General features: G+C 41.6%; 58 protein-coding genes and 1 riboswitch (2 of these 59 cut by a window edge). Of the genes, 22 read left to right on the forward strand and 36 right to left on the reverse strand.

Features of this window, described 5'->3' with window-relative positions; all coding sequences use genetic code 11:
• On the reverse strand, positions 1-1,407 hold the 5' portion of the coding sequence (tkt, locus tag ACGHEH_RS04090) for a transketolase (protein ID WP_390442002.1). 588 nt of this gene lie to the left of the window's left edge; 1,407 of the gene's 1,995 nt are visible here — the first part of the coding sequence; its start codon is at positions 1,405-1,407; its stop codon lies off the left edge, out of view.
• 263 nt (positions 1,408-1,670) lie between these two features.
• On the opposite strand from tkt, the gene metK reads away from it, so the two are divergent.
• Positions 1,671-2,858, forward strand: a complete 1,188-nt coding sequence (gene metK, locus ACGHEH_RS04095) for a methionine adenosyltransferase (protein ID WP_138629494.1) — start codon at positions 1,671-1,673, stop codon at positions 2,856-2,858.
• Between the two features lie 81 nt (positions 2,859-2,939).
• On the opposite strand, the gene ACGHEH_RS04100 is transcribed toward metK, so the two are convergent.
• Genes ACGHEH_RS04100 through ACGHEH_RS04110 form a run of 3 tightly spaced genes read right to left on the reverse strand, consistent with a single transcriptional unit; the run spans position 2,940 to position 6,030 of the window.
• The gene (locus ACGHEH_RS04100; protein WP_390442004.1) at positions 2,940-3,785 is read right to left on the reverse strand and encodes an HDOD domain-containing protein; all 846 of its coding nucleotides are present in this window, start codon (positions 3,783-3,785) and stop codon (positions 2,940-2,942) included.
• A 52-nt stretch (positions 3,786-3,837) separates the two neighbouring features.
• Positions 3,838-4,506 (reverse strand): hypothetical protein, encoded by a 669-nt coding sequence (locus ACGHEH_RS04105; protein WP_390442006.1) that lies wholly within the window; start codon positions 4,504-4,506, stop codon positions 3,838-3,840.
• 3 nt (positions 4,507-4,509) lie between these two features.
• A complete protein-coding gene (locus tag ACGHEH_RS04110) occupies positions 4,510-6,030 on the reverse strand; it encodes a CYTH domain-containing protein (RefSeq protein ID WP_390442008.1) in 1,521 nt (506 codons plus the stop codon).
• A 164-nt stretch (positions 6,031-6,194) separates the two neighbouring features.
• Here ACGHEH_RS04110 and ACGHEH_RS04115 point away from each other — a divergent pair, with 164 nt between their 5' ends.
• Positions 6,195-6,806 (forward strand): TIGR04211 family SH3 domain-containing protein, encoded by a 612-nt coding sequence (locus ACGHEH_RS04115; RefSeq protein WP_130254716.1) that lies wholly within the window; start codon positions 6,195-6,197, stop codon positions 6,804-6,806.
• Between the two features lie 76 nt (positions 6,807-6,882).
• Here the strand turns inward: ACGHEH_RS04115 and ACGHEH_RS04120 are convergent, their stop codons facing one another.
• Positions 6,883-7,446: a phosphoribosyltransferase gene (locus tag ACGHEH_RS04120; protein WP_058030867.1), complete on the reverse strand. Its 564-nt coding sequence runs from the start codon at positions 7,444-7,446 to the stop codon at positions 6,883-6,885.
• Positions 7,447-7,569: 123 nt separating this feature from the next.
• Positions 7,570-8,280: a tRNA1(Val) (adenine(37)-N6)-methyltransferase gene (locus tag ACGHEH_RS04125; RefSeq protein WP_390442011.1), complete on the reverse strand. Its 711-nt coding sequence runs from the start codon at positions 8,278-8,280 to the stop codon at positions 7,570-7,572.
• 68 nt (positions 8,281-8,348) lie between these two features.
• On the opposite strand from ACGHEH_RS04125, the gene srmB reads away from it, so the two are divergent.
• Positions 8,349-9,581, forward strand: coding sequence for an ATP-dependent RNA helicase SrmB (gene srmB / locus ACGHEH_RS04130; protein ID WP_058030869.1), 1,233 nt, complete (start codon positions 8,349-8,351; stop codon positions 9,579-9,581).
• A gap of 49 nt (positions 9,582-9,630) precedes the next feature.
• Here srmB and ACGHEH_RS04135 read toward each other — a convergent pair whose 3' ends face one another.
• Positions 9,631-10,797 carry an MFS transporter gene (locus ACGHEH_RS04135; RefSeq protein ID WP_390442013.1) on the reverse strand — a complete coding sequence of 389 codons (1,167 nt, stop codon included), beginning with the start codon at positions 10,795-10,797 and terminating at the stop codon, positions 9,631-9,633.
• A gap of 96 nt (positions 10,798-10,893) precedes the next feature.
• The gene (yaaA, locus tag ACGHEH_RS04140; RefSeq protein ID WP_138566940.1) at positions 10,894-11,673 is read right to left on the reverse strand and encodes a peroxide stress protein YaaA; all 780 of its coding nucleotides are present in this window, start codon (positions 11,671-11,673) and stop codon (positions 10,894-10,896) included.
• Positions 11,674-11,919: 246 nt separating this feature from the next.
• Here yaaA and tal point away from each other — a divergent pair, with 246 nt between their 5' ends.
• Entirely contained in the window at positions 11,920-12,870 is a 951-nt protein-coding gene (gene tal, locus ACGHEH_RS04145) for a transaldolase (RefSeq protein WP_390442016.1), read from the forward strand.
• Between the two features lie 236 nt (positions 12,871-13,106).
• A complete protein-coding gene (locus tag ACGHEH_RS04150) occupies positions 13,107-13,298 on the forward strand; it encodes a DUF3545 family protein (protein WP_130254710.1) in 192 nt (63 codons plus the stop codon).
• Positions 13,299-13,343: 45 nt separating this feature from the next.
• Here the strand turns inward: ACGHEH_RS04150 and ung are convergent, their stop codons facing one another.
• The 21 genes from ung to ACGHEH_RS04255 all read right to left on the reverse strand — a co-directional run bounded on the left by ung (position 13,344) and on the right by ACGHEH_RS04255 (position 31,943).
• Entirely contained in the window at positions 13,344-14,003 is a 660-nt protein-coding gene (ung, locus tag ACGHEH_RS04155) for a uracil-DNA glycosylase (RefSeq protein WP_390442018.1), read from the reverse strand.
• Entirely contained in the window at positions 14,003-14,887 is an 885-nt protein-coding gene (locus ACGHEH_RS04160; RefSeq protein WP_390442020.1) for a cobalamin-binding protein, read from the reverse strand. The genes ung and ACGHEH_RS04160 overlap by 1 nt, the downstream gene beginning before the upstream one ends.
• A complete protein-coding gene (gene cobO / locus ACGHEH_RS04165; protein WP_349285512.1) occupies positions 14,887-15,480 on the reverse strand; it encodes a cob(I)yrinic acid a,c-diamide adenosyltransferase in 594 nt (197 codons plus the stop codon). Before cobO ends, ACGHEH_RS04160 begins: the two co-directional genes overlap by 1 nt.
• A gap of 10 nt (positions 15,481-15,490) precedes the next feature.
• Complete coding sequence (locus ACGHEH_RS04170) at positions 15,491-16,963, reverse strand: cobyric acid synthase (RefSeq protein ID WP_390442022.1); 1,473 nt, start codon at positions 16,961-16,963, stop codon at positions 15,491-15,493.
• Between the two features lie 9 nt (positions 16,964-16,972).
• Entirely contained in the window at positions 16,973-17,506 is a 534-nt protein-coding gene (gene cobU / locus ACGHEH_RS04175; protein ID WP_390442024.1) for a bifunctional adenosylcobinamide kinase/adenosylcobinamide-phosphate guanylyltransferase, read from the reverse strand.
• 19 nt (positions 17,507-17,525) lie between these two features.
• Positions 17,526-18,299, reverse strand: coding sequence for an adenosylcobinamide-GDP ribazoletransferase (locus ACGHEH_RS04180; protein WP_390442026.1), 774 nt, complete (start codon positions 18,297-18,299; stop codon positions 17,526-17,528).
• 1 nt (position 18,300) lies between these two features.
• Positions 18,301-19,362: a nicotinate-nucleotide--dimethylbenzimidazole phosphoribosyltransferase gene (gene cobT, locus ACGHEH_RS04185; protein ID WP_390442028.1), complete on the reverse strand. Its 1,062-nt coding sequence runs from the start codon at positions 19,360-19,362 to the stop codon at positions 18,301-18,303.
• Between the two features lie 3 nt (positions 19,363-19,365).
• Entirely contained in the window at positions 19,366-20,355 is a 990-nt protein-coding gene (locus ACGHEH_RS04190) for a FecCD family ABC transporter permease (protein ID WP_390442030.1), read from the reverse strand.
• Positions 20,352-21,167, reverse strand: coding sequence for an ABC transporter ATP-binding protein (locus tag ACGHEH_RS04195; protein WP_390442032.1), 816 nt, complete (start codon positions 21,165-21,167; stop codon positions 20,352-20,354). Before ACGHEH_RS04195 ends, ACGHEH_RS04190 begins: the two co-directional genes overlap by 4 nt.
• Positions 21,168-21,252: 85 nt before the next feature.
• Positions 21,253-21,397: riboswitch (cobalamin riboswitch) on the reverse strand.
• A complete protein-coding gene (locus ACGHEH_RS04200; RefSeq protein ID WP_390442034.1) occupies positions 21,387-21,989 on the reverse strand; it encodes a histidine phosphatase family protein in 603 nt (200 codons plus the stop codon). Its footprint overlaps the riboswitch before it by 11 nt.
• A gap of 67 nt (positions 21,990-22,056) precedes the next feature.
• Positions 22,057-22,269: a (Na+)-NQR maturation NqrM gene (nqrM, locus tag ACGHEH_RS04205; RefSeq protein WP_058030883.1), complete on the reverse strand. Its 213-nt coding sequence runs from the start codon at positions 22,267-22,269 to the stop codon at positions 22,057-22,059.
• Between the two features lie 123 nt (positions 22,270-22,392).
• The gene (locus ACGHEH_RS04210) at positions 22,393-23,409 is read right to left on the reverse strand and encodes an FAD:protein FMN transferase (RefSeq protein ID WP_390442036.1); all 1,017 of its coding nucleotides are present in this window, start codon (positions 23,407-23,409) and stop codon (positions 22,393-22,395) included.
• Between the two features lie 92 nt (positions 23,410-23,501).
• Positions 23,502-24,728 carry an NADH:ubiquinone reductase (Na(+)-transporting) subunit F gene (gene nqrF, locus ACGHEH_RS04215; RefSeq protein ID WP_130254698.1) on the reverse strand — a complete coding sequence of 409 codons (1,227 nt, stop codon included), beginning with the start codon at positions 24,726-24,728 and terminating at the stop codon, positions 23,502-23,504.
• Between the two features lie 17 nt (positions 24,729-24,745).
• Entirely contained in the window at positions 24,746-25,354 is a 609-nt protein-coding gene (nqrE, locus tag ACGHEH_RS04220; protein ID WP_058030886.1) for an NADH:ubiquinone reductase (Na(+)-transporting) subunit E, read from the reverse strand.
• A gap of 10 nt (positions 25,355-25,364) precedes the next feature.
• Positions 25,365-25,997, reverse strand: coding sequence for an NADH:ubiquinone reductase (Na(+)-transporting) subunit D (locus ACGHEH_RS04225; protein WP_058030887.1), 633 nt, complete (start codon positions 25,995-25,997; stop codon positions 25,365-25,367).
• Positions 25,997-26,743, reverse strand: a complete 747-nt coding sequence (locus ACGHEH_RS04230) for a Na(+)-translocating NADH-quinone reductase subunit C (protein ID WP_390442039.1) — start codon at positions 26,741-26,743, stop codon at positions 25,997-25,999. Before ACGHEH_RS04230 ends, ACGHEH_RS04225 begins: the two co-directional genes overlap by 1 nt.
• Positions 26,736-27,935 (reverse strand): NADH:ubiquinone reductase (Na(+)-transporting) subunit B, encoded by a 1,200-nt coding sequence (locus tag ACGHEH_RS04235; RefSeq protein ID WP_138629530.1) that lies wholly within the window; start codon positions 27,933-27,935, stop codon positions 26,736-26,738. Before ACGHEH_RS04235 ends, ACGHEH_RS04230 begins: the two co-directional genes overlap by 8 nt.
• A gap of 4 nt (positions 27,936-27,939) precedes the next feature.
• Positions 27,940-29,283, reverse strand: coding sequence for a Na(+)-translocating NADH-quinone reductase subunit A (locus tag ACGHEH_RS04240; RefSeq protein ID WP_390442041.1), 1,344 nt, complete (start codon positions 29,281-29,283; stop codon positions 27,940-27,942).
• Between the two features lie 390 nt (positions 29,284-29,673).
• The gene (gene fabV / locus ACGHEH_RS04245) at positions 29,674-30,864 is read right to left on the reverse strand and encodes an enoyl-ACP reductase FabV (RefSeq protein ID WP_390442043.1); all 1,191 of its coding nucleotides are present in this window, start codon (positions 30,862-30,864) and stop codon (positions 29,674-29,676) included.
• Positions 30,865-30,991: 127 nt separating this feature from the next.
• Positions 30,992-31,306 (reverse strand): BolA family protein, encoded by a 315-nt coding sequence (locus ACGHEH_RS04250; RefSeq protein WP_390442045.1) that lies wholly within the window; start codon positions 31,304-31,306, stop codon positions 30,992-30,994.
• 49 nt (positions 31,307-31,355) lie between these two features.
• Complete coding sequence (locus ACGHEH_RS04255) at positions 31,356-31,943, reverse strand: alpha-ketoglutarate-dependent dioxygenase AlkB family protein (RefSeq protein ID WP_390442046.1); 588 nt, start codon at positions 31,941-31,943, stop codon at positions 31,356-31,358.
• Positions 31,944-31,983: 40 nt separating this feature from the next.
• On the opposite strand from ACGHEH_RS04255, the gene ACGHEH_RS04260 reads away from it, so the two are divergent.
• From ACGHEH_RS04260 to ACGHEH_RS04275, 4 genes are read left to right on the forward strand one after another with little or no spacing between them, the layout of a single operon-like run.
• A complete protein-coding gene (locus tag ACGHEH_RS04260) occupies positions 31,984-33,132 on the forward strand; it encodes a methyltransferase (RefSeq protein ID WP_390442048.1) in 1,149 nt (382 codons plus the stop codon).
• A 2-nt stretch (positions 33,133-33,134) separates the two neighbouring features.
• Positions 33,135-33,686 carry a YajG family lipoprotein gene (locus ACGHEH_RS04265; RefSeq protein WP_390442050.1) on the forward strand — a complete coding sequence of 184 codons (552 nt, stop codon included), beginning with the start codon at positions 33,135-33,137 and terminating at the stop codon, positions 33,684-33,686.
• Between the two features lie 2 nt (positions 33,687-33,688).
• Positions 33,689-34,318, forward strand: a complete 630-nt coding sequence (locus tag ACGHEH_RS04270) for a peptidylprolyl isomerase (protein WP_390442052.1) — start codon at positions 33,689-33,691, stop codon at positions 34,316-34,318.
• Positions 34,319-34,332: 14 nt separating this feature from the next.
• Positions 34,333-35,730: an AmpG family muropeptide MFS transporter gene (locus ACGHEH_RS04275; protein ID WP_390442054.1), complete on the forward strand. Its 1,398-nt coding sequence runs from the start codon at positions 34,333-34,335 to the stop codon at positions 35,728-35,730.
• A 26-nt stretch (positions 35,731-35,756) separates the two neighbouring features.
• Here the strand turns inward: ACGHEH_RS04275 and ACGHEH_RS04280 are convergent, their stop codons facing one another.
• Complete coding sequence (locus ACGHEH_RS04280; protein WP_058030897.1) at positions 35,757-36,002, reverse strand: helix-turn-helix transcriptional regulator; 246 nt, start codon at positions 36,000-36,002, stop codon at positions 35,757-35,759.
• A gap of 531 nt (positions 36,003-36,533) precedes the next feature.
• Positions 36,534-36,872 carry an iron-sulfur cluster insertion protein ErpA gene (erpA, locus tag ACGHEH_RS04285; RefSeq protein ID WP_058030898.1) on the reverse strand — a complete coding sequence of 113 codons (339 nt, stop codon included), beginning with the start codon at positions 36,870-36,872 and terminating at the stop codon, positions 36,534-36,536.
• Positions 36,873-37,055: 183 nt separating this feature from the next.
• Between erpA and ACGHEH_RS04290 the strand changes: the two genes are divergently transcribed.
• The 5 genes from ACGHEH_RS04290 (at position 37,056) to ACGHEH_RS04310 (ending at position 43,589) form a co-directional block, all read left to right on the forward strand.
• The gene (locus ACGHEH_RS04290; protein ID WP_390442057.1) at positions 37,056-38,732 is read left to right on the forward strand and encodes a chloride channel protein; all 1,677 of its coding nucleotides are present in this window, start codon (positions 37,056-37,058) and stop codon (positions 38,730-38,732) included.
• A 12-nt stretch (positions 38,733-38,744) separates the two neighbouring features.
• Positions 38,745-39,179 carry a CopD family protein gene (locus ACGHEH_RS04295; RefSeq protein WP_349285492.1) on the forward strand — a complete coding sequence of 145 codons (435 nt, stop codon included), beginning with the start codon at positions 38,745-38,747 and terminating at the stop codon, positions 39,177-39,179.
• Positions 39,180-39,304: 125 nt separating this feature from the next.
• Positions 39,305-40,321, forward strand: a complete 1,017-nt coding sequence (locus ACGHEH_RS04300) for an aspartate carbamoyltransferase (protein ID WP_349285491.1) — start codon at positions 39,305-39,307, stop codon at positions 40,319-40,321.
• A 15-nt stretch (positions 40,322-40,336) separates the two neighbouring features.
• Positions 40,337-41,617 carry a glutamate-1-semialdehyde 2,1-aminomutase gene (gene hemL, locus ACGHEH_RS04305; protein WP_390442058.1) on the forward strand — a complete coding sequence of 427 codons (1,281 nt, stop codon included), beginning with the start codon at positions 40,337-40,339 and terminating at the stop codon, positions 41,615-41,617.
• Between the two features lie 130 nt (positions 41,618-41,747).
• Positions 41,748-43,589: a methyl-accepting chemotaxis protein gene (locus tag ACGHEH_RS04310; RefSeq protein WP_390442060.1), complete on the forward strand. Its 1,842-nt coding sequence runs from the start codon at positions 41,748-41,750 to the stop codon at positions 43,587-43,589.
• Positions 43,590-43,633: 44 nt separating this feature from the next.
• On the opposite strand, the gene mrcB is transcribed toward ACGHEH_RS04310, so the two are convergent.
• From mrcB to ACGHEH_RS04325, 3 genes are all read right to left on the reverse strand, one after another.
• Complete coding sequence (gene mrcB / locus ACGHEH_RS04315) at positions 43,634-45,994, reverse strand: penicillin-binding protein 1B (protein ID WP_390442062.1); 2,361 nt, start codon at positions 45,992-45,994, stop codon at positions 43,634-43,636.
• A gap of 224 nt (positions 45,995-46,218) precedes the next feature.
• A complete protein-coding gene (locus ACGHEH_RS04320) occupies positions 46,219-47,448 on the reverse strand; it encodes an ammonium transporter (protein WP_390442064.1) in 1,230 nt (409 codons plus the stop codon).
• An 11-nt stretch (positions 47,449-47,459) separates the two neighbouring features.
• On the reverse strand, positions 47,460-47,798 hold the full coding sequence (locus ACGHEH_RS04325) for a P-II family nitrogen regulator (RefSeq protein WP_130254678.1): 339 nt from the start codon (positions 47,796-47,798) through the stop codon (positions 47,460-47,462).
• 278 nt (positions 47,799-48,076) lie between these two features.
• Between ACGHEH_RS04325 and ACGHEH_RS04330 the strand changes: the two genes are divergently transcribed.
• The 5 genes from ACGHEH_RS04330 to serA all read left to right on the forward strand — a co-directional run bounded on the left by ACGHEH_RS04330 (position 48,077) and on the right by serA (position 52,834).
• On the forward strand, positions 48,077-49,582 hold the full coding sequence (locus tag ACGHEH_RS04330) for a S10 family peptidase (RefSeq protein WP_390442066.1): 1,506 nt from the start codon (positions 48,077-48,079) through the stop codon (positions 49,580-49,582).
• 117 nt (positions 49,583-49,699) lie between these two features.
• Positions 49,700-50,239 (forward strand): hypothetical protein, encoded by a 540-nt coding sequence (locus ACGHEH_RS04335; RefSeq protein WP_390442068.1) that lies wholly within the window; start codon positions 49,700-49,702, stop codon positions 50,237-50,239.
• 1 nt (position 50,240) lies between these two features.
• Positions 50,241-50,846, forward strand: a complete 606-nt coding sequence (locus ACGHEH_RS04340; protein WP_390442070.1) for a 5-formyltetrahydrofolate cyclo-ligase — start codon at positions 50,241-50,243, stop codon at positions 50,844-50,846.
• A 92-nt stretch (positions 50,847-50,938) separates the two neighbouring features.
• Positions 50,939-51,595 carry a ribose-5-phosphate isomerase RpiA gene (gene rpiA, locus ACGHEH_RS04345; RefSeq protein ID WP_138480172.1) on the forward strand — a complete coding sequence of 219 codons (657 nt, stop codon included), beginning with the start codon at positions 50,939-50,941 and terminating at the stop codon, positions 51,593-51,595.
• Between the two features lie 9 nt (positions 51,596-51,604).
• A complete protein-coding gene (gene serA / locus ACGHEH_RS04350; RefSeq protein WP_058030910.1) occupies positions 51,605-52,834 on the forward strand; it encodes a phosphoglycerate dehydrogenase in 1,230 nt (409 codons plus the stop codon).
• A 92-nt stretch (positions 52,835-52,926) separates the two neighbouring features.
• Here the strand turns inward: serA and ACGHEH_RS04355 are convergent, their stop codons facing one another.
• Both ACGHEH_RS04355 and mutY read right to left on the reverse strand, forming a co-directional pair.
• On the reverse strand, positions 52,927-53,199 hold the full coding sequence (locus ACGHEH_RS04355; protein WP_058030911.1) for an oxidative damage protection protein: 273 nt from the start codon (positions 53,197-53,199) through the stop codon (positions 52,927-52,929).
• A gap of 40 nt (positions 53,200-53,239) precedes the next feature.
• Complete coding sequence (mutY, locus tag ACGHEH_RS04360; RefSeq protein ID WP_390442073.1) at positions 53,240-54,298, reverse strand: A/G-specific adenine glycosylase; 1,059 nt, start codon at positions 54,296-54,298, stop codon at positions 53,240-53,242.
• A 125-nt stretch (positions 54,299-54,423) separates the two neighbouring features.
• Here mutY and trmB point away from each other — a divergent pair, with 125 nt between their 5' ends.
• The 3 genes from trmB to ACGHEH_RS04375 all read left to right on the forward strand — a co-directional run.
• A complete protein-coding gene (gene trmB, locus ACGHEH_RS04365) occupies positions 54,424-55,149 on the forward strand; it encodes a tRNA (guanosine(46)-N7)-methyltransferase TrmB (protein WP_390442075.1) in 726 nt (241 codons plus the stop codon).
• Between the two features lie 169 nt (positions 55,150-55,318).
• Positions 55,319-56,356, forward strand: coding sequence for a methyltransferase (locus tag ACGHEH_RS04370; RefSeq protein WP_390442077.1), 1,038 nt, complete (start codon positions 55,319-55,321; stop codon positions 56,354-56,356).
• Between the two features lie 319 nt (positions 56,357-56,675).
• Positions 56,676-57,671, forward strand: the 5' portion of a protein-coding gene (locus ACGHEH_RS04375; RefSeq protein WP_390442080.1) for an ATP-binding protein. 627 nt of this gene lie beyond the right edge of the window; 996 of the gene's 1,623 nt are visible here — the first part of the coding sequence; its start codon is at positions 56,676-56,678; its stop codon lies beyond the right edge, outside the window.

Below are 57,671 nucleotides of genomic sequence, written 5' to 3' on the forward strand. Positions count from 1 at the left end.
TTCACCCAGACCAATTGAATCGTGAGTATAAACAAAGATGCTTGGCTGCTTCATTAATGCCGCCATACGCACCGCGTTACGCGCGTACTCCATGAACATTAAGAAAGTTGCACCGTAAGGCACGAAGCCTTTGTGTAGTGCAATACCATTCATAATTGCAGACATACCAAATTCACGTACACCATAGAAAATGTAGTTACCTGAAGCATCATCTGCGGTTAAGCCTTTTGAGCCTTCCCATAGCGTCAAGTTAGAGCCTGCAAGGTCAGCAGAGCCACCCATAAATTCAGGTAGAATTGGACCAAATGCATTCAGTGCATTTTGTGACGCTTTACGTGTCGCAGGGTTAGCAGGGTTTGCTTGTAGTTCTGCAATGTACTTTTCAGTTTCAGCTTGCCAGTTTGCAGGTAACTCGCCTTTCATACGACGCTCAAACTCAGCCGCAAGCTCAGGATACGCCATTTGGTACTCTGTGAATTTCACTAACCAGTGGCTTTGTGCTTGCTGACCACGAGAAGAGGCATCCCACTTCGCGTAAATGTCTTCAGGGATTTCAAACGCATCGTGCTCCCAACCAAGGAATTCACGTGCTGCTTTAATTTCTTCATCACCTAATGGTGCGCCGTGACAATCATGGCTACCTGATTTGTTTGGTGAACCGTAACCAATGACTGTCTTACAGCAAATAAGTGTTGGCTTGTCAGTTTCTGCACGTGCCGCTTCGATTGCCGCTTTAATTGCATCGCTATCGTGACCATCTACGTCAGCAATTACATGCCAGCCGTAAGATTCAAAACGTTTCGGTGTATCATCGCTGAACCAGCCTTCTACTTCACCATCGATTGATATGCCGTTGTCATCCCAGAATGCGATAAGCTTACCAAGACCTAGCGTACCCGCTAGTGAACAAGCTTCATGTGAAATACCTTCCATTAAACAGCCATCGCCTAAGAAGGTATAAGTGTAGTGGTTTACAATATCAAATTCGTCACGGTTGAATTGTGCTGCAAGTGCTTTTTCAGCAATCGCCATACCTACCGCATTAGTAATACCCTGACCAAGTGGGCCAGTTGTTGTTTCTACACCTGGTGCATAGCCGTACTCTGGGTGACCCGGTGTTTTAGAATGCATTTGACGGAAGTTTTTCAGATCATCAATAGAAAGATCATAACCGCTCAGGTGCAACAAAGAATAAATAAGCATAGAGCCGTGGCCGTTTGACAGAATAAAGCGGTCTCTGTCAGCCCACTCTGGGTTGCTTGGGTTGTGCTTTAAATAATCGCGCCATAGTACTTCTGCGATATCAGCCATACCCATAGGTGCTCCCGGGTGACCAGACTTAGCTTTTTGTACTGCGTCCATAGACAGAACGCGAATGGCATTTGCAAGTTCTTTGCGTGACGGCATGAATTCTCCTACCTTTAATTGTGTTGCGCTGAAATGTCAGTGCCTTCATTCTGACTCATTTATGGTACTTACTGCAACGTAAATACCTGAGAAAACGAGGGCTAAACCTGCATATTTCAGGATCTACAATTGAAAAAATCTAATTCAGACGTCTAGGCGTAAAAAAACTAGGCAAGTTAATTTGTTTTAGATAGAATACGCCCCTTATTTTTTCGCGCTATCCCCGATGTTCGTGAAGCGCAATATTTGTGAGCATAGATATAATGGCAAAACACTTATTTACTTCTGAGTCTGTTTCTGAAGGTCATCCGGATAAAATCGCTGATCAGATCTCTGATGCGGTACTAGATGCAATCATTACGCAAGACAAACACGCACGTGTTGCTTGTGAAACTATGGTTAAAACAGGCGTTGCGATCATCTCTGGTGAAATTTCAACAGATGCTTGGGTAGACCTAGAGTCAATCACGCGTAAAGTAATCACAGATATCGGTTACACGTCTTCTGATGTAGGTTTTGACGGCGACACATGTGGCATCATGAACCTTATCGGTCAACAATCACCTGAAATTGCACAAGGTGTAGACCGCTCTAAGCCTGAAGAGCAAGGTGCGGGTGACCAAGGTCTAATGTTTGGTTATGCAACGAACGAAACACCAACGCTTATGCCTGCGCCTCTTTACTACTCACACTTGTTAGTAGAGCGTCAAGCACAAGCGCGTAAATCAGGTATCCTACCTTGGTTACGTCCTGATGCTAAGTCTCAGGTAACTTTCGTATATGAAGACGGTAAGCCTGTTGCTATCGATGCTGTTGTCCTTTCAACTCAGCACAACCCAGACATCGAGCAAGATGCACTAGTTGATGCTGTTATGGAAAACATCATCAAGCACACGCTACCAGCTGAGTTATTAACTGAAGATACTAAATACTTCATTAACCCAACAGGTCGTTTCGTGATCGGTGGTCCAGTAGGTGACTGTGGTCTGACAGGCCGTAAAATCATTGTTGACACATACGGTGGTATGGCTCGTCACGGTGGTGGTGCTTTCTCTGGTAAAGATCCATCAAAGGTTGACCGCAGTGCAGCATACGCTGGTCGTTATGTTGCTAAGAACATTGTTGCGGCAGGCCTTGCTGATAAGTGTGAAATCCAAGTTTCTTATGCTATCGGTGTTGCAGAGCCTACATCAATCACAATTGATACATTCGGCACTGGTAAAGTATCAGAAGAAAAACTAGTTGAGCTAGTTCGTGAACACTTCGACCTACGCCCTTATGGTATTACTAAAATGCTAGACCTGCTTCACCCAATGTACCAAATGACTGCAGCGTACGGTCACTTCGGTCGTGAGCCGTTTGAAATGACGGTTGGTGATGACACATTCACAGCATTCAGCTGGGAAAAAACAGACAAAGCAGACGCACTAAGAGCAGCTGCAGGCTTATAATTTTAAGTCATCTGTTAAAAAAGGCGCTTACCTGAACAGGAGCGCCTTTTTTAACACCTAAGTTTAACCAAAAAATAGTCGTTAGTGTATAAAGTACTCTTCTACATCTTCTTTAAGATTAGTGTAATCATCATCACTTAATTCTAATGCAACTAACACCAAATCTTTAAATGCGAACCAATCACCGCAAGGTCTAAAATGCTTTGCTTCAAAGGATAAATTCTCTGCTAGTTTCATTGCCGCGAAAGTCGCTTTGAGTGTTGGGTCTGTTTCTTCCTTTAAGTATGATTCATCGTGATGTCGTAAAATCATTTGGCAGATAGGCTTAGGAAGGTGCCAAGAGGATGCTAGGTAATAGCCAACGATAGTGTGACTTACTGGATATATTTGCTCTTCATAGTATAAAAGGCTCTGCTCACCTCTCTGATAAGCTCGAGTCATCAAGTCATTATAGTTATCAAAGCGCATTGCCATTGCGGGTATTCCTGAATCATGAAATAAACCCAGTAGTTGAAGGTTTTCAAGTGGGACAGTTGTTTTAATTTGCTTACCAATCGCCATCGCTAGTTGCGACATATCTGTGGCATTATCCCAAAACCGTTGCAATGAAATACAGCAATCCTCTTGTTTAAAGGCATTTTTAAGCAGATGCCCAGTTACAAGTTGCGTGATGCAATTTACCCCCAAAAACATTACCGCTTGACGAATATCAGTTATCGTTCGAGACATGCCGTAAGCTGGAGAATTAATAACCTTCAATACTGCAGCAGCAGTCCCTACATCTTCACTGATAATCTCAGCAATATTACCAAGTTCAGGCTCATCACTATTCAATTCATTTTGTAAATTTTGTAATACTTCAGGCTTTGAGGGCAAACTAAAACCAGACTTCAGATCTGCCAACACCTTGTCATCAATGTCGATCATATGTGGCGTTTTTTTGGGTAGTCGTTTGCTGATTGTAGTAGAGGAATTGCGATTACTCAAAGCCAATACAATTAGACATCTCTAATTTAAATGACTTTGAATACTGAGGCTTAAGGAGAAAATGAGCTAAGTTATTGAAAGTATGCCTAACCCCTTTTAAAGCGGTTTTATTACTTAACCAACGTGGTATTTTACCTTGCGGATTGGCATAAATCTCATGCTGAATATGAAGACCATTTTGTTTGTCTTCAAGCAGCCAAAAACCTTCTACGGGGGTGACTAAAATAGCATTTATATCTTTTTCTATGAATTTATTTAATTTAGCTTCACCTACAGATCGGATTATGATTTTTGATTTCGATTCGTTAATTTTTTTATGACAAGAGTGTGTAAGCATTATCCTATCTGTAACAGGCCAAGGCGCTGAAAGCTCAGTATAAACAATATCTTCAGCACTATTGGGAGAGTTAATTTTTTCAACTTTGCTAACATTTTTGAGCCAATTTGACGCATTTTGGGTATCGTTTAGTAAAGCGATTAAACTCATGCGATCCGCATTAGGAATGAAAGTGGCTGCCTGAATTGCAATTACGCCAGAATCTTGCGTTTGAAACTTGATAACTAAATTATCTTTACTATGCCAAGTTATCCAATTGGCCTTTGTATCTAGTGAAAGAAATAAGAAAAAGCTCCATAAAGCCATTTTATAGAGCTTCATCATATTTTATCGCCAATAAGGCATGCTATTTAGAGAGACTTTACGGCTTTGTTCCATTGCCTGAACTAAAAAATCAGCTTTTTTAACAAGCCAAGCTTTTATTTCTTCAAGTTCAGATGAGTCTTGCCTTTCACACAATAATTTAAGGTAGGCTAATGTTTCTAACTCATAGATGCCATAGGCAATATCAATCCAAGGTGTACGAAATGCTTGGCGTATTTCTTTATCGTACAAAGACCCCAAACAATTACCACTCAGCAAAGCCCTGTCCAGTCTCGAGCGAAGTGATAGATAATCCTCTGTAGACAAACTCTTGCCTTCAGGCAAAGCTGATTGAAGTCCATGCCAATCTTTTTCGAATGCGGTATTTGCTACTTCTTTAATAGGTAATTCTGCAGCAGTAACTGCATTTTGATTCCATTCTTGACGCCAGCCCTTATCAACTAACCATAGAGTTAAAGAGAGCAAAAGCTTGTTGTAGCGAGGGCTATTAAATAAATCTTCAATATCATTGACGCTTGGCTGTTCAGCTTTTAATTCAGCGATTAAAGCTGCAAGCGCATCTGCATTATTGATTTTTTTATAATAAGCATGACGTTTAGATGTATAGGTCTTGAGGTGAATCGCATTTTCAACCCAATCAAGCTCTGACATTAACCAATCAATTTCTCCAAGTAATCGTTCTGTTGAACGCCCTTCCACAATTGGAGTAAATAATTTAAAGGCATGCTTAATAAGGTTTACGCCATCAATCACACGCTTTAAAGTTTTTAAACTTGGTTTGTTGAAATAACATTGCTCGTGCTTTTGTACAAACTCAATGCCATAATTCACACACTGCACAAGTGCTTTTTCTTGAGTTGCATGGCGGTTCAGTTTCACAACACCAATGTATTTATTAGCCGTTAGTGGCTTATCATCCGCTAAACGATATCCTCTGGCTGCTTTAGAATATAAGCCCATTCTCAAGCCACCCATTGCGACAAGATGATCAGCAAGCAGGAATAAGTCATTGCGATCGCCTTCGACTAACTCGATCTCTAACTCTGAAATGCTCTCGACCTGACCCTGAGCAACAATCTCACCTTTGTCTAGCACCACTTCTATTGTTGAGCCCTGCTCAGTTTCAATCAGCCATGTACGACGAATGAAGTTTGTACTAAAAATAGGATAAAGGTTGTCATTTATTGCCGTAACCTGCATACCATGGGGCCATATATCTGGCTTAAATGCATTTAAGTTTGGCCTTGTTGAATCAAGCGGTAAGTTATACTCTGGACGTTGATGTAACCCCCCAACGACTTGCCCTGCCAATTTGATCGTTTGCTCACAATCACCATCACAGCAACGTGTTCTCAAACCTATATCAAGCGCTCTAAGCTCTCTATTTGGGGTATCAAAATAAGCATTTTTTAAATTTTTGGCGGGTTTATTTTTAACAGTTTTAGCAAACTGCATAATGAGGCCAGGGATCAGCGGAACCTCATTGTCTGAAAGTAAAAATTTCAGTTCTATCTCTGTGTCCATTAGGGCAAGTGATTACCTATAAAATTGTAGAAGGGTAAAAATATACAAAGCAGTAGCCATTTGCAATCTTTTTGCCGCAAGTTCAAGGAAGTTTAGCGCTTCACTTGATATTGCCCTTTGAAATTCATACTATCTGAAAAAACTACTCTCTATAAAGGTCACGGATGTTAAAACGTATTTTAGTGCCAACACTTTTCGCACTTGTTTCGCACTATTCACTCGCTGAAGAGGTGCAAGCAGCTGAAACAAACAACGCTAGCGAAAATGTAGCCTATATTTCAGATAATCTATTCGTTTATGTACATTCTGGACCTGGCAAAAATTACCGTATTGTCGGTTCAGTAGATGCAGGCAGTCAAATTGCGCTGATGCAAGGTAATGAAAATGGTTTTCAGCAAATCACTGACGACAAAGGACGCGAAGTGTGGGTTGAATCACAATTTGTTTCAACCCAAGCTGGCTTCGCCATGCAGTTAGATGAGTTAGGCTTACAACTACAGCAAACTCAACAAGCATTGAATGATGCACAGACAGATTTACCTCGCTTACAGCAGCTCAATCAAGACCTAGAATCTGAAAATCAAAATTTACAGCAAACGATCCAACGCTTAGAAAAATCTGTAGAAGATGAAAAGCAAAAAGCCCTGAACTCAGATCAAGCTGAACAACATCTCATGTTAACGTATGGTGGAGCTATTGGTATTGGTGGTTTACTAATTGGTGTAATTCTAACTTTATTGCTCTCTCGTAAAAAACGTTACGATGGATGGGCATAGAAAATTATTAATCTTAAAAATCATTACTTAAAAAAACCGCATTTCAAAATGCGGTTTTTTATTTTTGTCTGCAATGCTATTTAGTAAATAACTCACTGATATTACTTAAATCTGATTTACCCTCTGCGATTTCATCTGGCGTTAAACCTGATAACTCATGCGGAAACACTAACCACTCATCTGATTCATGAATGAAATAATCAGGCTTCATAGGTACTTTAGTATTCTTTGGCTTGTAGTAAGGGCAAGCTGTACGAATGTCTTTAGGCAAGTTTAAACGCATTAGCTCAGAAAGCTTTTCTTTTAATGCGAAAATACTGCGGCCTGAATCAAACACATCGTCCACAATGAGTAACGAGTCATCTGCATTCGCATTTTCGATAATGTAATGAAGACCGTGTACTTTAATTTCTTTTGATTGTTTGCCGATACCATAGTAAGAAGATGTACGCACAGCAATGTGATCTGTCTCTATACCTTTGTAATCGTAATACTCTTGCACAGCGATACCGATAGGCGCACCACCTCGCCAAATACCAATGATGAAGTCAGGACGGAAACCATCATCATAAACTTGCGCGGCTAAACGAAAAGAATCCTCAAGCAACTGCTGTGCTGTGATATAGCACTTATCTGACATACAAACCCCGTGAAATATTTATAAAAAGAAAAGGTATCCAGCACATATAAACAGCCAGATATAACCTTGTATTCTAGCGCATCTAAATCAAAAATGCGCAAACTCCCCAATTCAGGAACGTCTTTACATTTTTAAGTAAAAGTCACGACAAAATGTTGTAAAGTCTTCGCTGTATTGACCGTTTTCATGAATACACAACACCGTATTCTCAGGCTCAACAAAAACTCTGTTAGAAGCATATTCAAACTCGAGTAATAAACGGCTGGCAGCCTTGCGCTCTGTCGTTTTCACCTCGCATTTACGCACAAGATGCAAATCTTGTTGTTGAGCTAGCTCAATAAACTCTAATCCTTCTTTGTAAGGTAGCACCACTGCTAAACAACTTAATGGATGAGATAAACGTTTAAATTCATTTAGTAACGCACTGAAACTCAATGAATCCGTATGGCGCGCTAAATTTCGGGCTGCCGATGGACCTTTTAAGCTATCATTAAAATATGGTGGGTTACTGATCACCAAGTCGAATTGAATATCGCTCTGAAAATCTTGAATAGCAGATTGATGTAAAATAATACCATCCTGCCATGGGCTGTTTTGGATATTCAAATGCGCATCTTGAAACGCACCAGATTCAATCTCAACGGCTGTCACAGCTAAACATTCAGAACGTTGCTTGCACATCAAAGACAATAGCCCTGTGCCTGCACCGACATCTAGCAAGCTTTTTACTCCTGACAAATTCACCCAAGCACCGAGCAAAATTCCATCGGTTGAGACCTTCATTGCGGTGTTCTCTTGCTCTATACAAAACTGCTTAAACGCAAAGCCTGCCATAATCTCGCTTTTCCAAATTCACTATCACGCGTATAATTGAGCACATTGTCCTTTATTTATGATGCACTATGCAATTTTCTGAATTTGATCTAGACGGTAAAGTCCTCTCAGCTATTGATAAAATGGGATTCAAAACCGCCACCAGCATTCAACAACTTTCTATTCCTGAAGGTCTGATGGGTCGAGATATTCTTGCCTCAGCACCAACAGGCACGGGTAAAACAGCTGCGTTTTTAATTCCTGCAATCCAATACTTGTTAGACTTCCCACGTCGCGATCCAGGCTTTGCACGTGTATTAATTATGACGCCTACCCGTGAGCTTGCTTACCAAGTACATGAGCAATGTCAGTTACTTGCGGCAAATACCCACCTTAAAATTGGTGTTGTAACCGGTGGTATTAACTACGGCAGTCACAAAGAAATTTTCGAAAAGAACAACGATATCTTAATCGCGACGCCGGGTCGTTTGATGGAATATCTTGAAACTGAAAACTTCCACGCAGAAAACGTTGAGCTACTTATTCTTGATGAAGCCGACCGCATGCTAGACATGGGTTTCAAAAAAGAAATGCTACGTATTTGTGATGAAGCAAAAAATCGCCGTCAATGTTTCTTATTCTCTGCCACCCTTGAAGGCGACAGTGTGGAGTTATTCGCCGATCGCATTCTTAATGACCCAGCCTTACTTGAAGCTGAGCCATCACGCAAAGAGAAAGGAAAAATTCATCAATGGGTGCACCTAGCTGATGACTATAATCACAAACTAAAGCTACTTGTTGAGTTACTTAAGAACGAAGAGGAAGTACAAAAAGCGATTGTCTTCGTTAAAACGCGTGAGCGACTAGAAAAGCTTGTTGGTGAGCTTTATTCTCACGATATTAAAACCACTTGGTTACGTGGTGAGATGCCTCAAGACAAGCGTATGACGGCCATGGCCAACTTCCAAGCGGGCCGAACACGTATTCTAGTAGCGACTGATGTAGCCGCGCGTGGTATTGATGTTCAAGACATAACCCATGTATTTAACTTCGATATGCCGCGTACAGCAGACATTTACGTACACCGTATCGGCCGTACAGGTCGCGCAGGTAAAAAAGGCACGGCTATCTCTTTAGTTGAAGCCCATGATATGGCAATTTTAGGCAAGGTTCAGCGTTACACCGAACAACAACTAAAATCTCGTGTTATTAAAGGGTTAGAACCGAAGAATAAACCAGCGAAATTACCAAAGAAGAAAAAAGATCCGGCTAAAATAAAAGCTAAGAAAAAGGCAAAAGCCAAAGTTAAAAAGAAAAAGTAACTATCAAGCTTAGTTGAAGTTAAAAGGGTCTTTCAGACCCTTTTTCATTTTATGTCTCTAAAGCTACTTTTAACCTAGGCTTTAATCGCCAGATAATACCCGCGGCCAAAAGCATCACAGGGATAGTCAGCATATTTAATAACTGCCAGCCTATTTCAGCCTCAAGCCAGCCTGCGCCCAATGAAGAAACCGTCACCATACTAAAAACGAGGAATTCATTACTGGCTTGTGATTTAGCACGCTCATGGGGCAGATAGCTCTCGCTGACCATTTGTGTAGCAGCGATAAACATAAAGTTCCAACCAACACCTAACAAACACAACGCCACTAAGAAATGCCAATGGCTAAGCCCCATTAAATTCACCAAACAACATAGCAATACAATGACTACACCTGCTTGCATAATTTTGCTCTGACCAAAGCGATTAATTAGCTTACCGGTAAAAAATGAGGGTACAAACATCCCTAAAACATGCCATTCAATCACAAGTGCTGACTCAGCAAGATCATAACCATGGCGATGCATCGCCAAAGGTGTGGCGGTCATCAACAAGTTCATTGTGGTGTAGCTGATCATCGCAATCAATACGGCAAGCAAAAACTTAGGCTGCGTCATAATCTCAGATAAAGGCCGTTGTGGTTTATCTGCGCTTGCTTGGCTGAGCTCATTAAACTTCACAAGCTGTAATAAACAAAATGCCAAGATATAAAGGCCCATCAAGGCAACAAAGGCATTGGCATAATTAATTTCAGGGTAATGATTATTCACCCAAACCGCTAAATTTGGACCTAATACTGCCGCCACGACACCGCTGGCCATCACTGCTGAAATTGCAGTAGCAGGATTGTCACTCACTTCAATGGCTGCAAAACGATATAGGGTTGCGAACCCAATGCCAACTCCAATTAAAAAAGTAGCTAATGAAAATAGCCAAAACTGACTATTCAGTAATGAATAAAACCCTAAGATCGTACCACTGATCCCAATAAGATTACCCAAACTAAAACCTTTTCTACGGCCTATTTTAGCCATTAATAACGAGGCAGGCACTGTAGTCAACAATAATCCCAACATTTGTGTTGCTACCGGTAACGTTGTAAGTGCACTCGATGGGCTTAATGCTTGACCCACAAGCGCAGCAATTGTCACTAATAAGATATTACCCGTGGTGATCAAGCCCTGACAGATAGCCAAGAAAAGGACGTTTTTATTCATTATTACTCTAAATTGTGTAGAAGATGATTCGATGGTAGGAAGACCAGTGCAGACGGTATTTAGCCCGCACTGATTAACACATTATGAGTGGTTTACTTAGTTTTGTTCAGCGCGTAAGAAAACCGGCTCGTTTTCTTTTTGAGTTGCTTCTGCACTAAAATAGTAACCCGCGACATCAAATGCTTTCAACGCTTCAAGCGATGTCACTTGGTTTTCCATAATGTAGCGCGCCATCATGCCGCGGGCCTTCTTCGCATAAAAGCTGATCACCTTATATTGACCATTTTTGCAGTCTTTAAATACCGGGGTGATGATATCTGCTTTAAGCGCTTTTTTATTAACAGCTTTAAAATACTCGTTTGAAGCAAGGTTCACTAATTGTGTCGCTCCTTCAGCCGCTAACGCTTCATTGAGTTTCTCAGCGATCACTGTGCCCCAAAACTCATAGAGATTTTTACCACGGGTATTTTCAAGCTTAGTGCCCATTTCTAAACGGTAAGCCTGCATCAAGTCAAGTGGCTTTAATACGCCATATAAACCAGAAAGAATGCGTAAGTGAGACTGTGCATAACTTAGCGTACCCTCATCTAACGATGCAGCGTCTAACCCAGTGTATACATCACCGTTAAACGCCAGTACCGCCTGTTTCGCATTGTCAGGTGTAAAAGGCTGTGTCCACTCACTAAAGCGTGCAGCATTTAAGCCTGAAAGCTTGTCACTAATTTTCATCAAGCTGCCAATTTGCTGCGGTGATAATTCACGACACACTGTCATTAACTCTTCTGAGTGTTCAAGTAACTCAGGCTGCGTGAAAGTGTCGATATGCGCTGGCGTATCGTAATCTAAGTTTTTCGCGGGAGAGATCACTGTGATCATGGCTTACCTATTGACTTAAAAATTAATTAGTGTCAATTTCAACACTATCCCTTTGTTACTGCAAGTGAAGATTGTTAAGTGGCAAGCAATACGGGATATGTGCTCTTCTTCTTCCTTTGAATATTTTTTAATTCTCAACTTGTGAGTGTCAAATAAGGACAATTGACCTATTCATGCCATTCACGCTATTGCAACATAGGAGAAGTAGAGTTTGCCCATAAGCTGTAAGAGGAATGAGGAAACATAATGACATCAGCACTAGATAGGCTAAAACAGCATTCATCAATCGTTGCCGATACCGGCGACATTGAAGCCATTCGTAAGCATCAACCAGAAGATGCAACCACTAACCCTTCACTGCTTTTAAAAGCAGCTGAGATGCCAGCCTATCAAGCCTATTTAACGCAAGCTTGGGATTACGCAAAATCGAACGAGTCTGACGCAGACAAACAAGTCGAATTAGCGTGTGATTATTTTGCCGTATTAATTGGTAAAGAGATTGCCAATATTGTCCCGGGTTACATCTCAACTGAAGTGGATGCGCGCTTATCTTTTGATACAGAAGCGACAATTGCAAAAGCCAAAACCTTACTTGCACTGTACAAAGAGCAAGGTATCAGCCAAGACAAAATCTTAATCAAGATTGCATCAACTTGGGAAGGTATCAAAGCCGCTGAACAGTTAGAGAAAGAAGGTATTAAGTGTAACCTAACGCTATTATTTAGCAGTGCACAAGCTCGTGCATGTGCTGATGCCAATGTTTTCCTAATCTCACCATTTGTGGGGCGTATTCTTGACTGGCACGTTGCTAACGGCTTAGAAAAACCAACTGATCCACTGCAAGACCCTGGTGTGCAGTCTGTTCGCAGCATCTACTCTTTCTACAAGCAGCATGGTTATAACACTGTGGTAATGGGTGCAAGCTTTAGGAATACCGGTGAAATCATTGCTTTAACGGGTTGTGACAAGCTAACCATTAGCCCTGCACTGCTTGAAGAGCTTGGTGAGCTGACTGACGCACAAGAGTACTTACTTGAGAACGACTATGAAGTACAAGCTAAGCCTACGCCATTAACCGAAGCGCAATTCCGCTGGCAGCATAACCAAGATGCGATGGCCACTGAAAAGCTTGCTGAAGGTATTCGTGCTTTTGCTGAGGCACAAGAAACGCTAGAAGCGCGTTTTAAAGCACTATAATTAATAAACATATTCAATATAAACGCCGCATTATGCGGCGTTTTTTTATGCCCAAAAGCCAGATTCCCCCGCGTTTCACCTTCATCAAACTGTTACCTTACTGTAACAAAAGCAACACATAGTTGTTTTATTTTTAAGCGAGTTATGATATACCGAAGTTGCTCGAAACGTATATCAAATATACAGAAGCTGACGTAAAACCGTCATTTGAGGTCAATAATCAATGGGAGAACATCATGGATAGCCTAGACGATATCATTGCAGTATTAGAAAGTCCTGAAACAACAAAACGCACCTCTTCAAAAAAACAAAAACGAAAATGGCGCGAAATTGAAGCCTATAAAGAAAAGCAACGTCTTCGCAAAGAGCTACAAGAACTTGACTATTTTGCAGACAACTTAGATCTAGAAGAACTAGATTTAATCTAAAAAAATGGCTCCTTCGGGAGCCATTTTTCGTTTTTGGAAATGTGTTTAAACTTGCCAGTTAATCGGGGATTTCCCCATACTGGTTAATAACGCGTTTGTCTTTGAAAAGTGCTGACAACCAAAGAAGCCTCTGTGAGCTGACAATGGCGATGGATGTGGCGCATGTAAAACATGATGACGCGTTTTATCTATGTTTTTACCCTTCTTCTGTGCATGGGCGCCCCATAATAAAAACACCACGCCTTCTCTATGGTGGTTAATTTCTTCAATCACCTTATCGGTGAACTTTTCCCAACCTAGATGTTTGTGTGAATGTGCTTGTCCTTGTTCAACCGTCAATACAGTATTAAGCAATAACACACCTTGCTCTGCCCATGGCATTAAATAACCGTGATCAGGAATACTAAACCCTTCTATGTCCTGCACCAGCTCTTTATACATATTTGCCAATGACGGAGGCGGTTTAATTCCCGGCAAAACTGAAAAGCATAGACCATGAGCTTGATCAGGTCCATGATAAGGGTCTTGGCCTAAAATGACCACTTTAACCTGCTCAAATGGCGTGGCATCGAATGCTGAAAATACCTGTTGTTCAGGAGGAAACACCGTCACGCCTTCACTGCGTTTTTGAGCGACATACTCTAGCGTGTCTTTAAGGTAGGTTTGCTGGCTTTGTTCAGCGATAAAGTCTGACCAAGTCTTCATTATGATTGCTCTTGATAGTAACGGCGAGATTGCGACAGTTTACCACATAAGTCAGCAACTCCATCGAGCGCTCGCACACTAAAACGGTGTAATAGATCGGCATTGACTCTAATAAACTGCTGATGTTCGACAGCTGGGATCTGCGGCCAGTTTTGCCAATCCGTATGCTGCACATCTTTCTTTGTTTTCTCTTCAGGTAATACGATTACTTGAGGTTTAAACTTAAGCACATTTTCGATACTAATTTGCGGATAATCTGCTCGACTGTGAGCAAACACATTGTTAACTTGGCAAATCGACAATACCTGGTGGATCATAGTGTTTTTATTCACGCTCATCATAGGCTCAGGCCAGAGTTGATAAAATACATCCAGCGACTTTGCGTCTTGATATTGGCTTTGCAACTTGGCTAAACGCACATCAAATTCTTTAGCCACTTGTTTGGCCTGTACTTGATGACCTGTTAGCTCTCCAAATTCTGTCAGTTGCTCAGATACTTTAGTTAGGTCATTGGTTTCGCTATAAACCACTTTAATACCTAGCTGCTCGAGCTTTTCAAGATCGGCTTTTTTATTACCTGTTTGCCACGCGATCACTAAATCAGGTTTTAAAGCTAATAACTTCTCAAGTTGAATGCCGTGATAGCCACCAATTCTTGAGATCTCAAGCGCCTGCTCTGGATAATCTGCATATTCAACGGTGCCGACAATTTTATCGCCTGCACCTATTGCAAATAAGTTTTCAACAATGTGTGGCGCTAAAGCCACAATACGTTGCGCTTTGTGTTGAGCATCAGGTTGTGATGCACTTTGTGATTGATTTGCTGCTACATATTGACTTGTAAGCAGCAAAAAGATGATCAATAAAGTCCTTTTTAGCCACATCAGTAGTCAAATCCTTTTAGTGCTTTAACACCGGATTCAAAAGCATGCTTCACATTTCTCACTTCACTCACCGTGTCAGCAAGCTCAGTTAAACGACGGTGCGCACCACGACCTGTCACGATCACAGACTGCATTTTCGGACGATTTTCGATAGCGCTGATAACTTCATCTAAGTCTAAATAATCGTAGCTCACCATATAGGTCAGCTCGTCAAGTAATACTAAATCTATGCTATCGTCTGCTAACCACTTTTTGGCTTGCTGCCATGTCTCAACCGCTGCAGCCGTGTCTGTTTCACGGTTTTGCGTTTCCCAAGTAAAGCCGGTTTTCATTACCGCAAAAGGCACACCTACTTTCTCAAGTAAGTTACGCTCACCACAATCCCACATACCTTTAATAAACTGTGCCACAGCAGCGTTTTGGCCATGGCCGACACAACGCGTCACAACCCCAAAACCAGACGTCGATTTACCCTTGCCATTACCAGTAATAACCTGAAAAATGCCCTTTTCGATATTAGCAGCGGCAACCTTTTCATCAACCTTCTCTTTGACTTTTTGTTGCCTCTGTTGATGTCTATCTTGTTCGCTCATAATTCACACCCTATAAATTGATTAATGCTTTAATTTTGTTCATATCTAAATGCGCTTCACATTCATCTGCCAGCCACTCTAACTGTTTTTCACGATGCTCATCTAGACTAAAATTTGTTTCTGTTAGCTTGCCATTACTCGCCCAGTGTAAAATGGCTTCAGCCGCTTTGGGCTCATCAAATAAACCGTGTAAGTAAGTACCAACAATTTGGTTATCTTCAGATATAAAACCGTCTTGCAGGAAACCTTGTGGATGGTCAGTAAAATACATAAATGGCTTTTCAAGGGCGGGGCCGCTACTTTGTCCGCAGTGAATTTCATAGCCTTTAATGTCCACGCTTTGCTGGTTGATAACGCACTTACCCTGCACCTGAGTCAGGGTTTTGGTTTGCGTTAGCTGAGTTTCAAACTCAGCTAACCCTAATCCTGTAATTTCTGCCTGTGAGCTTTCTATGGCATCAGGGTCACAAATGCGTTGACCCAACATTTGTAAACCACCACACACGCCTAGCACCTTACCGCCATAACGTAAGTGACGCTGTATTTCGGTTTGCCATGTTTGCGCCTGTAAAAAAGCTAAGTCGTTAATGACGTTTTTACTGCCTGGGATAATAATCAGATCAGTTTGCCCGATTTGCTCGGTATGTTTTACATAGCGCAAATCGATTTGAGGATTTAACCGCAAGCTATCAAAGTCAGTGTGATTACTAATGTGCGGCAGTAACAACACACTTATCGTGAGTTTTTTATCTGTCACTACATTATCCATTGCGACGGCATCTTCAGCGTCGATGTTTAAGCCATGCATATAAGGCAGCACACCTAACACAGGTTTACCCGTTTTTTCTTCGAGCCAATCAAGACCCGATTGCAACAAAGCAATATCGCCACGAAAACGGTTGATCACAAAGCCTTGCACCAAGGACTGCTCATATTCACTGAGTAACATTAAGGTGCCAACAAGGTGTGCGAACACGCCACCTTTATCAATGTCAGCAATAATGATCACTGGGCAATCCACTTCACAAGCAAACCCCATATTGGCGATATCGTTCTCTCGCAGATTGATTTCCGCAGGACTTCCTGCGCCTTCTACTATGATGGCATCAAAATCAGACACTAATCTTTGATGCGATTCAAGCACTGCTTGCATTGCGACTTTTTTATAGTCATGGTATTTCGCCGCTTCCATATTGCTAATGGCACGGCCATGAATAATGACTTGCGCACCAGTGTCGCTATTGGGCTTGAGTAAAATAGGGTTAAAGTCAGTACTTAAAGGCTGTTTCGCAGCAATAGCTTGTAGTGCTTGAGCTCGGCCTATTTCGCCGCCACAAGGTGTTACCGCACTATTGAGTGCCATATTCTGAGGTTTAAACGGCGCAACATTAATCCCTTCCCTAGCAAGCACGCGGCATAAACCCGCAACCAAGGTACTTTTGCCCGCATCAGATGTGGTGCCCTGTACCATTAATGTTTTCATCTTCGTCACTTATTTAATCCTTAACGGGCAACCAGCCATAATAAAGTCAACACGCTGCGCAACTTTGGCGATATCTTGATTTAACCAGCCAGACTGGTCGACAAACACGCGGCTTAACTCGCCGAGTGGTACTAAGCCATGACCTACTTCATTACTGACTAACAGAACCGATGCACGTGTATGTTGTAATACCTCGAGCAAACGCTGCTTTTGCACTTGCAGTTCAGGCTCTGACTTTTCACATAGCCCATGCGTTAACCATAAGGTTAAACAGTCGATTAATACGCAAGTGTCGCCACCAAATTTTTGTAATGTGTCGGCTAGGTACCATGACTCTTCAATCACTTGCCAGCGCTTATCTCGCGTTGCCCGATGATGTAATACGCGCTCAGCCATCTCGGCATCTTTAATTTCTGCCGTGGCGATGTATACGAGTTTACTCACTGTGCCTGAAGTATATAAATCCAACGCCGTTTGTTCAGCGAAACTGCTTTTGCCAGAGCGCGCGCCACCTAGAATGAGATGAATATTATTTTGAGTCATAGCTAATATCTCGCATCCGCTACACCCAGAGCGCCACTAAAGTTAAATAAATCATGATTTCACAACATTGTTGTGCGGCGCCTAAGCAATCTCCTGTATACCCACCTAGCTGTTGCTTAAACCAGCTTATACACTGATGGCGAGTTAAAAATAAAACAGCAACTAAAATAATCACACTCATTAAAGACAAAGGTGTAAAGAGCCACAGCACAAATAGCACGCACAGTGAAGTTAATGCGAGGAAATCTTTTGCATGAGAAGAGAGCGACATGGCGACTGGCTTTACTTTTGATTGCGCATCTTCTTGCACATAAGCAAGCTTACCAATGATGCTCGTCGCCACTGCACGACTTAAAGTATGACCTAATACCAGTGCACACAATACTTGTGTAAAGCTATCACTAAGCAGGCTCAGCAGCTGAAACTTTAATAACAGTAATAAAATAAGTGCGCTGGCACCATACGTGCCTAAGCGACTGTCTTTCATAATCGACAGCTTTTGCGAGACAGTCCAACCGCCACCAAAACCGTCCCAGACATCGGCAAAACCGTCTTCATGAAATGCGCCAGTAATTAAAATACCCAGAGCGAGGGTGAGGATCACACAAACGCTTGGCGGTAAAATCAAAGACGCAACACCAAAGATAACAGCCAAGGCAAAACCCAACAACAAACCAACTAAGGCAAAATAACCACTGGCTTCACTGAGTGCATTGTCTTCAATCTCTTGTTTAAAATGCACTGGCACGCGAGTTAAAAAGCTCACCGCCAATAAAAAGTGTTGTTTATTCATATCAAACAACTTTCGTGACATTCGCGTCATCAAAGCTATTCATGTCGTTGTAAAACGCCAGAGCACTTTGTAGCAAAGGTAAGCTCAATGCAGCCCCAGTCCCTTCACCCAATCTAAGACCAAGATCTAAAAGAGGCTTAGCATTAATTGAATTTAACATTTGCAGGTGTGCTTGCTCAGAAGAGCTATGGGCAAACACCATATAGCTTTGACTGTTTGGCTCAATACGAATAGCCAGTAATGCCGCTGCCGTTGCGATAAAACCATCGACAACAATAACCTGCTGTAACTCAGCAACGGCTAACATGGCGCCGACCATTTGACAGATCTCAAACCCACCCAAACAACGTAAGATTGCATGCGGGTCATTCAGTTTATCTCGGTGTAAATCAAGCGCGCTATTAATCAGCTCAACTTTTTTATCTACCACTTCGTTTGATACACCCGTGCCAAGCCCAACCGTGTATTCAGCAGAGAGTCCACTCAGCGCACTAAAAATAGCCGATGCTGCACTGGTATTGCCAATGCCCATCTCACCAAATGCAAAAGTATTACAGCCTTGCTGATATTGTTTATGAACAAGCTTCTTAGCAAACTCAAAACCTTGCGCTTCTTGAGCTTGCGTTAGCGCTTCACACTCATCAAATGAACGCGTAACTGACCCCAAACGTTGTGACGTAACACCTAAGGTCTGGTCGGGTTCAACTAGAATACCGCAATCGACTATCTCGAGTTGCCACCCTAATTGTTTGCTGAAAACATTAATTGCAGCGCCTCCTGACGCGAAATTCGCTACCATTTGGCCTGTTACTTCACTAGGTGCTATAGATACACCTTTTGCAGCAATACCGTGATCACCTGCAAACACTGTTAGAGTGGGTTTGCTGATTTGTGGTCGAAATGCTGAAAGCTGCTCAGGTTCTATACCCTGAGAGAAAATAGTCACCAGCTGTTTAGCCAATGTTTCTAGCTCACCTAACGCACCCAAAGGCTTGGTTTTCAGGTTTATTTTCTTTTCGATAAGTTCGCGAGAACGCGTATCAAGTGCTTTAACTGAGAACATACGCTAAGGCCTTTTTTGTTTGAGAGTCAGTAAAGTTAAAAAGAACACACTGCCTATTGCAGCAGTGATAACACCAATGGGAAGCTCTTGATTATCAAGAATAGTACGGGCAAATAGATCTACCCATATCATCATTAAGCCACCACTTAAAGCGGTACACAGCAGACCAATGGAAGTTGCCTGTGAAATGAAAAAACGTACCAAATGCGGGATCATTAACCCGACAAAGCCAATGCCACCACACATAGCAACCAATACCGCGGTCAGCAATGAGCTCAATAGCAACATGACTAAACGTAATTTAGCCACCTGAATACCTAATGTTGCAGCGCTTTCATCACCCAGTAATAGTGCGTTTAAACCACGCCTAAACAACAGCATACAAGCCATACATATTAATACAATTGAACAGGGCAACCACAACCATTGCCAATCAGCGCGACTAAAGCTGCCTAAGTTCCAAAACATAATGGCACTCACAGCTTGTGGATCACTCCAATACAACAGCAAGCTGGTAAATGCGCTAAATAAGAAAGATAAGGCAACACCGGCGAGTAACATCGCTTCTACCTGTCTAGACCTTTGTCCATAGGCAATCAGCAACAATAGGGTCATTGCCAGCGTACTACCTAAAAACGCCGCCCCTGACATCGCCCAACCAGCTGTGATACCTGTAAATGTGATGAGTAACACGACGCCAAATGATGCGCCTGATGAAATACCAAAGAGGTAAGGATCTGCCAAAGGGTTACGGGTCACTGTTTGCAAAATAATGCCCGCCAATGCCAAGCCACTGCCAGCAACAAATGCCAAAATCACTCTGGGAATACGTAGTTCCATAACAATTTTTTGCTCAAAGGCATTGGCATCATAAGCAAATAATGTTTGCCAAACAGCACTCGTACTAATATCAATCGCGCCATGCTTAACGGCAACTAAAGCACTAAAAAAGCAGCTTATCAGCAAAATTAACAGCGAAATAAGCGGCTTCATAGTTGATATCCAAAGTGGTAGCGGATATGAGGAATATGGGTTTTGTCTCTATACGGGCAAGGTACTTGCGAGACCTCAGCACAGACATCAAATACATCACTGAGTAATTGCGCATCTAGCACATCGCTTGGCGCTCCACTTTTATATAACTCACCCTGTTGTAGTACCAGCAAGCTATCACTCATAGCTGCCGCAAGATTTAAATCATGGAAAGATGCGATCACTGTGATCCCCATTGCTTTGGCAAGCTCCATAATTTGTATTTGGTATTTCACATCCAAGTGACTGGTTGGCTCATCCATAATCAATAGCCTAGGCTTTTGTGCCATGGCTTTCGCGATCAATGCCCTTTGTTTTTCACCACCAGAAAGGTGAGCAAATGCCTCGTTGATTTTGTGTACCAGACCAACCTGTTCAATAGACTTTGCAATTAGTTCATGATCGGCTTTATTTAACTTTGAAAATAAACTTTTATGAGGTGTTACACCCATTGCAACCACATCATAAAGCGATAGATTAAAATGCTCAGGCATTTCTTGCAGAACCACTGCAACTTGCTGGGCATATTTGTTATGCGAGAAGCTTGAAATCGTTTTGTTAAAAAGGGTTATTTGTCCACTAGAAGGGATAAAAAAACGGTAAAGGCAACGAAGCAGCGATGACTTACCAGCCCCATTAGGACCCAATAAACCAATAAACTGCCCTTCAGTTACATCGAAAGAGATGTTTTGTAATATTTGATGATTATCTAGCACCAAATTTAAGTTTGAAACTTGCAGAGCAAATTCAGAGTGCTGACAAGCTGATTGCATTCGTACCCTTACTAACGTTTGGGCAGACACGAACGCACAGTCCTAACCGAATTACAGTTAAAATTGTGTGCTCTTGAGTACGCCCGCTCAAGAGGATTTTTCTGACCTTGGTATCTGACTTCGTGCATTTAAATACACTTCACAGTTGCGGGGACAGTTAAGCAGTTTCAGCTTATTCCCAAGATTAATCAGAAAAACCGTATTATGAAGTCTAGATGGCTAAAACACAACTTTAGGCCACGCCTTATGTGTTTCATCAAAGTAAACTTCTATCTTTACCAATGTAGCATAGCCAACGTCTAAACTATTAATAGAGGACAGAGAATCTAATGGTAAGTTAAGGACTTCAGCTAAGATTTGTTTGATCACACCACCATGAGTCACAACTAGGTTATGTGTTGTATGCCGAGTTGATAGCTCTGCCTCCCACCATTGTCTAACACGAGACCTAAATGCGCAAAGGGACTCTCCATTTGGCGGCGTATGTTGCCAAGGAGCCTGCCAAAATTCACCTATACTTGGATTCTTTGTGCTCTCCCAAAGCCACTCATAAGTTCGACCATCCCAATCCCCAAAATCCATTTCTTGAAGCTGCTTTGCTATCACCAGTGGTAAGCTTGATTGCCTAGATTGCTTTTTCGCAAAGCCCAGACAACGGTGCATGGGGGAGGAAATACAGGCATCAAATTGAACTGTTTTTGGTAAAGCAGACTCCATCGCTGCTAACCCTAACTCAGACACTGCAACGTCAGTTTTAGAACCAGTTAGAATACCTGTAGTAACAGGTTTACCGTGCCTTAGGAAATACCATGTCTTCGTCATTTTAGCCTCAGATCAAAAATGCGAGCCTTAGCTCGCATTTAATTAAAGATGATTTGCTTAGTTTAACTTAAAGAATCTGGTTCTCTTTCCAAGCTTGTTCTTTCGCCATACGTTTTTTACGACGGTCACATGGATCATCGCAATCACATGACTTTTCAATACCAACCGCGCCTAAACCGCCACAGCTGCTTGCCATAGATTTCTTTTGCACTATTACACCGACAGCCATGGCTGCAACAATTAAAATAAGTAACCCAAAAGTTAGGAAAAATAATGACATGCACAGGCCCCTTAAAAACAGTTTAACGGCTCAATGTATCTGAACCAAATGACGGCATTTAAACAGCCGTCATTATAACGCGCTTAGTGTACTATTTCGACTAATTAATCAAAATTGCTTTATTTACAAATAAGGCGCAAAAGCCGGGCTTGAATAGGTCACTAACCCTTCATTACTTTTACTAATTAAATATACAGCTAAATTATGCTCTTCTGCGTAAGCTTTTGCTCGCTCTGTACCCATTACAGTTAGTGCTGTTGCCAAGCCATCAGCAGTCATTGCTGATGGGTGTAAAACGGTCACAGATACCAAATCATGCTTAACTGGTTTGCCTGTGCTTGGATTAATCAAGTGCGTATAGGTCTCACCATCCATTTCGTAGAAAATACGGTAATCACCTGAAGTCGCCATGCCGTTATTGCCTGGTTCAATAACTTTATGCACTTGCCTCTGGCCTGCTGGCGCATCTGGCTGTTCAATCGCAATACGCCAAGGTTGTGACTGAGCTTTAGTACCGGCAATTCTGAGCTCACCGCCAATTTCAACCATGTAATTTGTCATCCCTTTGGCTTCTAAAAGCTCAGCAACTTTATCAATACCAAAACCTTTAGCTGTCGCTGAAAAAGATAACTCTAAACCATCAATAGTTTTCGCTAACCCTTCGTCTGTTAACACTAACTTATCAACACCTATACGAGCCTTCATTTCATCCAGTTGAGACTGTGAAGGTGTTTTTGTTGGGCGTTTATCTGGGCCAAAACCCCATAAATCTATAAGAGGGCCCATGGTGACATCTAGTGTTGTTGTTGAAACACCTAAACGAACTGACTCTTTCACAACTGTCTTAAAGTCATCACTGATAGGCATAAAAGTATTTGCAGCCAACGTATTGAACTGATTAATCTCTGAGTTTTTCACCCAAGGTGACATAGACTGATTCACTGCAATTAAAGTGTTATCAACTTCTGTTTTTAATGTCTCAGCAGTTAAATTTTCATTAATTGGAAAAGCTTTGACCGTATAAGTGGTCCCCATTGTTTTACCCTGAATAACAATAGGTTCAATTTCTTGTTTGTCGTCAAAACACCCTGTCAAAACAACCGTCGTCAGTAATACAAAAATACCTACTAGTTTCTTCATACTTTTCTCTATCCCAAAAAAAACCCCAAGCTTATTGCTTGGGGTTTAAGTCTATCTTATTTCAGTGAAGTGTTCACTGAGATAACGCTGATTTAGCCACCGAAGTCATCTAGTAAGATGTTTTCGTCTTCAACGCCTAAATCTTTAAGCATGTTGATTACAGCCGCGTTCATCATTGGAGGACCACACATGTAGAACTCACAATCTTCTGGCGCTTCGTGGTCTTTCAGGTAGTTTTCTAAAAGAACATTATGGATGAAGCCAGTGTAACCTTCCCAGTTATCCTCTGGTTGAGGATCTGAAAGCGCTACGTGCCATTCAAAGTTTTCGTTATCAGCCGCTAGGCCATCGAAATCTTCTACGTAGAACATCTCACGCTTAGAACGTGCGCCGTACCAGAAAGACATCTTACGGTCTGAGTTAAGACGCTTAAGCTGATCGAATATGTGTGAACGCATTGGCGCCATACCAGCACCACCACCTACGAATACCATTTCTGCATCAGTTTCTTTCGCGAAGAATTCACCGAATGGACCAGAAATAGTCACTTTATCACCTTCTTTAAGTGACCAGATGAACGATGACATCTTACCACATGGTAGGCTTAGGTTGTTTGGCGGCGGAGTCGCGATACGTACGTTAAGCATGATGATGCCGTACTCTTCTGGGTAGTTAGCCATTGAGTATGCACGGATCGTTTCGTCGTCAACTTTAGACTCAAGATTGAAGAAGCCAAAACGCTCCCAATCTGCACGATATTCCTCAGGAATATCGAAGTCAGCGTATTTAACGTGGTGAGCTGGCGCTTCAATTTGGATATAACCACCTGCACGGAAAGGTACAACCTCACCATCAGGGATACCAAGCTTAAGCTCTTTGATGAATGTCGCTTTGTTATCGTTAGAGATAACTGTACATTCCCACTTCTTAACACCGAAGATTTCTTCTTCTACTTCGATTTCCATGTCAGTTTTAACAGCAACCTGACACGCTAGACGACAACCTTCACGCGCTTCACCTTTTGAAATATGGTCAAGCTCAGTTGGCAGGATATCACCACCACCCGCTTTAACGTGAACGGTACATTGGCCACAAGAACCACCACCGCCACAAGCAGATGAAATGAAGATACCAGCGTCTGCTAGTGCACCTAGTAGTTTACCACCTGGTGCTGAAGTAACTGCCTTTTCAGGGTCACCGTTAATGCTGATTGTGATGTCACCGCTTGGTACAAGCTTCGACTTCGCTGCAATGATGATCAATACAAGCATTACAACGATAGCGATGAACATCCCTACGCCTAAATATACCTCAAGCATGATTTTTCCTCGCTAAATTAAAGTGAAATACCAGAGAATGACATGAAGCCAAGACCCATTAGACCTACTGTGATGAAGGTAATACCTAAACCACGAAGACCATCTGGTACGTCTGAATACTTCATCTTCTCACGGATACCAGCAAGTAACACGATTGCTAGTGCCCAACCTACACCTGAGCCTAAACCAAATACCACAGACTCACCGAAGTTCAGGTTACGCTCAACCATGAATGCTACTGCACCGAAAATCGCACAGTTTACAGTGATTAGTGGTAAGAAGATGCCTAGTGCGTTGTATAGCGCAGGGAAGAACTTGTCTAGAGTCATCTCAAGGATCTGTACAAGTGCTGCGATTACACCGATGAAAGTTAGGAACTTAAGGAAGCTTAAGTCAGCTTCAGGGAAGCCTAACCACTCTAGTGCACCTGGCGCTAAGATTGCAGAGTAAACTAACTGGTTTACTGGAACAGCAACACCAAGAACGAAGATTACTGCAACACCTAGACCCATTGATGTAGTTACTTTCTTAGATACAGCAAGGAAAGTACACATACCTAGGAAGAAAGATAACGCTAAGTTTTCAATGAAAACCGCTTTAACGAATAAATTAATATATTGTTCCATCTCTCTCTCCTTATGCCTTCGCTTCTACTTGGTCTTTCTTATAAGTACGAAGTACCCAAATGAAGAAACCAATGATGAAGAACGAGCTTGGCGGTAGGATTAATAGACCCATAGGCTGGTACCAACCACCTTCAGAAATAAGTGGTAAAATCTCGATACCAAATAGTGTACCTGAACCACCTAGTTCACGAATGAATGCAACAGTTAGAAGTACTACCGAGTAACCTAAACCGTTACCAATACCATCAAGGAATGACATCAGTGGTGGTGTCTTCATTGCATATGCTTCTGCGCGACCCATTACGATACAGTTAGTAATGATTAGACCAACGAATACCGAAAGTTCTTTCGCTGTTGCATAAACAAACGCTTGAAGCGTTTGGTCTACCACGATTACCAATGAAGCGATGATTGTCATCTGAACGATGATACGAACGCTTGATGGGATGTGGTTACGGATCATAGAGATAAATAAGCTTGAGAAAGCACATACTAATGTCAGAGCGATTGACATGATAAGTGCATTCTTAAGGCTTGATGTCACTGCTAGTGCAGAACAAATACCAAGTACTTGAAGCGCAATTGGGTTGTTCGCAAAAACAGGGCCAAACAAGACTTCTTTCATTTCTTTTGCATTTGCCATTAGTTCAATGCTCCTTTACGTACGTTCGCAAGGAATGGACCGAAGGCTTTGTCGCCTGTCCAGAAGTCAACTGTGTTATCAACACCTACAGATGTTAATGTCGCACCAGAAAGACCATCTACTTTGTGTTCGTTGTTACCAGCAGTACCTTTTACGATATCAAGTGGTAGCTTTTTACCTTCGAACATAGACGTCCAACGTGGGTTTTGGATTTCACCACCAAGACCCGGTGTTTCATTGTGCTTGTAGAAGTTAATCGCTTTAACAGTCCTAGTATCAGCATCTAGTGCTAAGAAACCATACATAATCCCCCAAAGGCCGTAACCTTGGATTGGTAGAATGATAGTGTCTACTTGACCGCTAGCGTCTTTAGCGAAGTAAACTGGAGATTCAGTCGTCATACGCTGAACACCTGCTTTATCTTGCGCTTTTTCAAGCTTAACACTGCGCTTTGCATCGAACTTAGTTGATTCAAAGTCGAAAGAGTTTGGATCTGTCTCAACAAACTCACCCGTTTTCATATCAACAACGCGTGCTTCGATGTTTTCGTTAAATGTTTTGAAAACATCTGCTGAACTTTCAATACCTGCAGCAGCAAGAATGTTGCGTTGCACGTCTTGAGTTTTGTTTGCTTGTTGTAGTGGGCGTAATTGAACAGATGCCATAGAGACAACAACTGCACATACTAAACATAGGCCAACAACAACGCCTAGCGTTTTGCCAATAGTTTCATTGTTACTAGACACGTGCCAATCTCCTCTTAACGTTAGACTGTACAACGAAGTGGTCGAATAATGGTGCAAATAGGTTAGCGAATAGAATTGCTAACATCATACCTTCTGGGTATGCAGGGTTAACTACACGTACCAGAACAACCATTACACCGATTAGTGCACCGTATGCGAATTTACCTTTATTTGTGAAAGACGCAGAAACTGGGTCAGTCGCCATAAAGAACATACCGAATGCAAAACCACCTAGTACTAAGTGCCAGTGCCAAGGCATAGCAAATGCAGGGTTAGTTTCAGAACCAATCATGTTAAGAAGTAGAGACATCACTACCATACCTAAGAATACACCTAGCACGATACGCCATGACGCAATACGAACATAAATTAGGAACAAACCACCAATCATTAGTGCTAGCGTTGAAACTTCCCCCATAGAACCTTGAACGAAGCCATAAAAAGCATCCCACCAAAGTGCCATGTTGTTGTAATCAAGTGCACCTTGCGCCGCTAGGCCAAGGTTTGTTGCACCTGTGAATGAATCAACAGCAGTCCAAACCGTATCACCCGAGATATCAGCTGGGTATGCGAAGAATAAGAACGCACGGCCTGCTAATGCTGGGTTAAGGAAGTTACGACCTGTACCACCGAATACTTCTTTTGCAACTACAACACCAAAAGTAATACCTAACGCGGCTTGCCATAATGGAATTGTAGAAGGAAGGATCAATGAGAATAATACAGACGTTACGAAGAAACCTTCGTTAACTTCGTGCTTACGGATTGAAGCGAATAATACTTCCCAGAAACCACCAACGATGAATACCGTCGCATAGACTGGTAAAAAGAAACATGCACCGTAGAAGAACTTAGCACCAATACCTGATTGTGCTGTTAGTTCACCACCTAATGCTTGGAAAATAGCAGCCTGCCAAGTGTTAGCAATTTCAAAACCATTACCAATTGCTAGTGCAGCTTGGTGACCGATGTTGAACATACCAAAGAACATTGCAGGGAATGTCGCCATCCACACTAAAATCATAATACGTTTTAGGTCGATGTTGTCACGAACGTGCGTGCCACCTTTGTTTACATAACCTGGAGTGTAGAAAACGGTTGCGACTGCTTCATACAGGGCATACCACTTTTCATGCTTACCGCCAGGTTCAAAATGCGGCTCGATATCTTCTAGAAATTTCTTTAAGGCCATGGGATTAACCTTCCTTCTCGATAGTAGTCAGGCAATCACGTAAGATTGCACCGTACTCATACTTACCTGGACATACGAAAGTACACAGTGCTAAATCTTCTTCATCTAGCTCTAATGCACCTAACGCAATCGCACTATCTAAATCACGTGCAATTAAGTCACGAAGTAGTGGTGTAGGTAGAATGTCGAGTGGCATAACACGCTCATAGTTACCGATTGGAACCATTGCACGCTTAGAACCACCTGTAGACGTTGTCATATTGAACAAACGGCTCGGTGCTAAGTGTGAGATAAATGTACGTGTTACAGAGAATTTGTTGCTACCTGGTGCAATCCAACCAAATAGTTCTTTCTCGCGACCTTCAAGTAATACTGATACTTGAGTATGGTAACGACCTAGGAAAGCGTGAGGGCCGGTTGCTGTTTTACCAGCTAACACAGAGCCAGAAATGACTCGGTTATCACCGTCTTCAAGCTCGCCTACAACTAAATCAGTTAGTGAAGCGCCAACTTGTGTTTTAACTAAGCGAGGATTCTTAACGCGAGGACCCGCTAAAGCAACTACACGGTCAGAGTAGATTTCACCAGTAAGGAATAACTTACCGAATGCAATCACATCTTGGTAACCTAAATGCCATACCTGCTTGTTTTCAGATACTGGATCTAGATGATGGATGTGAGTACCTACTAAACCTGCAGGGTGTTTACCACCGAATTCATGAACTTCAACTTGAGAAAGTGAAGAACTTGGTACATTGCTACCTGCTTGCTTACATACGAACACTTTACCATCAGTTAAGCGAGATACTACAGCAAGACCCGCTTCAAACGCTTCAACGTTTTCAGCAATGATCACAGCAGGATCTGCAGCTAATGGGTTTGTGTCGATTGCAGTCACAAAGATTGAACTTGCAGTTGCATCTAGTGCTGCCACTCGGCTGAATGGACGAGCACGTAGCGCTGGCCATTGACCAGATTCAACAAGCACTTCTTTTACTTTTTCACGGTCTAAGTTGCTTAAATCAGCAGCCGCCACCTTTTCAAAAGTAACCTGCTCGTTGCCTTGCACTTCAATCACAATAGATTGAAGAACACGCTTAGCACCACGGTTAATTTCTTTAACTACACCAGAAGCTGGTGCAGTGAACTTGACGCCTGGGTTCTTTTTGTCTTCAAAAAGAACTTGGCCTTTTTTGACTTGGTCATCCACGCGAACATGCATGGTTGGACGCATACCGATAAATTCTTCACCTAGCACGGCAACTCGTTTGACAGCTACGCCATCATGAATTACTTGCTGAGGTGCGCCCTCTATTGGTAAGTCCAGACCTTTTTTTATGTTGATCATACGCACTTGCATTACATTAACGGAAAGAAATTGAAAAATCTTTTTTTGCCCCAAGATCAAGAAAGTGACCATTCTGTATTCGGCAAAGCCAAGCGACAAAACAATCCATAACTAAAACCTTGTGGACGAGTCCTCACATATATGTGAGATTTTAACATTAATAACCCCCACTATGCGAGTGGAATTATGAAATTAATCCAGATTTACAAGGTCTTTTCGAGGAGAGAATAGAATGAATTTAGTTCAATTTAGACCAAAGTCCAGTTGCTGAAATACGCAATGAATCATTTTAGATGAGCAAAAAGAAAGCTTAAGAAGTTAGCAAAATGAACTATGCAAAAGCAAAAAAGGCCGGCAGAGCCAGCCCAGTTATTAAGGTAGTTTAGATGTTTAAACTAAGTTGTTAATCTCAACTACTGTGTCTACGTCTTGCTCGTAGTTAACACCGTCAACGCCGAAACCAAATAGCTTCAAGAATTCATTGTGGTAGCCAACATAGTCTGTCAACTCATCAATGGTGTCTGTATCCACTGTATCCCAAATGTGCTGAATACGCGCTTGTACGTCGTCTTCTAACTCTTTGTAGTTTTGGAATAGGTGACCGCCATCATCAAAGCGTGGTGTTGCGCCATATAAGTTTTCGTTGAATAGACCATGGATCTGCTCAATTGTACCTTCGTAAGTACCATCAGCCTTAGTCACTTTAAATAAAGCTGAGATATATAGCGGCATGATTGGAATAGCTGAGCTTGCTTGTGTCACAACAGCGTTGAGTGAAGAAACATACGCTTCACCTTTTAGAGTAGCTGTCGCTTCACGGATTGCTATAGTAGCTCGGTCTAAATCTTCCTTTGCTTTACCGATGGTAGCGTGACCGTAGATTGGCCAAGTTAGCTCTTTACCGATATAAGTGTAAGCGCTTGTTTTGAAACCCTCAGCTAACACGCCTGCATCTTTTAATGCATTGATCCAAAGCTCCCAATCTTCACCACCCATCACTTTTACTGTGTTAGCGATTTCGTCTTCATTCGCAGCTTCTACGCTTACAGAATCGATTATACGCTTAGACGTATTTAAGTTCTTCGTTGTGATGTCTTGACCGATAGGTTTAAGCACCGATGAATGAGTTTCACCTGTTTTAGGATCAGTACGACGCGGAGATGCAAGGCTATAGATTACTAAATCTACTTTACCCATTTCAGCTTTAATCGTTTCAACTGTTTTAGCTTTAAGCTCATCAGAGAACGCATCTCCATTGATATTTTTAGACCAAAGACCCGCCGCTTCTGCTGCATTTTGGAAAGCTGCCGTGTTATACCAACCTGCTGAAGCTGGCTTTTTCTCAGTACCTTCTTTTTCGAAGAAAATACCCAGAGTTTTAGCACCAGAGCCAAACGCTGCTGTAATACGAGAAGCTAGGCCGTAACCCGTTGATGCACCAATTACAAGTACGTTTTTAGGACCGTTTTCTAATTGCCCTTGTGCTTTTACATAATCGATTTGCTCTTGAACGTGAGCGGCACAACCAGCAGGGTGTGCATTGGTACAAATAAAACCACGAATTTTCGGCTTAATGACCATGATGATTCCTATCTTTATTTAAATTTACGGAGCGTAGTTTAAAGGCTGATCTTAAAAATACAGGTCTGATCAGCTATAAAATTAGGCTTAATTCGATGATAAAAGTCTCGCTTAACCCTAATTTTGACTATTTATCGAATTTCGAACCACCTAAACATTTTGGTGACTCAGGAATTTGTTCATACTGCTCTGAATATTCATCAGGCGTGTAGGCATGAATAGACAGCGCATGAATATGTTCTGCTAATTCAACTTTTAGAATTTCGTTAATTTGGCGATGGCGAGGTAATAATCGCTTACCCGCAAACTCTTCACTGACCACAATTACTTTAAAATGAGACTCTTCCCCGCGACTGTGCATGTGGCTTTCATTAATGACATTTAAATGCTTGCAAACGATTGCCGCAGCGATTTTTTCTTCTATCTGAGATTGCATTGACATGAATATAAACTCTGCATTTTTCAATTGTGGCTACTATACCGAGATAGGATTATTTAACAATACTTCTAAATGTCAGGTTGATACGCCCGCCTTTTACTTTGCTTTGTTTCGGCAATGAGTGCTGGAAAAGTTGCTGACTATTACCCGACATCACTAAACAACTACCGTGCTCAAGCATTAGCTCCCACTGCTGACCTGTGGTTTTATGTTTAATCTTAAATTTACGCGCAGCACCTAAAGAAATCGAGATGATTAGCGGCTCAGCGCCTAACTCGACTTCATCATCACTATGCCATCCCATGGTATCTTGGCCATCTCGATACCAATTTAACAACAAGGCATTAAACGGCCGATTATAGTGGCTCTGCAGTTTACTGCGCATCGCAGCTAAAGATTGAGTCCAACTTTGATTCTCTAATTTATGATTCGAATAGGCATAACTTACGCCTTCATCTGCAACAAAGCTCTGCAGTCGAGGAATAGGATGAAACTTACCGTAAACCTGAATACTGGGTTGTTGCCAGCTTAGCTCTTCAGTGAGATGTTCATACAAGTCGAGCCCTTTTTGAAATGAGATCAAATTTGGAAAATAAGCAAACCCCTCGGGTAACTCAGGTTTAGTGAGTTTTGATGTCATGCTATTATTCACCTCATAAAATGACTACTTATAAAAAACTATGACGACTGAAGCTGTATTGGGCGGCCACTCGCTAACTTTACATCGATTCCCACTAGATCAAAAAAACAGAAGCCTACAAGCGTGGGATTCAGCCGATGAGTATTTAATCGAACATATTCAAAACGAATACACTAACGCACAACATATTTTGGTATTAAATGATGGCTTTGGCGCCTTAAGCTGTGCGTTACATGCTTTAGATACGCAAAACTCTCGCAAAGTGACCAGTTTTAATGATTCTTATGTCAGTCAGCAAGCGTGCCTTTATAATCTTGAAGAAAACGAGTTAGAAAGTCGTCAAACTGTATTACTTGATAGTCTCTCAGATTTACCTAGCGACGTTGATCTTATTCTTATTAAAATCCCAAAAAATGCTGGCTTTTTGCAATATCAACTTAGTTTGCTTAGTCAGTTTGAGAATGATGTGCCAGTGATCGCTGCCGGTAAAGCGAAAGAGATACACACATCTACATTAAAAAGCTTCAGCCATTTTATTGCTGAGCCTTCGACCAGTTTAGCAGTTAAGAAATCACGTCTTATTTTTAGTAAAACAAAACACAAAAAGCAGACTTGTAAGTTTCCGGTGAGTTGGCCTTTAGAAAAAACTGATTTCACTGTCTTAAACCACGCTAATGTATTTTCTCGTGATTCCCTTGATATTGGCGCGCGCTTTTTTAGCAATTATTTACCACAGGGTAAGAAACCGTTAAGGATTATTGATTTAGGCTGTGGAAATGGTGTTATCGGCTTACAAACACTGGCAAAAATGCCAAATGCTAAGGTTACTTTTGTTGATGAGTCGGCCATGGCTGTCGCCAGCGCCAAAGCAAATATCGAAAATAACTTACCTGAGCGTGTGCAAGATTGTGAGTTTGTTCAAGATGATTGTTTAACTGACTTTGCACCTAACAGTGCAGACTTGATTTTATGTAACCCGCCATTCCACCAAGCGCAAGCAATCACGGATCATATTGCATGGCAGATGTTTGTACAGGCGAAGCAAACGCTCAGATCAAGCGGGGAGTTAAGAATTATTGGCAACCGCCATCTAGATTATCAAGAAAAATTGCTCCGCTTGTTCGGAAACTGTAAAGTCATTGGTAACAATAAAAAATTTACTGTGCTAAGCACCACAAAGAGAGGCTAAAAATGAAAAAAATTGCACTTGTATTGTGTGGCATGTTGCTGGCAGGTTGTGCCAGCCAACCAAAATCTGTGATCTTAAATCCTGTATATAAAGCAGGCAAAGTGGCCGACTTTAATGTACCTGTAACCTTGTCGGTCGAAGACCATAGGATCAGTAAATTCACGATCAAGGTGGTCAATCAAGAGCCTGCTGAATACTTACCAGACGCTGAGTTAAGCAAACGGGTAAAAATGGCGTTTGAGCAAGCCCTTAAAACCAATGGCGCACAGCTCACTTCATTGGGTAGTAACACGTTAACACTGCACATTGATTCATTTCATTCGAAAGTCATTGAGTCTTATACGCAACATGAAAGTAATGCCGTTGCTAAAATTAAAGTGTTAGCAACACAAGGTACGCGCACATTCGAAAAAACTTATTCAGGTCAGGCTCAAATGACAGGTCCATTAAAGCATGAGCAAGCTAAAGTTGAAGGCCAACTTAATGAATTGAGTGAGCAAGTAATTACACGTATTGTCTCAGATCCTGCTTTAATTAACTTCTTCAAAGGATAATCATGAAAAAGTTACTAATCACTTTATTCATTATCTGTATCAGTAGTCACGCCTTTGCTAGTAATAAAGAAGGCCGATATGTTCAAAAGAATAACCTGTTTCCACGAGTAAAAATAATTACCAGTGAAGGGGATATTATTGTCGAACTAGACAGATCACGCTCGCCGCTTACAGTGAATAACTTTCTGACCTATGTGGTCAATGGTGATTACAAAAACTCTGTCTTTCATCGTATAGAAAAAGATCAATACTCAGAGATCGACGAATTTTTTGTGATCCAAGGCGGTGGCTATGACAAAGATTATGATGGCTTGTTCCAACGTAAACCTATTTTCAACGAAAGCGGCAATGGTTTAAAGAATGACATGTATACCATTGCCATGGCGTATCAAGATAATGAGCCGCACACCGCCACTCGTCAGTTTTTCTTCAACATGAAAGATAACGACCATTTGAACCCGGGCAGAGGCTGGGGGTTCGCTGTGTTTGGTAATGTTATGGAAGGCTATGAAACACTAGATAAAATCACACAAGTTGAAACTGGGTTTAATGAAAAAATCGGCTACGATTTTGTGCCTAAAAAGCCTGTGATGATCTATCAAGTTGAGATCCTAAAAGCCGAAGCTCTTTAATTGACGGGATAGTCATGCAAATCAACTCTAGCCTAAGTGAGTACTTAGGCTATTACAAAGACAAACGCCTTCTCACCATCTTTTTATTTGGCCTAAGTAGCGGCTTTCCATGGGTACTCATTGGCTCAGTGATGTCTGCTTGGCTCAAAGATGAAGGCTTAAGCCGCAGTATGATTGGTTTATTTGGTGTGGTCTTCAGCGCCTATACCATCAACTTTCTATGGTCTCCGCTACTCGACCGTTTAAAACTCCCTCTGTTAGGCAACCTATTAGGTCAACGACGTAGCTGGATTTTACTTGGCCAGATAGTTACTTTCACCGCAACATTGAGTCTTGGCTTTATTACCCTCAAAGATCAGCTATTTCTCGCTGCCTTGTTGTGCTTTTTAATCGCCCTTGCCAGCGCAACACACGATATTGCCATAGATGCTTTTCGTATTGACTCGTTAGATACAACTGAAAGTGAAAAAGCCACGGCTGCTGCAGCCATGGCAACCTCAGGTTGGTGGTCAGGTTATGCACTTTTAGGTGCACTGCCCTTCTTTTTAGCTGATTTACCCAGTTTTGATTGGTCACAAATCTATTTTGTACTCGCTGGCATTGTTTTATTGTTGATGCTGGTTACCTTGTTTGCAAAAGAGCCCAAATCACATCGTGAGCTCACTCATGCTCAATTAGAAAAAGAGTATCAAAGTAAGTTATTTGCAAACGGCAATTCCGTATGGCAACGCCTGTTAGCTTGGTTAGCAGTAACATTAGTTGAACCTTTCAAAAGTTTCTTCACTAAAAATGGCGTAAAAACAGCATTTGCCTTACTCGCCTTTATTTTCTTATTTAAAGTTGGCGAAGCCTTTTTAGCTCGCATGTCTATCGTTTTCTATAAAGAAGTTGGTTTTAGTAATACACAAATTGGTCAGTATTCGAAGCTTGGTACCGGCCTCATTACCATCGTATTTGCTTTCTTAGGCAGCATTTTCAACCACAAATACGGCATAGTAAAAGGCTTGTTTGTCAGCGGTATCGCCATGGCTGCTTCTAATTTAATGTTTTCTTGGATTGCCATAGCAGGCCCACAAGAGCATTTATATGCACTGGCTATCGTTGTAGACGGCTTTACTCAAGCTTGGTCTTTGGTGGCTATGGTGGCCTTTATCTCAATGCTGTGCGATCGCGCCTTTAGTGCGACACATTATGCGTTATTGGCTTCTTTAAGTAGCTTAAGTCGTACTTTATTATCAGCTTATAGTGGTGTGGTAATCGATGACTGGTTAGATGGAAATTGGGCGTTATTTTTTGCAGTTACAGCAATGATGGTGATTCCTTCTTTACTGTTTCTTTACATTATTAGACACAAGCTATATGCCATAGAAAAGCAATTTCATCAAAACTCAAATGCAACTAAAGGTGCGTAATACTACGCACCTTTAGGTGTTAAAACTTATGCTTCTTCTTTATTAAGTAAGCTTAAGCCCTCATAAGGATCCACTTCGAGCGCTTCACAGTAACGAAGGAACTCAATCACGTCTAAACGACGCTCTTGGTTTTCAATTTTACCAATAAATGAATGCGGAGTTCCTAAAACTTGCGCAAGGCTTCGCATTGTATGGCCTTTTTCATGACGCTTGCTTTTAAGCCATTTTGTTAACTTACCGTTTTCTTCAGAAGAAACCGTTTTACCCATCATAATGTTACATCTCCTACTCGATGATTTTATTGTTTCTTTAAGTTGAAATATGCCCGTCTCAACTTAACATGTACTGTATATCACAGTGGGACGTAGTAAATCCAGAGTTTGTACCCATGTCCCAAAATAGGTATAGACTATATTTTGCGTCTACACTAATAAAAATAATAAATTTAATGATAAATATTAGAGCATTAACTTTACACTTAATACAAATTAATTAACTTTTTATTCTAAAAAGATGAATAAAAAAATTTTCTTAGAAGATTATTGACTAAAGCAAAATTAATTATATTGCTAAAAGGATAACTATGATTAGAGTACTTTTTTTACTACCACTTGTACTATGCATACTTTGGTATTGTTTTTTGAAAAGCCAAGGAGTGCCTATTAAGCAGGGAAAGAAAGGGTTTATTTATATACTATCGTTTAGCGTATTTGTACTGAGTTTTTTTGTGTTAATGATTTGGGTTACGCAAAGCGCATAAAAAAACCACGCTATTGCGTGGCTTTTTAAATTCATTACTGCGTTTAAACACTGAAGCTTGCACCACAACCACAAGTTGTCGTCGCATTTGGGTTATTAACAAAAAAGCGTGCGCCCTCTAACCCTTCGGTGTAATCAACAATACCATCTACAAGATATTGAATACTCATAGGGTCAACAACCATGGATACGCCATTTTTCTCAATTTCCAAATCGCCCGGATTCACTTTCTCATCGAATGTGAAACCATATTGGAAACCAGAGCAACCACCACCTGTCACATATACACGTAGTTTTAAATCTGGGTTTTCTTCTTCTGCAACAAGCTCTTTCACACGCTTTGCTGCAGCGTCGCTAAATTGAATTGGTAACTGATCAGACATGCTCTCGACCCTTAATTCTGATAATGGCGCGATTATCTAATACCCGAGTATTTTAATCAAGTAATCCGTTTGTAGAATACTCAGTGACAACTTGCTAGAAAAGCCATCTTCTTTGCGCTAAAACAAGACGAAAACCAATTTATTTGATAGACTTAGGGGTCTGTTTTTTGTCGGAATAAAGCCATGTCTCTGGACGCCCTTAGGCGCCAATTAGCCAAGCCAAAAACCTCTGTTCAGTTATGTTTACTAGGCGTCGCTGCAGGTTTAATCGCTGCAATTTTAATTATCTTATTTAGGCTTACGATTTATGGCGTGCAAAGTTTATTTCTAGACTCCCCGGATGACTTTACACAACTACCAGAGCATTTAAGAGTTAGCCTACCTGTTTTAGCGGCTTTTTTGATTGCTTTATTTGCTGCTATCACTGGCTTCAAGCATTATCGCCTAGGTATACCTTTTGTTATTCACCGCATTAAGCATCACTATGGGCAAATGCCGATTTGGAATACTGCAAACCAATTTTTTGGTGGAGCACTGGCACTGATTAGCGGTTTTTCGGTTGGTCGTGAAGGCCCTTCTGTACATATGGGCGCAACCGGTGCCAGTGTGTTATCAGAACGTCTCCACTTACCTTGGAATGCAGCGAGAACTCTTTCTGGATGTGGTGTTGCTGCTGGCATTGCCGCCTCATTCAATACGCCACTCGCTGCCGTTATCTTTGTAATGGAAGTCGTACTGCGTGAATATAAAGTACATATATTCGTGCCGATTATGCTTGCCGCTGTCACGGGTGCGTTAGCCACACAATTTGTATTTGGTCATGATACCGAGCTAGCTCTTATCAGTGTCACCCCATTAAGCTTTTGGCATTATCCTTATCTGGTGATTTGTGGTGTTATCTTAGGAGCGATTGCCTTTGCTTTTAACCAAAACCTGATGATGATCATCCGTACATTTAAGCCTTTAAGCATGTTCCCGCGCTTAATGCTAGCCGGGTTAATTGCAGGTTTAATCGGCAACCTAGTGCCACAAGCTATGGGTTCAGGTATGAGTGCAATTACGCTGGCTGTAACATCACCTGAAAACATTCAATTACTCACGACTATTTTAATAGCCAAGTTACTGGCAACTTTATTTGCGATTGGTTTGGGTATTCCTGGTGGGTTAATCGGCCCTGTCATTGGTTTAGGTGTTGTTATGGGCACCTTAATGTCTTATTTCGGGCAAATTATTAGCCCTGATCAACATATTGCCGGTACCTACAGCGTACTTGGTATGGCAGGCTTACTAGCAGCAACTCTACACGCCCCATTAGCAGCCCTAACAGCCGTAATGGAGTTGACTGCAAGCCCACAAATTATCGTCCCTGCGATGTTAGTGATTTCAACCGCATACGTGACGGCATTACAAGTATTTGGAAATCGCTCTATTTTCTTACAACAACTTGATTTCCAAGGCTTGGCCTACCAAGTGTCACCCGCCAGTGAAGTACTGCAAAAAGTGGGAATTGTTGAAGAGATGAATGAGCAATTCAAGCTACTCTACTCTGATGACAAAGAGCAAATAAAAGAGTCGCTGTCTGCGGTAAATAGCCACACGCCACTTATCGTATTTGATGAACAAAATGGCTATCGACTGGCAGAATACGATTTAAGTTTGATGTCTGACGACTCTATGAATATTTCTTACATTCCGATGCAAGGCTTAAGTAGCCAAGCAACCATGTCAGACGCTTTTGATTTATTAAACGATAAACGAAGTGGCGCCGTATATGTGTTTAATCAAAAAGATGAACACCATGTTATGGGTGTGGTCCGCTGGGATCAGATCCGTCAAATTTTAACAATAAGAACCAGTTAAACTGGAGGCTAAATGACAGCATTACTTGTATATAAAGCACTGCATATTTTCTTTATGGTGGCATGGTTTGCCGGTATTTTTTACCTGCCCCGCTTATTTGTATATCACGCTATCAACCAAGAACCACCTTGTAGTGCCATGTTAAAAGTGATGGAGCGCAGATTACTGTTCTTTGTAACGCCTTTTGCTTTACTCACTTTGGTTTTTGGTCTGTTAATGATTTTTGAGTACGGTCGAGAGTGGTTTAAATATAACCTCTGGCTACATTACAAGCTTGCCTTAGTGATCATCCTTTATATTTACCACGGCTACTGCTTTAAACTGCTTGCCGATTTCAAACATGATAGAAATACGCGCAGTGATCGCTTTTATCGGATCTTTAATGAATTTCCGGTGTTATTGCTTTTAGCGATAATCATGCTGGCAATACTCAAACCTAGCTTTTAATTGTCTAAAACTCTGCTTTATTGTGCTATTATGCGGCGCCAAGTCAGCCAGTCTTGGCCTGCTAAATATATTGGTTGAAAGCCTCGCTTTTAATCGCTCGTCATTTTCTGATTAGGGATCGCCTCATGTTAAGTTTCCAAGGTGAAAATATTCTCTCTGTAAATCAATTAAACAGAGATGCCATTGAACAGATCTTTGCTGTAGCAAAGAAAATGGAACCATATGCAAAAAAGCAAAAACGTACCAATGTGCTTGAAGGTGCTGTTCTAGCTAACCTATTTTTTGAGCCAAGTACACGTACGCGTGTCAGCTTTGGTACTGCGTTCAATTTACTAGGTGGTTTGGTTCGTGAAACGACGGGCATGCAAAGCTCAGCTCTAGCTAAAGGTGAATCCTTATACGATACCGCGCGCGTTATTTCAGCTTATGCAGATGCAGTTGCTATGCGTCACCCAGATGCGGGTTCTGTAGCTGAATTTGCTACAGGTTCTGATGTGCCAGTTATCAACGGTGGTGATGGTCCAAATGAGCACCCTACTCAGGCATTACTTGACCTTTTAACCATAGATAAAGAACTTCACCGCTTTGAGCGTGGCATCGATGGCATGCACATTGCGCTAGTAGGCGACTTAAAATATGGTCGTACCGTACATTCTTTATCAAAACTGTTGTGCCACTATAAAGATGTTAAATTCACTATGGTTGCACCTGATGGCTTGCAAATGCCTGACTATATTCTTGATACTGTATCGAACGCGGGTCATCAAATAGAACTGGTTTCGAAAATGGAAGGTAACCTAGCTGCTGATATCGTTTATCAAACCCGCATTCAAGAAGAGCGCTTCCCATCTCAAGAAGAAGCCAATAAGTACCGTGGCGGCTTTAGAATTAGCCAGTCAATTTATAATGCACACTGCAAGCCAACCTCTGTGCTTATGCATCCACTGCCACGCGATAGCCGTAGTGATGCAAATGAGCTAGACAATGATTTAAACAATAACGACAACTTAGCAATCTTCCGTCAAGTACAAAATGGCGTATTGATCCGCATGGCGTTATTCGCGTTAACTTTAGGTGTTGAAAACCAAGTACATAACTACGAGGTAGATGTACCTTGGTTCAGCCGTAAACGTAACAGTTAAAATAGGACTATATACATGACAATTAGCCAAGATTTATTTTCTCGTGCTCAAGAATCGATTCCTGGTGGCGTTAACTCACCAGTGCGTGCATTCAATGGTGTAGGTGGCACGCCGCTATTCATCACCAATGCTGAAGGTCCTTATACTTACGACGCTGACGAAAAAAAATACATCGATTATGTGGGCTCTTGGGGTCCTATGATCTTAGGTCACAACCACCCAGAAATTAAGCACGCAGTTTTAGAAGCTGTTGAGCGCGGCCTTAGTTACGGTGCCCCAACTGAAACTGAAATCTTGATGGCTGAGAAAGTAAAAGAGCTAGTGCCATCAATCGAAAAAGTACGCATGGTAAGCTCTGGTACTGAAGCAACAATGAGTGCTATTCGTCTTGCTCGTGGCTTCACAGGCCGTGACAAAATTCTAAAGTTTGAAGGCTGTTACCACGGTCACGCTGATTCACTATTAGTTAAAGCCGGTTCTGGTGCCTTAACTATGGGTGTGCCTAACTCTCCGGGTATTCCTGCTGATTTCGCCAAGCACACATTAACGGTAGCGTTCAACGACATTGAGCAAGTTAAAGCTATCTTCAATGAATACAAAGACGAAATTGCTTGTATTATCGTTGAGCCGGTTGCGGGCAACATGAACTGTATTCCGCCAGTTGAAGGTTTCCTTGAAGGACTTCGCGCAGTGTGTGATGAGCACAAATCAGTACTTATTTTTGACGAAGTAATGACAGGCTTCCGCGTGGCACTAGGCGGCGCACAGGCTTATTACAACATTCAGCCTGATCTAACCTGTCTTGGTAAAGTGATCGGCGGCGGTATGCCAGTGGGTGCTTTCGGTGGTAAAAAAGAAATCATGGATTTCATCGCGCCAGTGGGTCCAGTGTATCAAGCTGGTACGCTATCAGGTAACCCAATCGCGATGGCCGCTGGCCTAAAAGCACTTGAGCTATTAAGCCAAGGTAACTTACACCAAGAGCTTGAAGCAAAAAGCAAAGCACTGTGCGAAGGTTTTCAACAAGCTGCTGATGAAGCGGGTATTCCACTGACTACAAATTATGTGGGTGGCATGTTTGGTTTCTTCTTCACAACTGCTGAGTCTGTAAATAGCTATCAACAAGCAACTGAATGCGACTTAGAGCGCTTTAAACAGTTCTTCCATTTAATGCTTGAAGAAGGTGTTTATCTTGCCCCTTCTGCTTTTGAAGCTGGCTTTGTAAGCTCAATGCACACAGACGCAGATATTGCAGACACGATTGCCGCAGCTGCAAAAGTATTTAAAAAGTTATAAGAAGTTTTGTAGCAATAAATTAAAAGCCCACATTTGTGGGCTTTTTTGTTTTTTAAAGAAAAAAATAATTTTGAACTAAAATTAAAACTTGCTCGGTCTATCTAATACACACAATTAATAAGTGACGCTCATGCAAGGATCAAAAACGCTTTTCTCACCCGCTATTTCTTTAATGGCCAACTTGAAATATAAAAGCAAAATCAGTCTAATTTTTGGTATTTTACTTGTTCCACTCAGTGTCAGCTTATTCTTCTTAAGCTCTATTCTCAGCCAAAATATTGCGCTCACACAGCAGCAACAAAGTGGTTTAGCGCTATACCCCGCACTTTTACAAAATATAATGTCTGAAAATAAGCAGGCAAATCGTCAATTAGCCAGAGGAAATGGCTTTATTATCACAGATAGCGCGCAACAACACGCGCTCGAACAAGTCTCTATTCAATCAAAACTCGCCATCGATGGCGATATTGCACGCTCTTACATAAACCGTTCTTTGGTTGAGTCTGTTCCGAGCTTAATTGATCAAATAAATCTCACTTCTGAGCAAGCATCATTGGTGATCCAAGCGGGCTCATTTACCCCAGACACGTTTATTGCACTCTCTAACTACAACAAGTCATTGCCCAGTTACGCTAAACGCTTAGAAGGTAAATTGGCGGTGGCTATCGCAGATAATCAAGTTGTAAAATCAAAACTATCACAGCAACTAGATAAAGTAACACGATCCGTACAGGCTTTTAAAAATAGCATTCAAAACAATCTACTTGACCCTGATGAATTACAATTATCACAAAGCCAATTCAATAATTTAAAAAGCGATACGCTTGAACAAGTGAGTATGCTCATTAATACGGCAACTCCACTTTTAAAAGCATTGCTAAATGAACGCTTATCATCTCAACAAATGATCAGAAACAGTGTCGTGCTCGCTGCAGTCGTGTCACTACTGCTTGCAAGTTACCTTATGTTCGGCTTTTACTTTGCTGTGGTAGACAATATTCGCGCATTTGAATACAACGCAAGTAAAGCTGCACAAGGTGATTTAAGCGCCAAAGCTACAGCGATTGGTAATGACGAAATGAGCATTATTGCCTACCAATACAATCAGGTACTTAATGCTATGGTTACTCTGCTTGGTGATGTAAAAAGTACCAGTGGCAACCTGCAAAATGCCACCAGCAAACTCAATGAAATCAGCCAAAGTACTCGTGAAGATGTCAGTCAGCAACAGCAAAATATTGGCACCATTGTAGAAGCGTTAGAAGCAATGAATAATGCCGCTACCTCAGTTGAGCATTCAGCCCAAGAAGCAACACAATTGGCAAGCACAGCGGCAAGTCATGTAAAGCAAGGCAGTGAAAATACGACAGAACTTGCTCAGCATATGACTATGTTGCAACAAGAATTTGAAGAAAGTCGACAAGCACTTGATAAGCTCGCACAAGACAGCCAAGACATTAGTAAGGTCAGTGTCGCGATCAGTGAAATTGCCGAACAAACCAACTTACTCGCGCTTAATGCTGCTATTGAGGCGGCTCGTGCTGGTGAGCAAGGCCGAGGCTTTGCCGTTGTTGCCGATGAAGTGAGAACTTTGGCTAAACGTACACAACAGCAAACAGAAGAAATTCACACCATCATTAATGCACTTCAACAGGCTTCAAATACCACGCAAGACAAAATGCGCCGAAGTGTTGAGCAAATGGAGCAAGGCGTGCTGGCAGCAGAAAAAACCAATCAGGTGTTACAAGAAGCGCAAACCAGCATGGTCGACATAGATAATCAGGGCCAACATATTAGTGTGTTAGTGCAGCAGCAATCTCAAGCCACTCAACAAGCTTTGAGCGATGCGACCACCATTAACAATGTTGCTCAACACACTCTTGAGTCTGCAATCGCCACTCAAGTTGATGCCCATGCACTTGCAGCCATGAGCACTCAGCTTGAAGGTGCGGTTAAGAAATTCCAGTTTTAGTGATGCTGCTTAGCCCTTTTATCATCGGTGATGGTAACGCCAATTTATGAACAAGTAGGTGTTGGGTTAAACAACTCTCGCCTAATAGGTAACTGGATAACCTTACCGCAACTAGGTGCTGCTTGGCGGCCTGTTTTTGGATCCACAAACGCCCAGCGCACACCGCCCGGTCTTTGATCAGCGATTGCCTGCGGATTAAGCGGTTTCAAATAGCGAATATATAGCTCAAGCGCACCGCTAGAGCCCGTCAATCCTGTTGGCTTGTTATCATCTCGTCCGAGCCAAGTAACCGTCACTGTATTGTGATCGAATCCTGCAAACCAGCTATCTCTTAAATCATTACTAGTGCCTGTTTTGCCTGCAAGCTGGATAGACGGAAAGTGAAGATTAATGCGTTTTGCAGTGCCATCTTTGGTGACTCTTTTTAAACCGTAATTGGTCATATAAATTGATTCTTCGGCAAAACGCTGTTCTGAACGCGTACGATGTTCATACAAGACTCGGCCAACCGAGTTGGTCATAGCTGCAATACTGGTAAGTGGCTGATAGCGACCTTGTCTGGCAATGGTGCTATACATCTGTGCCACATCAAATGAAGAAAGCTCTAGTGCACCAAGAAGTAACGAAGGGTATTGCTCAATCTGCTGCTTAATACCTAAGTCACTCAGTGTTTCAGCGACTTTATGCACGCCAATATCTAATCCTAGGTTTACCGCCGGAATATTAATACTTTTACTAAATGCTTCATAAAGCGGCATTTTGCCTCTAAATTTATGATCGAAGTTTTCAGGGGTCCATACATCCCCTGAACTATCTTTGACCTCTAGCGGTCCGTCTTCTAACAATGTGCCAAGGTTATGAGTGTTTTGCTCAAAAGCCGAAAGATATATTGCAGGCTTAACTAGTGAGCCCACTTGTCGATTGGTATCGAGTGCGCGGTTTAAGCCACTAAAGCGCATATCTCGACCAGCTACCAAAGCAGATACCCCCGCTTTCTCAAGGTTGACTGAGAGCATCGCGGTTTCAAGCTTTTCAGTTTTATATTTGCGCTCTAGATAAGGTAAGCCTTTGCGAATAGACTCCTCCATTGCAGCTTGTTTTTGTAAATCGAAATAGGTAAATATCCTCACACCAGCATTGATGACTTGCTGATCAGGTAATAAATCTTTTAACTCTCGATTTACCAACTCTAGGTAACCTGGATAATTTTGTTGTCGGTCACGGCTTAAAGGCTCAACTATAATTGGCCTTTCAAGTGACTGACGATATTCATTAGTACTTAAGTAACCATTTTCTGCTAGCAATCTGAGCACCAGATCACGTCGTTCTTGGGCGCGTTCTGGGTAACGTCTCGGATTATAATAAGAAGGCCCTTTGACCATAGCCACTAATAACGCGATTTGGTCAAACTCAAGCTCATCGACAGGCTTTGCAAAGTAAAACTCCGCAGCCAGTCCCATACCATGCACACCTTGATTATATGCCTGCCCTAAGTACACCTCGTTTAAATAAGCTTCTAAGATGGCATCTTTGCTATATCTGAAGTCTAAGATCATCGCTATCAAGGCTTCATTGATCTTACGCGTAAGAGTGCGTTCTCGGGTTAAGTAAAAGTTTTTAGCTAACTGCTGAGTCAATGTGCTGCCACCTTGCACCGTTCTTCCAGCTTTAATATTGGTATAAAGTGCTCTAAGAATAGACATGACAGATACGCCATGATGTGCATAGAAGTTTCTATCTTCCACAACCAATAACGCATCTTTTAATATCGTGGGGAATTTATCGAGTGGTACAAACTCTCTGTCTTGCTTTGAGTCATTGCCAATACGAGCTATTTGTACAGGCTCTAATCGAGCTTTAGGCACTCGCCGACCAGACTCATTGACTATACTGGCTAATTTTTTACCGGCAAAATTCAAGGTAAATACTTTGCCTTGTTCAACCCCATCATAAAACTCAAAAGCGCGTCGATAAATACGGATAGTTCGACCTTCAACAACATACTGACCTGTGCGGCTAAGCTTATTTACTTCTGAATAATTTAGGCGCTTTAATTCCCAAAGCACTTCTTTTTCTGACAGATATTGATCAGGACGAAAATCCATCGTTCGGGCATAGACCTGCACTGGCAACTGCCATTTATTCCCTTCAAATTGCTTAGTCACTTTAGCATCAAGGTAAATCACATAAAACGCTAACACCGCGATAACTGCGATACTGCCTTTCCAAAATAAACGCCAAAGCCCTAGCAAGGTTCTTTGTTTGAATTGGGCAAATTTGCCTTTGGACTGTTTTGTAGTTTTATTCGTTGTTTTTTTTGTGCTTTTCGATTTAGGCGCAGCGCTTTTTTTCGGTGTTGCTTTTTTTGTAGACGATTTTGGGGTAGGAGTCTTTTTTTCGGCCATGCCTTTATTCACGAATGGTTAATGCCAATTTAATCACCATAGATTACCTTAGATTAACAAGACCTGAAAGCCTAACTCATTGCTAAGTTAGGCTTGATTTTATTCAGTTTTCAAAATGCACACAGTGAGTAACTCTCATCACATGAACACCACTCAGTAAATCTTAACTCGATACTTCTGATATTTGTTCTTCACTCACTGTGTGCAAATTGAAACTTTGACAACTATTGACCGCGAACCGTAACAAACTCTGGATAAGCATCAACACCACAGTCATGTTGGTCCATACCTGACAACTCTTCTTCTTCGCCAACTCGAATACCCATTGTTGACTTTAAGATAGCCCATACAATGTAAGAAGCGATGAATACGAAAGCAAAGATACTGACTAGACCGATTAACTGTGTCACAAAGTTCGCATCGCCATTTGAAAGTGGTACTAACATGATGCCTAATGCGCCACAGGTACCGTGTACAGAAATCGCACCTACCGGGTCATCAATCTTAGCCTTATCAAGGAACACGATACTGAATACCACCAGTGAACCACCTAATGCACCCAGCAGTACTGCCAGAGTCGGTGATGGTGAAGCTGGCTCTGCAGTGATTACAACTAAGCCCGCTAATGCACCATTTAAAATCATAGTTAAATCTGCTTTACCCCAAAGTACTTTGCACACTAGCAGAGCAGCAATCGCACCTGCCGCTGCCGCAGCATTGGTATTCACAAGAATTTGACTCACTGCAACCGCATTTGCTTTATCTGCAATGAATAACTGCGAACCACCGTTAAAACCAAACCAGCCCATCCAAAGAATAAATGTACCTAGTGTTGCAAGTGGCATATTTGAACCTGGAATTGGGTAAACTTCACCCTTCTTACCATATTTACCTTTACGAGCACCTAGCAGTAATACGCCCGCTAACGCCGCTGCTGCACCAGCACCATGAACAATCGCAGAACCTGCAAAGTCTACAAAGCCCATTTCAGATAAGAAGCCGCCGCCCCAAGTCCAGAAACCTTCGATTGGGTAAATTAAACCAGTTAAAACAACGGTGAATGCTAAAAAAGCCCATAGTTTCATTCGCTCCGCAACTGCACCCGATACAATTGACATTGCCGTTGCCACAAATACAACTTGGAAGAAGAAATCAGCTTCTAATGCATGAGTTGCATCATCTGCGGCACTACCTATGAGCGCACCAAAATTCGGCACTATGCCACCAGCTGTATTATCGACGTACATAATGTTGTAACCCACCAGCAAGAACATAGTACAAGCGATGGCATAGAGCGCGATGTTTTTTGTTAGAATTTCAGTGGTGTTTTTTGAGCGAACTAAACCCGCTTCCAGCATGGCAAAACCTGCTGCCATCCACATAACCAATACGCCAGAGATCAGAAAGTAAAAAGTATTTAAAGAGAACTTGAGTTCTATGATGCTGTTTTCCATTGTTATTGCTCCTAAATCGCTTCTTCGTCGAATTCACCAGTACGGATACGTACAATTTGGTCTAGGTCATACACAAAAATCTTACCGTCACCGATTTTTCCGGTGCGAGCGACTTCACTTAAGGTGTTAACAATACGCTCTGCGTTTTCGCTTTGTGTTGCGATTTCAACTTTGATTTTTGGAATAAAATCAACTTGATATTCAGCACCTCGGTAAAGCTCAGTGTGACCGCGTTGACGACCAAAACCCTTTACGTCAACAACCGTCATACCTTCCACACCTAGCTCCGATAATGCTTCTCTGACTTCATCAAGTTTGAATGGCTTGATGATAGCGCTGATCATTTTCATATTGCCCCCTTCGACATTGTGATGCGTTATATTGGCAATGAATAATCAAGCTCTATACCAAAATTAAAACTTTAAAAAATACATAAAGTTAAAAATTTAAGAACATTTAAAATTAGATAAAATGCACCAATTAAGTGCGTAGTTATGCAAATTGAACTGAGCTGGTGCATAAATTTCAATCACTTTTACACCCATCTCAATTTGCCCATACTTGGACTCATAAACTTTGCATATTCAGTAAGAGCAGAACATTATTTAGTTTCGGAGGACATAAACTAATGAAACTAAAAACCATCATCATCAGTGCAGCATTGCTGATAAGCCATGCGGTCAGTGCAAGTGAACATAGCCGCCAAATCGACATAGACAACCAAGTTGTCACAAAACATAAAACTAAAATTCTTGGTGAGAGAATTAATTACACTGCAACCACCGGGACTCAGCCAGTATGGGATGAAGAAGGTCACCCGATCGCCACTTTGCATTACACCTACTACAAGAAAACCGGTATTAAGGACTTAAGTGAGCGCCCACTACTAATCTCATTTAATGGTGGTCCTGGCTCTGCGTCAGTGTGGATGCATATTGCTTATACAGGCCCTAAAACTTTAAATATCGACACTGAAGGTTACCCGGTTCAACCGTACGGTGTACAAACCAACCCTTACTCAGTTTTAGACGTCGCTGACATTGTTTTCGTAAACCCTGTGAATACAGGCTATTCACGAGCTTTACCAAACAAAGATGGAAAAATGCCTAGTAAGGCAGAGCAGAAAAAGCGTTTCTTTGGCGTAAATGCTGATATCAAATACCTCGCTGAATGGCTAAACACTTTTGTGAATCGCAACAACCGCTTTTTATCGCCTAAGTTTTTAATTGGTGAAAGCTATGGTACTACACGTGTATCAGGTCTTGCTCACGAACTACAAAACAGCCAATGGATGTACTTAAATGGCGTAGTATTGGTTTCACCTACCGACATTGGCATTAAACGCCAAGGCCCAGTAAAGGCTGCAAATCGCTTACCTTACTATGCGGCGGCTGCTTGGTACCACAAAGCTTTAGCGCCAGAGTTACAAAATAAAGACTTGTTAGACGTATTAGACGAAGTTGAAACTTACACCATTAACCAATACCTACCAGCATTGGCAAAAGGTGCATTTATCAGCGATGCTGAAAAGCAACAAACAATTAAGCAAGTTGCTAAGTTCAGTGGTTTATCAGAAACCTTTGTCGCTCAGAACAATTTAGATATTCCGACTAGCGCTTTTTGGAAAGAGCTGCTAAGAGACAGAGGTCAAACACTTGGCCGCTTAGATTCTCGTTATTTAGGTATTGATAAACGTGATGCAGGCAGCCGCCCTGACTACTGGCCTGAGCTAACCTCATGGCTACACTCTTTCACACCAGCCATTAATTACTATCTTCGTGAAGAGCTAAACTACAAAACCGACATCAAATACAATATGTTTGGCTCGGTTCACCCATGGGATCGCAGTAATAACAACACCGGTGAGCAACTACGTTTAGCCATGGCGCAAAACCCTTACCTTAATGTGTTAGTGCAAGCAGGATACTATGACGGTGCAACCAATTATTTCGATGCAAAATATACAATGTGGCAACTCGACCCAAGTGCAAAAATGCGCGACCGTTTAAGCTTTAAAGGTTATCGCTCAGGTCATATGATGTATTTACGTCGTGCTGATTTAGAACAATCAAATCAAGACTTACGTGAATTTATTCAAAACGCCATACCAAATGGCAAATCAGCTAAGTATTAAAAACTTTTACAATGGCCTTATATCTTGCTTATAAGGCCATCATAAAGCCATACCTTCATTCGCATGTCTTTAAAATTTGGGTATACTCAAAGCATTAGCGAATTTAAGGATGTTTCCATGACTGACAAATACCGTGTTGTATTTGCCGGCTTCGATAGCAGCGTGAGTGAATCAGCTGCCATCGAGCAGCTCAGCTTAAAACTTAAAACAACGCCGCAAAAAATCACAGCGTTTACGCAAGGCAAATCTTTATTTGCCCCCAGCGAAAAAACCAAATGTCTCAAGCAAGTAAAGTTATTGGCCAGCTTCGGTTTGCATGCCAAGCTGCAATCAGTTGAGAGCAATGCAAATAGCGCCAGTTCAATTCAAAATTCTAAAGATGAACGCATTCTAGAAGCCCTTGATTACATTACTTCTAGCCTTATTCGGATCGAAGAACGCTTAGAAGAATTAGAGCAGCGTTTACCTTCACAAGAGATCATGAAAGAAAATAAAGTCGATGATGATTGGCAAGAAGACGATCTTTTTGATGAACTTGAGCTTGATCCCCCCCCTAAACGCAGTAAAAAAGTGCAATATGGTCTTGGTATTGTACTCATCATTCTGTTGATCATATTAGCCATCGCACTTGCTTTCCCAGAACTAGTCGCCTTTTAACATGAGTAAAATTCACGATTCAAAAATATCGCGCACTGAAATCAGAAAAAAAGTACGCGAAGCTAGAAAAAATCTAACTCCATCATTTCAAAAACAAGCTGAAGAACATTTAATCATTAATTTTTTTCAACACATAAAACTCCCTAAAAAGGCCAAAATAGGGCTTTATCTCGGCAATGATGGTGAACTCAACACAAACAAGTTAATTCAAGAACTTAGAGTTAAAAAACATCAGGTTTATCTACCTATAATTCACCCCTTCAACGGCGCTTCACTGCTATTTCAGCAATATGAAGAAAACTCACCCATGGTGGCGAATCGCTATGCTATCTTGGAACCTAAGCTGAATTGCAGCCAAATTTGTCCGCTTCAAGAATTAGATATTTTGCTAATGCCCTTAGTTGCATTTGATGAGCAAGGTAATCGACTTGGAATGGGCGGCGGCTACTACGATAGAACATTGGCAAAACACTACACTGAACAGCGGGAAAAGCCTAAGTTAATTGGCCTTGCCCACGATTGTCAGAAAGTAGAAAGCTTACCAATAGAAGCATGGGATGTGCCTTTACAGCAGATTTTAACACCGACGAAGTTTTACCAGTGGTAAAACTTCAACGTTAAACGCTTAAAACACGTCACTTTGCCTACGTTTTCGGTATACTTGCGTTGACAACTTTTGACAACAACCTTGGAACTGAAATGACTCAAGACGAAATGAAAAAAGCAGCGGCGTGGGCTGCACTAGAGTTTGTAGAAGAAGGCACGATTGTAGGTGTTGGTACAGGCTCTACGGTAAATCATTTTATTGATGCGTTAGGCAGCATTAAAGATGACATTAAAGGCGCGGTATCTAGCTCAGAAGCTTCTACTGAAAAGTTAAAAGCACTAGGCATTGAAGTTTACGAGTTAAACGATGTGGCTAAGCTAGACGTGTATGTTGATGGTGCTGATGAGATCAATGCGCAAAATGACATGATCAAAGGCGGCGGCGCAGCATTAACCCGTGAAAAAATCGTAGCAGCAGTAGCTGATAAATTTATTTGTATTGTTGATAACACCAAACATGTAGAAACTTTGGGTGCATTCCCACTACCTGTAGAAGTGATCCCTATGGCACGCAGTTATGTTGCAAGAGAACTTCTTAAACTAGGTGGCGATCCAGTTTACCGTCAGGGCGTGATCACTGACAACGGTAACGTGATCTTGGATGTTCACGGTTTAGAGATCAACGATGCAAAGCAGCTTGAGCAACAAATTAACCAAATCGTCGGCGTAGTTACCAACGGCTTATTTGCTGAGCGCGGCGCAGACATCGTTATCACAGGGACACCAGAAGGTCCTAAAATTGTAAAGTAGGAATGAGTCATGAGTAAGGTTTCTTTAGCAAAAGAAAAGATCAAAATACTGTTGTTAGAGGGTGTACACCAAAGCGCAGTTGAAACCCTAAAGCGCAATGGGTATAGCAACATTGATTATGTTAAGACTTCCTTACCTGAAGATGAACTCATTGAACGTATTTCAGACGTTCACTTTGTGGGTATTCGCTCGCGTACTCACTTAAACCAACGCGTTATTGATGCTGCAGAAAAACTAGTTGCGGTAGGCTGCTTTTGTATTGGTACTAACCAAGTTGACCTACAAGCGACTAAAGAGCGTGGTATTGCGGTATTTAACGCACCATTTTCAAATACACGCTCAGTAGCAGAGCTCGTACTAGGCGAAATTCTTTTATTACTTCGTGGCATTCCACAGCGTAACGCCATGGCTCACCGTGGTGAGTGGTTCAAATCAGCTATTGGCTCTTATGAAGCCCGTGGTAAAACTTTAGGTATTATTGGTTACGGCCACATCGGCACTCAGCTTGGTATTATGGCTGAAAACATCGGTATGAAAGTCGAGTTTTACGATATCGAAGACAAACTCACTTTAGGTAATGCACAACAAATTCAAAACCTAACGCAACTTTTACAACGCGCCGATGTTGTAAGCTTGCATGTTCCAGAAACACCATCGACCAAGAACCTTATCGGCATGGCTGAGCTTGAAGTGATGAAGCAAGGTGCGATTTTAATTAACGCTTCTCGCGGTACGGTGGTCGATATCGATGCACTATCAGAATCACTGAGAGATAAAAAGCTAGCAGGTGCTGCAATCGACGTATTCCCGGTAGAGCCAAAGTCTAATGATGAAGAGTTTGTTTCTCCACTGCGCGAATTTGATAATGTGATCTTAACCCCACACGTTGGTGGTTCGACACAAGAAGCACAAGAAAATATTGGTATTGAAGTCGCGGGTAAACTGGCTAAATACTCAGATAATGGCTCTACATTAAGTGCAGTTAACTTCCCTGAAGTATCGCTACCTGAGCTTGCGAATCGTAGCCGCTTATTGCACGTGCACGTAAACCGCCCGGGTGTACTTACGCAAATTAACCAAGCATTTGCTCAACACGGCATCAACATTGCAGCTCAGTACCTACAAACCGACGACAAAATTGGTTACGTCGTTATTGATGTAGATACCGACCATTCTGAGGTGGCGCTAAAAGAGCTGAGTGCAGTTGAAGGTACTATCCGAGCGCGTATTCTTCACTAATCGCAAATAGCACCAAAAAGTAAGAAACAAATAAAAAGCCCCGTAAACTCAAGTTTGCGGGGCTTTTTAAATTTAGATAAAGATTGAGAAGATTATTTTTCAGGCGGGCGATAGCCTTCGATTTCTACTTCTTTACCCTCAAATAAGAAACCAACCATTTGCTCTTCTAGCAACTGACGGTGATCTGGGTCCATCATGTTTAGGTGCTTTTCATTGATCAGCATAGTTTGCTTATGCTGCCACTGTTGCCAAGCTTCTTTAGAGATATTATTGAAAATCTTTTCACCTACTTCACCCGGGTAAAGTTGAAAAGCAAGGCCTTCAGCCTCTTTTTGTAATTTCTGACAAAACACTGTGCGTGCCATAGTTCATCACCTAATTAAATGCTCGATTAATGACGTTAGTCTACCCCATTGTGCCTAGGAGTTTAACTAACTTTTTCGTTGGTGCTGCAAGCCCAACTTCTGGATGCTCTGCTAAGTCAAACCAGATAAGCGGATTGTCGTGAACACAATCTGGAATAGAATCTAACTTTAAAATTTGCGGGTGTATCGTCAGTTCAAAGTGAGTAAAAATATGTACAAATGATTCAAGAGATTGCACTTTTCCTATAAGCCCCTGCTGAGCAATAAAAGTCTCAACGTCTTGTAATGACTCAAATTCAAAGAAGCCAAACAAACCACCCCAAATGCCCGAACTTGGGCGCTTTTCCATTAGCACCTTGTTATCTGCGTTAATTATCAAATGATACGCCTGCTTTTTTGGCTTTTCTTTCTTCGGTTTAGAGTTAGGGAAAGCTTTAACTTGGTTGTTTGCATAGGCTTGGCACTGACTCACTAACGGGCACGCTTCACAATTAAAATTACTGCGTGAACAAAGGCTAGCACCTAAATCCATCATGGCTTGGTTAAATTCAGTGACATTGTCTTTTGGCGTGATGGTATCGCTTAAGGACCAAAGTAAATTTTCTACTTTTTTAACCCCATACCAGCCTTCAACCATAAAGAATCGAGCTAGGACACGCTTTACATTACCATCTAAAATCGGATGCGGCTGACCCAGTGAAAGCGACAAAATCGCGCCAGCGGTCGAGCGCCCTATCCCCGGCAAATCGAGAACTTGTTCAAAAGTTTCGGGAAACTTACCCGCATATTGGTCACGCACAATTTTTGCTGTTTTATGTAAATTACGTGCTCTAGCGTAATAACCTAACCCAGTCCAATGATGCAAAACTTCATCTTCTGGTGCATCAGCTAAATCGACAATCGTCGGAAAGCGCGCCATAAAACGTTCAAAATAAGGGATCACAGTAACAACTTGTGTTTGCTGCAACATCACTTCCGACACCCATACCTTGTAAGGCGTCTTGCCCAATTGCCAAGGTAAGGTCTTTCGACCATGAAGGTGGTACCACTCTACTACTTGCTCGGCAAACCATTTAGCTTGCTGTTTTGAAACCTGCATATCACCACGACTATGATTACTTTACTCGGCGCACAGTGTAGAGGCCTTTTATATCCAGTCAAGTATTGTACTTCGGCCGTGGAACAGGGATAATATGCGCCCATTTTTACAGCACAGAATTGATTATGAACGAATCGAGTAAAGCCAATTTAGAAGAAGCTCTAAATGAAGGTAAATACATCCGCAAAGTCCGTAGTTTTGTAAAGCGCGAAGGCCGTTTAACAAAAGGACAAGCTGCTGCCATTGAAAAATGTTGGTCAAGCATGGGCTTAGAGCATAGCCAAGGCTTACTAGATTTCTCTCAAGTATTCGGCAACGACAACGACGTAGTACTTGAAATCGGTTTTGGCATGGGTAAATCGTTAGTTGAAATGGCAAAGAACGCACCGCATTTAAACTTCATCGGTATTGAAGTGCACCGCCCAGGTGTTGGTGCATGCTTAATGGAAGCCGACGAAGCCGGTTTAACGAACCTGCGCGTATTTGAACATGACGCTGTTGAAGTGCTTGCTGATTGCATCGCTGATGGCAGCCTAACAACCATGCAGTTATTCTTCCCTGATCCTTGGCACAAAAAGCGCCACCACAAACGCCGTATTGTGCAGCCAGAGTTTGTTGAAAGCCTACGCCAAAAGCTAAAAATTGGCGGCGTGTTCCACATGGCTACTGACTGGGAAAACTACGCAGAGCATATGCTAGAAGTAATGACTGCAGCACCGGGTTACGAAAATATCTCTGAGACACAAGATTATGTGCCTCGCCCAGACAATCGCCCACTGACTAAGTTTGAACAGCGCGGCCATCGTCTAGGTCACGGCGTTTGGGACTTAATGTTCAAACGTAACAACTAAAAGTAAATTCTAATTTTTAGGATTCATGTTTAGTTAGATAAAAGAGCCTAATGGCTCTTTTATCTTAATGGTATTAGGTTAATACCAATCCTCAATAATTCTTAATGAATAGGATTGGTATAATTTTGTCTTTGCGCAAAATTAAGTAGAGATTTTAAATAGAGTACTTATGAGTCGATTAGCAAATCCAAGTTTATTGCTTCTTCGTAACGAAGAAGAACTGATAGGCGAACGCATTTTAGTGATTAACACCATGCGCGACGGCTTTCTTCGCGAGTTAAAGCAATTAAACCCAAATAGCGATATTCACGCTTTTAGCTATAACCTTGCTGATCATCAAGACTCACAAAAATACCAAGGCATAACTAGTCATGTTGGTCATAGTTTACCTATTCTCGAAGAGCTAGATTTAATTATCTATTACTATCCGAAATCAAAGCCTGAAGCCTTGATGATGCTCGACAATATTCGAGCCGTCGCTTCACCTAAAACACGTGTATTAATTGTTGGCGACAACAAAGGCGGTGTTAAATCTGCTGAAAAGCAGTTTAAACCTTTTGCAGGTGAATTTTATAAACTAGAAAGCGCGAAACATTGCGTATTGTTTGAATTTGCTGATTTAACTTTATTAGAGAATTTTGATATCCGCAGCTACCAAACCATATTCACAGTTAGTGTGAACGACCAAAGCTTCGAAGTAGCAAGCGTGCCAGGGGTTTTCAATCACGGTAAATTAGATGATGGTACTCGTCTGTTGCTCGAGCAAATTGCCGTGCCTTATAAAGGCAAAGTACTCGATTTTGGCTGTGGTGCTGGGATTATCGCCACTTACCTAGGACTAAAAACTCCAGAATTGAGACTGAACTGTTTAGATGTCAGCGCTTTAGCTGTATATGCTACCGAACAGACGCTAAAACTAAATAACCTCGAAGGCAATGTGATTTTGAGTGATGGTATGCAAGCTGTGTCAGGGCAATTTGATTTAATCATCAGTAATCCGCCATTCCATACGGGTATTTCAACTGATTATCAAATTGCTGAAGACTTTTTAGCACTTTCTAAGCAATTCTTAAAACCTAAAGGTAAGCTTACCTTAGTTGCTAATAGCTTCTTAAAATATCAGCCAATCTTAGAAGCACAGTTTGGTGAGTATGTAACCATTGCGAAAAATAATAAATTTGCGGTATACCACGCACAAAAATCTTAACCGCTTTACTTAATGGGTCATTCAGTTTTATTAATGCTTAATGGCCCTTGCTCAAAACTTCCCTGAGTTGCCAGACTATTTTTTAAACCAAATGACCTAACTTTCATTTCTAAGAACAAAGAATGAATTAATTTAAACTTAGAGAAAAATAGCATAAGCTCCATCGTAATTTTTAGTTATTTTTATTTTTTCCCTTTGCTACACTAAGTTTATTAAAGTTATAAATAACGTTTTATTTTTGTAAACTTTTCAAAAATTTGAAGTTTATGTCTACTACTCAAACCATATTGGTAAGCATGTAGGTTGCAAAGGCTAGCGAATGGCTAAACAAATAACAAAAACAAGCATTAGAAAGGTATTGATCAGTGCAGTTATGCTCGTAACAGCTCTTTGCCTATCGCTGTCTATTTCTATTTCTACTTATCTTGACGTTAAAGAACAAAAGCAGCTGATCATTAATAAGCTTGACATGATAGCCGATATCATCGCTTTTAATGCGCAGATCACGTTGATTTTCGAAGACAGAAAAACTGAAGAAAAACGTTTAAAGTCATTTAGTAAAGTTGAGCTTGTCAAAAACATACATATTTATGACATAGACGACGTCACTAAAAAGCCCGTTTTCTTCACCAGCTATAACGCCAGTAAAACACCTCCAGTACCGTTGAAGGTGGGCAGTATTGATGATCTCAAAATACCACGAATCACTGACGATCATATAGAGTTAATAAAACCTGTTGAGTATGAAGGTAAAATTGAGGGTTATGTATATATTAGGGGCTCTCTTGAGAGACTGAATAAGTACATCAACAATAAAATCTTAGTTGATATTTTACTGACTTTATTCGTCTTATTATTGGTACTTCTCGTTGCTCGCAGTATTCAAAAGCGCATAGCCGCGCCAATTGAAGATTTATCTTTATTACTGCAGGATGTATCAAAAAATCATAATTACAGCACGCGAGCATCGAGCAGTCACATTGAAGAGTTAAATACCCTTTCAAACAACCTTAATATCATGCTTTCACGTACACAAAATCAAATTGAACGTCATGAAGCTGATAAACAAGAAATTAATCAACTTAACCAAAGCTTAGAAGAAAAAGTAAACCAAAGAACCATCGCGCTTCGTGAAGCAAACCAAGAGTTGCTAAATACCTTAGAGCGCATGCACCAATACCAAAACCAGATTGTCGAAAGCGAAAAAATGGCATCTTTGGGTCAAATGGTTGCGGGGGTTGCCCATGAAGTAAATACGCCAATTGGCCTTGGTGTTACAGGTTCAACGCTTTTAAGAGATAAGCTCGCTGATATA

The organism is Pseudoalteromonas sp. MTN2-4 (assembly GCF_042848605.1).
GTDB lineage: Bacteria > Pseudomonadota > Gammaproteobacteria > Enterobacterales > Alteromonadaceae > Pseudoalteromonas.

Bases quoted from the DNA above. Each gene is read 5' to 3' on its own strand.
- metK (WP_138629494.1), top strand. From the start codon at position 1,671: ATGGCAAAACACTTATTTACTTCTGAGTCTGTTTCTGAAGGTCATCCG.
- ACGHEH_RS04100 (WP_390442004.1), bottom strand. From the start codon at position 3,785: ATGATCGACATTGATGACAAGGTGTTGGCAGATCTGAAGTCTGGTTTT.
- ACGHEH_RS04105 (WP_390442006.1), bottom strand. From the start codon at position 4,506: ATGATGAAGCTCTATAAAATGGCTTTATGGAGCTTTTTCTTATTTCTT.
- ACGHEH_RS04110 (WP_390442008.1), bottom strand. From the start codon at position 6,030: ATGGACACAGAGATAGAACTGAAATTTTTACTTTCAGACAATGAGGTT.
- ACGHEH_RS04115 (WP_130254716.1), top strand. From the start codon at position 6,195: ATGTTAAAACGTATTTTAGTGCCAACACTTTTCGCACTTGTTTCGCAC.
- ACGHEH_RS04120 (WP_058030867.1), bottom strand. From the start codon at position 7,446: ATGTCAGATAAGTGCTATATCACAGCACAGCAGTTGCTTGAGGATTCT.
- ACGHEH_RS04125 (WP_390442011.1), bottom strand. From the start codon at position 8,280: ATGGCAGGCTTTGCGTTTAAGCAGTTTTGTATAGAGCAAGAGAACACC.
- srmB (WP_058030869.1), top strand. From the start codon at position 8,349: ATGCAATTTTCTGAATTTGATCTAGACGGTAAAGTCCTCTCAGCTATT.
- ACGHEH_RS04135 (WP_390442013.1), bottom strand. From the start codon at position 10,797: ATGAATAAAAACGTCCTTTTCTTGGCTATCTGTCAGGGCTTGATCACC.
- yaaA (WP_138566940.1), bottom strand. From the start codon at position 11,673: ATGATCACAGTGATCTCTCCCGCGAAAAACTTAGATTACGATACGCCA.
- tal (WP_390442016.1), top strand. From the start codon at position 11,920: ATGACATCAGCACTAGATAGGCTAAAACAGCATTCATCAATCGTTGCC.
- ACGHEH_RS04150 (WP_130254710.1), top strand. From the start codon at position 13,107: ATGGATAGCCTAGACGATATCATTGCAGTATTAGAAAGTCCTGAAACA.
- ung (WP_390442018.1), bottom strand. From the start codon at position 14,003: ATGAAGACTTGGTCAGACTTTATCGCTGAACAAAGCCAGCAAACCTAC.
- ACGHEH_RS04160 (WP_390442020.1), bottom strand. From the start codon at position 14,887: ATGTGGCTAAAAAGGACTTTATTGATCATCTTTTTGCTGCTTACAAGT.
- cobO (WP_349285512.1), bottom strand. From the start codon at position 15,480: ATGAGCGAACAAGATAGACATCAACAGAGGCAACAAAAAGTCAAAGAG.
- ACGHEH_RS04170 (WP_390442022.1), bottom strand. From the start codon at position 16,963: ATGAAAACATTAATGGTACAGGGCACCACATCTGATGCGGGCAAAAGT.
- cobU (WP_390442024.1), bottom strand. From the start codon at position 17,506: ATGACTCAAAATAATATTCATCTCATTCTAGGTGGCGCGCGCTCTGGC.
- ACGHEH_RS04180 (WP_390442026.1), bottom strand. From the start codon at position 18,299: ATGAATAAACAACACTTTTTATTGGCGGTGAGCTTTTTAACTCGCGTG.
- cobT (WP_390442028.1), bottom strand. From the start codon at position 19,362: ATGTTCTCAGTTAAAGCACTTGATACGCGTTCTCGCGAACTTATCGAA.
- ACGHEH_RS04190 (WP_390442030.1), bottom strand. From the start codon at position 20,355: ATGAAGCCGCTTATTTCGCTGTTAATTTTGCTGATAAGCTGCTTTTTT.
- ACGHEH_RS04195 (WP_390442032.1), bottom strand. From the start codon at position 21,167: ATGCAATCAGCTTGTCAGCACTCTGAATTTGCTCTGCAAGTTTCAAAC.
- ACGHEH_RS04200 (WP_390442034.1), bottom strand. From the start codon at position 21,989: ATGACGAAGACATGGTATTTCCTAAGGCACGGTAAACCTGTTACTACA.
- nqrM (WP_058030883.1), bottom strand. From the start codon at position 22,269: ATGTCATTATTTTTCCTAACTTTTGGGTTACTTATTTTAATTGTTGCA.
- ACGHEH_RS04210 (WP_390442036.1), bottom strand. From the start codon at position 23,409: ATGAAGAAACTAGTAGGTATTTTTGTATTACTGACGACGGTTGTTTTG.
- nqrF (WP_130254698.1), bottom strand. From the start codon at position 24,728: ATGCTTGAGGTATATTTAGGCGTAGGGATGTTCATCGCTATCGTTGTA.
- nqrE (WP_058030886.1), bottom strand. From the start codon at position 25,354: ATGGAACAATATATTAATTTATTCGTTAAAGCGGTTTTCATTGAAAAC.
- ACGHEH_RS04225 (WP_058030887.1), bottom strand. From the start codon at position 25,997: ATGGCAAATGCAAAAGAAATGAAAGAAGTCTTGTTTGGCCCTGTTTTT.
- ACGHEH_RS04235 (WP_138629530.1), bottom strand. From the start codon at position 27,935: ATGGCCTTAAAGAAATTTCTAGAAGATATCGAGCCGCATTTTGAACCT.
- ACGHEH_RS04240 (WP_390442041.1), bottom strand. From the start codon at position 29,283: ATGATCAACATAAAAAAAGGTCTGGACTTACCAATAGAGGGCGCACCT.
- fabV (WP_390442043.1), bottom strand. From the start codon at position 30,864: ATGGTCATTAAGCCGAAAATTCGTGGTTTTATTTGTACCAATGCACAC.
- ACGHEH_RS04250 (WP_390442045.1), bottom strand. From the start codon at position 31,306: ATGTCAATGCAATCTCAGATAGAAGAAAAAATCGCTGCGGCAATCGTT.
- ACGHEH_RS04255 (WP_390442046.1), bottom strand. From the start codon at position 31,943: ATGACATCAAAACTCACTAAACCTGAGTTACCCGAGGGGTTTGCTTAT.
- ACGHEH_RS04260 (WP_390442048.1), top strand. From the start codon at position 31,984: ATGACGACTGAAGCTGTATTGGGCGGCCACTCGCTAACTTTACATCGA.
- ACGHEH_RS04265 (WP_390442050.1), top strand. From the start codon at position 33,135: ATGAAAAAAATTGCACTTGTATTGTGTGGCATGTTGCTGGCAGGTTGT.
- ACGHEH_RS04270 (WP_390442052.1), top strand. From the start codon at position 33,689: ATGAAAAAGTTACTAATCACTTTATTCATTATCTGTATCAGTAGTCAC.
- ACGHEH_RS04275 (WP_390442054.1), top strand. From the start codon at position 34,333: ATGCAAATCAACTCTAGCCTAAGTGAGTACTTAGGCTATTACAAAGAC.
- ACGHEH_RS04280 (WP_058030897.1), bottom strand. From the start codon at position 36,002: ATGATGGGTAAAACGGTTTCTTCTGAAGAAAACGGTAAGTTAACAAAA.
- erpA (WP_058030898.1), bottom strand. From the start codon at position 36,872: ATGTCTGATCAGTTACCAATTCAATTTAGCGACGCTGCAGCAAAGCGT.
- ACGHEH_RS04290 (WP_390442057.1), top strand. From the start codon at position 37,056: ATGTCTCTGGACGCCCTTAGGCGCCAATTAGCCAAGCCAAAAACCTCT.
- ACGHEH_RS04295 (WP_349285492.1), top strand. From the start codon at position 38,745: ATGACAGCATTACTTGTATATAAAGCACTGCATATTTTCTTTATGGTG.
- ACGHEH_RS04300 (WP_349285491.1), top strand. From the start codon at position 39,305: ATGTTAAGTTTCCAAGGTGAAAATATTCTCTCTGTAAATCAATTAAAC.
- hemL (WP_390442058.1), top strand. From the start codon at position 40,337: ATGACAATTAGCCAAGATTTATTTTCTCGTGCTCAAGAATCGATTCCT.
- ACGHEH_RS04310 (WP_390442060.1), top strand. From the start codon at position 41,748: ATGCAAGGATCAAAAACGCTTTTCTCACCCGCTATTTCTTTAATGGCC.
- mrcB (WP_390442062.1), bottom strand. From the start codon at position 45,994: ATGGCCGAAAAAAAGACTCCTACCCCAAAATCGTCTACAAAAAAAGCA.
- ACGHEH_RS04320 (WP_390442064.1), bottom strand. From the start codon at position 47,448: ATGGAAAACAGCATCATAGAACTCAAGTTCTCTTTAAATACTTTTTAC.
- ACGHEH_RS04325 (WP_130254678.1), bottom strand. From the start codon at position 47,798: ATGAAAATGATCAGCGCTATCATCAAGCCATTCAAACTTGATGAAGTC.
- ACGHEH_RS04330 (WP_390442066.1), top strand. From the start codon at position 48,077: ATGAAACTAAAAACCATCATCATCAGTGCAGCATTGCTGATAAGCCAT.
- ACGHEH_RS04335 (WP_390442068.1), top strand. From the start codon at position 49,700: ATGACTGACAAATACCGTGTTGTATTTGCCGGCTTCGATAGCAGCGTG.
- ACGHEH_RS04340 (WP_390442070.1), top strand. From the start codon at position 50,241: ATGAGTAAAATTCACGATTCAAAAATATCGCGCACTGAAATCAGAAAA.
- rpiA (WP_138480172.1), top strand. From the start codon at position 50,939: ATGACTCAAGACGAAATGAAAAAAGCAGCGGCGTGGGCTGCACTAGAG.
- serA (WP_058030910.1), top strand. From the start codon at position 51,605: ATGAGTAAGGTTTCTTTAGCAAAAGAAAAGATCAAAATACTGTTGTTA.
- ACGHEH_RS04355 (WP_058030911.1), bottom strand. From the start codon at position 53,199: ATGGCACGCACAGTGTTTTGTCAGAAATTACAAAAAGAGGCTGAAGGC.
- mutY (WP_390442073.1), bottom strand. From the start codon at position 54,298: ATGCAGGTTTCAAAACAGCAAGCTAAATGGTTTGCCGAGCAAGTAGTA.
- trmB (WP_390442075.1), top strand. From the start codon at position 54,424: ATGAACGAATCGAGTAAAGCCAATTTAGAAGAAGCTCTAAATGAAGGT.
- ACGHEH_RS04370 (WP_390442077.1), top strand. From the start codon at position 55,319: ATGAGTCGATTAGCAAATCCAAGTTTATTGCTTCTTCGTAACGAAGAA.